The sequence below is a fragment of the Pseudomonas sp. RA_15y_Pfl1_P11 genome, from assembly GCF_963970975.1.
In the GTDB taxonomy this organism is placed as follows: domain Bacteria; phylum Pseudomonadota; class Gammaproteobacteria; order Pseudomonadales; family Pseudomonadaceae; genus Aquipseudomonas; species Aquipseudomonas tritici.
In genome coordinates, this window is sequence record NZ_CAXAOY010000023.1 from 1 (window position 1) to 57671 (window position 57671).

Sequence of the window (57671 nt, forward strand, 5' to 3'; positions counted from 1 at the left end):
CTCAGTAGTGAAACGATGCATCGCCGATGGTAGTGTGGGGTTTCCCCATGTGAGAGTAGGTCATCGTCAAGATTAAATTCCGAAACCCCTGTTTGCTAACGCAAACAGGGGTTTTGTTTTGGGCGGTCGAAAAGACATCTACATCCCAATTCCGCCAATAACTGTCCACAGTGCTAAAGTCGCACCCTCGATTTTGCTTTTCCCAAGGAAGCCGTTATGCCGGATGCGACGTCCCTCAGCGCTGGATTCATGGTGGTTCACGGCAATCGCCTGGATGAACTGCGCAGCCTGGTGGTCAGCTGGATGCGCCGCTACCCCCTGGCGCCCCTGGAAAACGAAATCGCCCTGGTGCAAAGCAACGGCATCGCTCAATGGCTCAAGTTGGCCCTGGCTGAAGATCCGGAAGAGGACGACATGGGCGGCTGCGGTATCGCTGCAGCAATTGACGTGCAACTGCCCGGTAGCTTCATGTGGCAGCTCTACCGCATGGTCCTTGGCCGTGACGAAATCCCACCCCAGTCCCTGCTCGATAAGGCCCCCCTGACGTGGCGCCTGATGCGCCTGCTCCCAGAGCTTATCGATCAGCCACACTTCGAACCGTTGCAGCGCTTCCTCACCCACGACACCGACTTGCGTAAACGCTACCAACTCGCCGAGCGCCTGGCTGACTTGTTCGACCAATACCAGGTCTACCGCGCCGACTGGCTGGAAGACTGGGCTGCCGGCCGCCACCAACTGCGTAACGGCCGAGGCGACGCCAAACCGCTCAATCCTGCTAACTGCTGGCAAGCCGAACTGTGGCGCGCACTGCTGTTGGATGTCGGTGAAGAAGGCATGGCCGAAAGCCGCGCAGGCGTCCACCAACGCTTCATCGAACGCATCAATACGCTCGAAAGCGCCCCATCAGGGCTGCCATCCCGAGTCATTGTTTTCGGAATCTCCTCGTTGCCAGCACAGGCGCTGGAAGCCCTTGCCGGGCTCGCACGATTCAGCCAAGTCCTGCTTTGCGTACACAACCCGTGTCGCCATCATTGGTCCGACATCGTCGCCGACAAAGACCTGCTGCGTAACGAATACAAACGCCAAGCGCGTAAATCCGGCATGCCGGTCAGTATCGATCCACAAACGCTGCACCAGCACGCCCACCCGCTACTGGCTGCCTGGGGCAAACAAGGCCGTGACTACATCAGCTTGCTAGACAGCTACGATGACCCCAACAGCTACCGTGCAGCGTTCCGCGATGGTCGTATCGACCTGTTCAGTGACAGCGATCCCACCACGCTGCTCAATCAGCTCCAGGACGATATCCTCGAACTGCGCCCACTCAATGAAACCCGCGAACTATGGCCTGCCGTCGATCTGGAGCGAGATACCTCAATCCGCTTCCACATCGCTCACAGCGCTCAACGCGAAGTAGAAATCCTCCACGACCAACTGCTCCAACGGTTTAGCGCCGACCCCACGCTGCGTCCCAGGGACATCATCGTCATGGTCCCCTACGTCGACAGTTACGCGCCGCATATCCGCGCCGTGTTCGGCCAGCTTGAGCGCAACGACCCGCGCTTCATCCCATTCACCCTGACTGACCAAGGCCAGCGCGGCCGCGACCCTCTGCTGATCGCCGTCGAACATCTGCTGAAACTCCCCGACAGCCGCTTCCCTGTCAGCGAAATCCTCGATCTGCTTGACGTTCCTGCCCTGCGCGAACGCTTCGCCATCAAGGAACGCGACCTGCCCACACTGCACCGCTGGATTGAAGGCGCCGGCATCCGCTGGGGCCTCAACGCCGAACAGCGCGCAGGCCTGGGCCTGCCCACGGATCTGGAACAAAACAGTTGGCGTTTCGGCCTACGCCGCATGTTGCTCGGTTACGCCGTAGGCACCGGCGCCGCGTGCGACGGCATCGAGCCCTACGACGAAATCGGTGGTCTCGACGCCGCCCTGATCGGCCCGCTGGTCGCCTTACTCGACGCACTCAGTGACGCCCATCAAGCGCTGTCGCACCCCGCGCCTCCGCAGACGTGGGGCGAACGCCTGCAACGCCTGATGCAACTGTTCTTTCTGCCGAGCAGCGAACACGACGACTACCTGTTGGGCCAACTTGAACAACTCCGAGAGGCCTGGCTGGAAACCTGCGAGTCCGTGGGCCTACAAGACGAGTTACCGCTCACCGTAGTCCGTGAAGCCTGGCTGGCTGGCCTGGACCAAGGGCGCCTGTCCCAGCGCTTTCTCGCCGGGGCTGTTAATTTCTGCACCCTGATGCCCATGCGCGCGATCCCGTTCAAGCTCGTTTGCCTGCTCGGCATGAACGACGGCGATTACCCCCGCGCCCAACCACCGCTGGACTTCGACCTGATGGGCAGTGATTACCGCCCCGGCGACCGTTCACGCCGTGAAGACGATCGGTACCTGCTGCTCGAAGCCCTGCTTTCAGCGCGTGACCAGCTCTACATCAGTTGGGTGGGTCGCAGCATCCGCGACAATAGCGATCGTCCTGCCTCGGTATTGATCGGCCAACTGCGCGACCATCTCGCCAGCGGCTGGCATCACGCAAACAGCGATGAAGCGCTTATCGAAGCCATGACCCAAGAGCATCCGCTGCAACCGTTCAGCGCCCGCTACTTCCATGAGGGCGACGCGCTGTTCAGCTTCGCCCGCGAATGGCAATTGCTTCACGTAGCCTGCGACGCGCCCTCAACAGAACACGACCTGCCACCGCACGAACAGGAAGAGCCTTTGAGCCTCGGCCAGTTACAAGACTTCCTGCGCAACCCGGCCAAACACTTCTTTAGCCAACGTCTGAAAGTATTCTTCGAAGCCGCCGAAGTGCCGTTGGCCGACGAAGAGCCCTTTGTCCTCGACGCACTGCAACGCTATAGCCTGAGTGACAGCTTGCTGAACGCTGCACTCACTAACCCCGATCATCTCGACCAGGCCCTGAACGCCCAGGCCTTGCGACTGCAAGGCAGTGGCCTGTTGCCCATGGTCGGTTTCGGCGAATGCCTCCGCAACGAACTGATGGAGCCTTTACCCGACCTTCTGCAACGCTATCGACAATTGTTGGCTCTCTGGCCCACCCAACATACTGGCGCCGAACCTGTCAGTTTTGAACATGAGGGTGTTCAGTTGGAAGGCTGGATCAGCGGTCTGCATCGACGCAGTGATGGCGGGTTGCTAAGCGTCACCACCATTCCCAACAGCATTGGTTCGATCAAGACCCGCAAGTGGCATCGCCTTATCCGCCCTTGGGTCAATCACGTGGTTGCCTGCGCTTGCGGCCTGCCGTTAAGCACCGGCTTGGTGGCTAGCGACGACACGTTGCTCCTGCCGCCTCTGGATAAATCCATCGCACAGGAAATCCTCGGCAACTTGCTGCTCGCCTGGCACGCAGGCATGAGTAAACCGTTACCCGTAGCTGTCAAAACCGCCTTCGCCTGGCTCGGTCAAACCGATCCTGCCAAGGCCCAGGCGGCCGCCAGTAAAGCCTACGAAGGCGACGGCCTGACCTCCGACGGCGAGCGTCGCGAAACCCCAGCGCTCACTCGGCAATTCCCCGACTACGCCGCGCTCATCGCCAGCGAAGAATTCGAAGGTTGGTGCGAAACCCTCTATCGCCCGCTGATCAACGCCCCATGGCGATCACTCACAGGTGAGGAGGCCGGCGCATGACCAGCAAACCTTTAGCCCTTGCCTTCCCGCTCAAGGGCAGCCAGCTGATTGAAGCCAGCGCCGGTACCGGCAAGACGTTCACTATCTCTGCCCTCTACCTGCGCCTTGTCCTCGGCCACGGTGGCGAAGCGTCCGGCTTTGGTCGCGAGCTGTTGCCGCCGCAAATCCTGGTAGTGACATTCACTGACGCCGCCACCAAAGAGCTGCGCGAACGCATCCGCATTCGTCTTGCCGAGGCCGCGCGGTTCTTCCGCGAAGAAATTGAACAGCCTGACGCCCTGATCGCTGATCTGCGCGACGAGTATCCACCCGAACAGTGGCCCGCCTGTGCCAACCGCCTGGACATCGCCGCGCAATGGATGGACGAAGCCGCCGTCTCGACGATCCACAGTTGGTGCCAGCGCATGCTGCGCGAACACGCCTTCGACAGCGGTAGCCTGTTCACCCAGACCCTGGAAACCGACCACAGCGACCTGCTCGGTGAGGTGCTGCGCGACTACTGGCGGTTGTTTTGCTACCCGATGCACGACGACGCGCTCAACTGGGTACGCAACAACTGGGGCGGTCCCGCCGCATTGATGCCGCGAGTCCGCGCGTTGTTCGGCAGCGAACGGCCCACCGATGAAGTCCGCGAGCCCGCCGAGCTGATCAACGCCTGCCTGCAAGAGCGCCGTGAAGCGCTCACACAGCTCAAAGCCCCCTGGCAACAATGGGCCGTCGAGCTACGCGACATCTGCCTGCAAGCCGTGGCCGCCAAAGCCGTCGACGGCCGCAAGATGCAAGCGCGTTACTTCGAGCCGTGGTTCGAAAAGATCGGCGCCTGGGCTGCTGACGACACTCTCGAACAACTCGATATCGGTACTGGCTTCACCCGCCTCACGCCCGACGGCATGGCCGAAGCCTGGAAGGGCGAGCCGCCCCAGCATCCTGGCATTGACGCCATGGCCGGTCTAAAGTCGGCCCTCGATGCGTTGCCGACCCCCGAGGCCGCTGTGTTGCAACACGCCGCCGGCTGGGTGGGCAAACGCTTCGAAGAAGAAAAACGCCGCCGCGCCGAAATGGGCTTCGACGACATGCTCATCCGCCTCAACGCCGCGCTGAAAGCTGACGGCGGCGAACGTCTGGCCAGTGTCATCCGCGAGCAATTCCCGGTGGCTCTGATCGACGAGTTCCAGGACACCGACCCGGTGCAGTACAGCATCTTCGACAGCATCTACCGCATCGAAGAAAACCACCTCGACAGTGGTCTGTTTCTGATCGGCGACCCCAAGCAAGCGATCTACGCCTTCCGTGGCGCTGACATTTACACTTACTTGCGCGCTCGTCAGTCCACCACCGGCCGCCACCACACGCTGGGCACAAACTTCCGCTCCAGCCATGCGATGGTCGAGGCAGTGAACCACGTGTTCCAGCGCGCAGAAAAAGGCCGTGGCGCGTTCCTGTTCCGCGAACCGGATGGCCAGAATCCGGTGCCGTTCCACTCGGTGCTGTCCCAAGGCCGCAAGGAACGATTGCAGGTTAGTGGCCAAACGCTGCCGGCGATGAATCTCTGGCATTTGCCCACCGAGCAGCCGGTTTCCAACCTGGTTTACCGTCAGCAATTGGCTGCCGCCTGTGCCACACAGATTGTTGAATTGCTCAACGGCGGACAGCAAGGCACAGCCGGTTTCCTACAGCCGGACGCGAGCTTCAACGGCGTGCTTCCGTCAGATATCGCCATCCTCGTTCGCGACGGCAAGGAAGCTCAAGCCGTGCGGTCTGAACTGGCAGCGCGTGGCGTGCGCAGTGTGTACCTGTCCGACAAAGACTCGGTCTTCGCCGCCCAGGAAGCCCACGACCTGCTGGCCTGGCTCAAGGCCTGCGCCGAGCCGGATGTTGAGCGCCCGCTGCGCGCAGCCCTGGCTTGCGTCACCCTGAACCTGTCACTGCCGGAACTGGAGCGCCTGAACCAGGACGAACTCGCATGGGAAAGCCGCGTCATGCAGTTCCGTGGCTATCGCGTGATCTGGCGCACCCAAGGTGTGCTGCCGATGCTGCGTCGCCTGCTCCACGATTTTAAACTGCCGCAAACCCTGATCGCGCGCAGTGACGGCGAACGTGTGCTGACCAACCTGCTGCATCTCAGCGAACTGCTGCAACAGGCCGCATCGGAACTGGACGGCGAACAGGCGCTGATCCGCCACTTGGCCGAACACCTGGCGCTGTCGGGCCAGGCGGGTGAGGAACAAATCCTGCGCCTGGAAAGTGATGAACAATTGGTCAAGGTGGTGACTATCCACAAGTCCAAGGGCCTGGAATACGACTTGGTCTTCCTGCCTTTCATCTGCTCAGCCAAACCAGTCGATGGCAGCCGTTTGCCCCTTCACTACCACGATGAACACGGCAAGTCGCAGGTCAGTCTGCGTCCGACCGCTGAGTTGATCGCCCAGGCCGACAACGAGCGTCTGGCCGAAGACCTGCGCCTGTTCTACGTCGCCCTGACCCGCGCCAAGCATGCGTGCTGGCTCGGCATCGCCGACCTCAAGCGTGGCAACAGCAATAGCTCCGTGCTGCACTTGTCGGCGTTGGGCTATTTGCTTGGCGCGGGTGCGTCGCTGGGAGAGTCCGCGGGTCTGGCGCGCTGGTTGTTGGATCTGCAAGAGGGTTGCACCGCAATCCACTATGCCCACGTGCCCGACGCGCAAGACATCATCTTCCACCCGCCGCGCAACGAAGCCCTGCTTAGAGCGCCCTTGCTGCCCAAACGCAAAGCGGCCGAAAACTGGTGGATCGCCTCCTACAGCGCCTTGCGCATTGGCGACAGCATGAGTGCCGCCAGTCTCGAAGCGCCGGAAAGCGCACAAGCCCAGAAGCTGTTCGATGACGAACGCCTCGATCCGGACGCACCCCGCGAGGTGGCGGCGTCCGGCGGCGACATTCACCGGTTCCCACGTGGCCCGAACCCTGGGACCTTTCTCCACGGTCTGCTGGAGTGGGCGGGGGAGGAGGGCTTCAACGTCACCCCCGAGGCTATCGAAAAAGCAGTAGGGGCTCGTTGCAATCGCCGCAACTGGGAAGGTTGGATCGTCACCCTCAGCAGTTGGCTGGGCCACTTGCTGCAAGCGGCGCTGCCTGTGGACAACAACCACGTCAGCCTGAAAAGCCTGCAGCATTACCAGGTCGAAATGGAGTTCTGGTTCGCCAGCCATAAAGTCGACGTACTCGCCCTCGACAAACTGGTGTGTCAGTACACCCACAACGGCGTTTCCCGCGTCGCCGCCGAACCCGTGCTGCTCAACGGTATGTTCAAGGGCTTTATCGATTTGACGTTCGAACATGACGGCCGCTATTACGTGGCCGACTACAAATCCAACTGGCTCGGCCCCGACGATTCGGCCTACACACAGGACGCCATGGAACAGTCGATCCTCGAGCATCGGTACGACCTGCAATACGTACTTTACCTGCTGGCCCTGCACCGCCAACTCAAGGCGCGCCTGCCGGACTACGACTACGACCGCCATGTCGGCGGTGCGCTTTACCTGTTCCTGCGCGGCACCCAGTCCGTGAGCCAGGGCGCGTATTTCACCCGGCCACCACGGGAACTGATCGAAGGCCTGGACCTGCTGTTCCAGGGCAAGCCTATCCCGCCCAAGGTTGAGCCCGCCTGGGAACAAGGAGTGCTGCTATGAGCCTGTCGCCGTTACCGCTTGAGGACCTGATGCCTCTCAGCCGTGCCAATGACCTGGTGCAACTGCTGGAGCGTTGGGTGGATCGCGGTTGGTTGCGCGCCCTGGACAAAGCCTTCGTCGGCTTCCTGCACGAACTTGATCCGGACGCTGACCCGCTGGTGCTGCTGGCCGCTGCGCTGACCAGCCATCAATTGGGCCATGGTCATGTTTGCCTCGACCTGTTCGAAACCCTCAAGGCGCCGGATTTCGCTCTATCCTTGCCGCCTGAAGGCGACCAGCAAACCGGTGCCATGTTGCTGCCGTCGCAATTGCTTGATGGCCTCGACGGCGCCCATTGGTGCCATGCGCTGGCCGCCAGCCATCTGGTCGCGTTGGCAATTGATGGCAGCGAGGCCGCCCAGCGTCGCCCATTGGTCCTGTCCGGCAAGCGCCTGTACCTGCGCCGCTACTGGACCTACGAGCGACGCATCGACACAGCCTTGCGGCTGCGTCTCGCCAGCCAGGAAAGTGTCGCCGCCGATTTGCCGCAGCGCCTGAACAACCTGTTCGACCAACCCCCGCCCGATGGCGTGATCGACTGGCAGAAACTTGCCTGCGCCCTGGCCACTCGCGGTGCATTCAGTATCGTCACTGGCGGCCCCGGCACTGGCAAGACCACCACCGTGGTGCGCCTGCTCGCGCTGTTGCAGGCGCCGGCGGTGGAAACTGGCAGTCCATTGCGCATTCGCCTGGCTGCGCCCACCGGCAAGGCCGCTGCACGCCTCACCGAGTCCATCAGCCAGCAAGTGCTGTCGCTGAAAGTGCCGGACAACGTGAAGGAAAAAATCCCGACTCAGGTCACCACCGTTCACCGCTTGCTCGGCAGTCGCCCGGGCACGCGGCATTTTCGTCATCACATCGGCAACCCGTTGCCCTTGGATGTGCTGGTGGTGGACGAAGCCTCGATGATCGACCTGGAAATGATGGCCAACCTGCTCGACGCCTTGGCGCCCCATGCGCGTCTGGTATTGCTCGGTGACAAAGACCAACTCGCGTCGGTGGAAGCGGGCGCTGTTCTCGGTGATTTGTGCCGAGACGCCGAAGCCGGCTTTTATAACGCCCAGACCCGCCAATGGCTGCAAGCCGTCAGTGGCGAAGACCTCAGCACCAGTGGCCTGCAGGCAGACCTCGACGGCAACCATCCCCTGGCCCAGCAAGTGGTGATGCTGCGTTACTCGCGACGTTTTGGCGAAGGCAGTGGTATCGGCCAACTGGCGCGCTGGGTCAACCAGCAAAACGCTGAGGAAGCCCGCAAGCTGCTGACGGCACGCAGCCACAGTGACCTGTTCTGCCTCAGCCTGAAGGGCGAGCACGATCACGCCCTCGAGCGTCTGGTCCTGGACGGGCAGGGCAGCGACGGCGCCCAAGGTTACCGTTACTACCTCAACCTGCTGCAAAGCGCGCGTCCATCTCCCGACACCCCACGTGAAGCCCCCGCCTGGACCCACTGGGCGCAACAACTGCTGCAAGCCTTCGACGCTTTCCAACTGCTCTGCGCGGTCCGCAAAGGCCCTTGGGGTGTGGAAGGCCTGAATCTGCGCATCACCGCAGCCTTGCGCAAGGTGCGGCTGGTAGAGGGTGACGAGCAATGGTACGAAGGCCGCCCGGTGCTCATGACCCGCAACGATTACGGGCTGGGCTTGATGAACGGCGACATCGGCATCGCCCTCAAATTGCCCGAAAGCGATGGCGGCCCGCAGGTACTGCGCGTGGCCTTCCCACGTAACGATGGTCAGCGCGGCGTACGCTTTGTGCTGCCCAGCCGTCTGAATGATGTGGAAACCGTGTACGCCATGACCGTGCATAAATCCCAGGGCTCTGAGTTCACCCACACGGCATTGATCCTGCCGGATGCGCTCAACCCGGTGCTCACCAAAGAACTGATCTACACCGGCATCACCCGGGCCAAGCGCTGGTTCAGCCTGATCGAACCGCGTGGTGGCGTGTTTGAAGAAGCGGTAAGGCGCAAGGTCAAGCGCCTGAGTGGGTTGATGCTTGAACTGGGGCACGAATCAGAAAAAGCTGACTGACAGGTCATGCAATATTTCTTATTCAGGCGTCTGATTTTTCTGAAAAAAGAGCGGGCCACGTGAAGACCCATTCCGCTGAGGGGTTCCACCACTGTGCTATCGTTGCGGCATGATCTGAAAAAAAACTGAGAGTGTCTCTGCATGAACATGGCTGTCTCGCCCACAGAGCGCAGTTTGAGCTGGAGACGCATGTTGCTGGTGGCGGCCCTGTGCGTGCTCGCACCACGCGCCTTCGCCCAGGCGCCCGAGCCCATTGACCTTGCCGCCCACCGTGCCCAAGCGGTCACCCAGGTGGTGCTCGGTATCCTCAGTTATGCGCGCTGGCCGGCTGAGCCTGCGCAATTGCGCCTGTGTATCGTCGGCCCGACCCAATACACCGACGACCTGGTCAAAGGCACCACCCAGGCCACCGGCCGTCCGGTCGTGGTGCAGCGCCTGCTGGCCAGCCATCCTGATATCGTCGACGCCTGCGATGCGGTGTACATCGGCAAACTCAGTGCCGACGAGCGCAGCCAGCTGTTTACCTCATTGATCGGCCACCCGGTGCTTAGCATCAGCGAAGGCGGTGACGAGTGCACCGTGGGCAGCCTGTTCTGCCTGCGGGTGAGTGATGAGCAAGTGTCATTCGACGTCAATCTCGACTCCGTCGCCCGCAGTGGCGTACGTATTCACCCCAGCGTGCTGCAGTTGTCACGTCGCCGAGCGCCCGCGCCATGAAGGCCGATAAAGTGCGACCGACGCTGCGCTCGGTCATCGGCCGGGGGCACCTGATCCTGGCGCTGGTCGCGGTGATCCTGGCCAGTGTTTCCCTGACGCTGCTCGGCGTGCTGGCGCTGAGGGTCTACGCCGAACACAACCTGCACCTGATCGCGCGCTCTATCAGCTACACCGTTGAGGCGGCGGTGGTGTTCAACGACAGCGCGGCGGCCACCGAGGCCCTTAGCCTGATTGCCTCCACCGAAGAGGTGGCGCGGGCAGACGTCTTCGATATCAACGGCAGGTTGTTGGCGCAGTGGATACGTCCGGAAACGGGCATGCTTTCGCGAGTTGAATTGGCGCTGGCGCATACCTTGCTCGAACAACCCATCAGCCAGCCGATTCTGCATCAAGGTCGCGCCGTCGGCAGCGTTAATCTCACCGGTCACGGCGGCAGTCTGCTGCGGTTCCTGCTCAGCGGGCTGGCTGGAATTCTCATGTGCACCGCGCTCAGCGCGTGGGTCGCCCTGCACCTTGCGCGACGCTTGTTACGTGGCATCACAGGTCCCCTGCAAAGCCTTGCCGCCGTGGCCCATGCCGCTCGCAGCGAACGTGACTTCGACCGCCGCGTACCGCCGGCGCAAATCGCTGAGCTCGACAGCCTGGGCAGTGACTTCAATGCCTTGCTCGGCGAGATGGAAGCCTGGCAAAGCCACCTGCAGAGCGAAAACGAATTCCTCGCCCACCAGGCCAACCACGACAGCCTCACCGGTTTGCCCAACCGGGCGTTCTTCGAAGGCCGTCTGATTCGTGCTCTGCGCAGCGCCGCCAAGGCCAAAGAGCAAGTGGCGGTGCTCTACCTCGACAGCGACCGCTTCAAAGAGGTCAATGACAGCTTTGGTCATGCCGCCGGCGATGCCGTCCTCGTGGCCGTCGCCCAGCGTGTGCGTGCGCAATTGCGTGAAGATGACCTGGTAGCGCGCCTGGGGGGGGATGAGTTCGCCGTCCTGCTGGCGCCGTTGCACGAGGTGGCAGACGCTAAGCGTATCGCCGACAAGATCATTGCCAGCATGGACCTGCCGATCCCCGTGCCCGGCAATACCGAGGTATTGACCTCCCTCAGTATCGGCATCGCCATCTACCCCGATCATGGTGCCACCCCCGGCACCCTGCTCAATGCGGCCGACGCGGCGATGTACCAGGCCAAGCGCCTGTCCTCGGGCGGCCAGCACACGGCGGAGTCGGAGCACGCCGCCGTCAATCTTCAACACAGGAGTTGACCCTTGTTCACCACCGCACGTTTTATGTTTATCTCCCTGCTGATGGCACTGCTCGCCCTCGGCGGCTGTCAGACGCCCCCACCCAAAGGCCTGACCCCGGCGCAGGTCGCGGTCCTCAAGCTGCAAGGCTTTGAAATGACCGACGAAGGCTGGTCATTCGGCCTGTCCGGCAAAGTGCTGTTTGGCAGCGATGTCGAGACCCTCAACCGACCCAGCACCGACATCGTCCAGCGCATCGGCAAGGCCCTGCTTGGCGTAGGTATCGAACGCGTTCGTGTCGATGGCCACACCGATGCGTCTGGCAAGGAAACCTACAACCAACAACTGTCCCTGCGTCGTGCCAAAAGCGTGGCCACGGTGCTGACCGGCGTGGGCATGAAAGAAGAAAACATCCAGCTACGCGGCTTGGGCAGTAGCAAACCGGTAGCCTCCAATGACACCGCTGAAGGGCGCACCGAGAATCGGCGGGTGTCGATTGTTGTGATCGCGGATTGAGCCCGTCCCGCCGACCTCAATGTGAAACCCCATCAACTGTGGGAGCTGGCCGGCGATAGCGGTGTCTCAGTACTGGATGTACTGACGGACATACTGCCATCGCAGGCAAGCCAGCTCCCACAGTGGGTTTTGCGGTGCCTTGCTACAGCGTTCGCTTAGCGGCCCGGTGTCATCGCCTGCGTTGACGCACCATCACCGTATCTCAGCAAAGACCGTCAAGCATGTTTCCTGTAGGAGAAGTCTGCCATGACGAATCTTGATGGCTAGGCTGACGAGGTTTCGCTTTTTCGCAAAGGGTGGGCTTAGTTAAATGGCCGCTCGAACTAACCACCGTAAAGGACTGCGATGAGCATAAACGTCAGTAATTTCCGCCAGGAAGTTTCTAAAACTAGACTTTCAAACATTGCTTTTGACGAGCTGTTGAGCGCAAGAGAGTTGTTCGAGTCTGAGCGTCAGGGAATTCGATTCGATACCAACGCCGCGCACATCAATCCTCTACACTTACCCGTCCTGAATAGGGAGCTAGATAGAATCCGAACCATGATCGATCATGAAAGCCATATCTTGATTCTTGATGGCTTTAAGGTCGACAAGCTTTCGATTTTCAAGTCGCTGATATGGACATTTGGCTCTCTACTCGGTGTGCCAATGGTGCAGAACCATCTCGGTCATAAGGTGATTGAGGTTTATGACAGGGGCGGTAAGAGCATTGAGGACGGTGCGAGATACCATCAAACCCGCCAAGGTGCCTATGTGCACAACGATGGAGTGAGCGACCCGTTGCCTATCGATTACTTGATCCTGGCTTGCGGACAAAAAGCGCTTTTGGGAGGTGAGAGTATTCTGATTGATGCAAGCGCGGTATACGCGGAGCTGATGGCGTTTCCAGAAATATTGGAAGAGCTTAAGTGCGACTTCTTTTTTGAAAACCGCGGTATGTCAGATGAGGAACAGTTGTTCAAAGCACCTATTCTGAGCTTCTCCAATGAAGGTATTCCGCTGATCAGATACTTTCGCGTCTACATTGAGTCCGCTCACCTTAAAGCGGGAGTGCCATTAACAGTGGCCCCATCCCAAGCGCTAGACTTTCTTGACACCGCTCTCGATCAGTCATCGGTTCAGCATCGAGTGTTGCTGGAACCAGGGCAGGTACTCATTTCAGCCGATAACAAGTTTCTCCACACCCGCACGCACTTTATAGATATGAATACTCCACGTTGCGTGATTGATGATGCGAAGTCCTTGAACGATCTAAATCGCTACTTGCTACGGATGTGGTTGCGCAAGCAGTGATGCCCCGATGCTCATAACTTACATCCCCCCCACTATCCGCCATAAGCCGAACCCCATGGACAACTCCGATATCGCGATCACGCTGGTCCTGATCTCTGCCTTTATGCATGCCACTTGGAACGCCGTAGTCCGCGCCGGTAGCAGTCGCTTCATGACCTTGGCCATGGTGGATGGCACCGCGCTGGTGATATGCCTGTTGGCGTTGCCGCTTGTCAGTGTGCCCAGCCTGGAGGTAGGGGGTTATATCCTCGTCTCCGTGGTACTCAATACGGTCTATCGGTTATTTCTGATCAAAGCTTACGAAACGGGTGACTTCGGTCAGGTTTATCCGGTGATGCGTGGGGTACCGCCGGTATTTGTCGCATTGTTTTCCTACTTTCTGTTGCATGAACAGTTGTCACTGCAGGCGCTGGTGGGGGGGGCGCTGATATGTGTGGGAATTATCAGCCTGACCTTTGTGCGCAGGATGACGGCGCAGATGTTCAAGCCGATTCTGATGGCGGTGTGCGCTGGAGCATTTATCGCGTCTTACACGGTAGTGGACGCCAAAGGTGTAAGAGCCAGTGAGACGGTGCTGCAGTACATCATCTACCTGACGGTGTTCCAGAGTATTCCGATCCCACTGCTGGCGTTTTCCAAAGAGCGCTCGGCTTTGGCTCAAGCGATACGTGGGCATTGGCGAGTTGGCCTATTAGGCGGCGTTTTTTACTTGGCGTCCTACGCACTGGTGTTGTTTGCGTTGTCGCTGGACGCGGTGGCCAAGGTCTCAGCGCTGCGGGAAACCAGTGTTATTATCGGCGCCATTATTGCCGCGCTGTTCTTTCATGAACGGTTCGGTTGGCGACGGATGCTGTCGGCATTCGTCATTGTTAGCGGGATCATCTTGATCAAAGTGAGCACCTGATGGCTCAGCGTCCGCCTCCCACACCGATGCTTCAAGCGTTCGTCAGCGCTGCGCAAACCGGTAGTTTTGCGCGTGCGGCGTCTGAGCTTAACCTCACTGCCAGCGCCATTAGTCATCAAATTGCAGGCCTGGAGGAATGGTGGGGCGTGCAGTTGTTTGAGCGGCATTCACGCGGCGTCAAGCTGACCCAGGCGGGGCAAGCCTTGTTGCCGGTTACCGATGGTTTTTTCAAGGCGCTGGATGGGGTACTGCAATCTCTCAACCCCGGTAAATCCCGACCGTTGTACCTCTCATGCACGTCTTCTCTCTGTTCGACGTGGCTAATCCCCAGGATGCATGGGTCGCACACAGAGGCCTCGTTCAACCTTGATCTGGTGTTGACTAGCGCCGATATGAACAGCACCAGCCTGGAAGCTCATCAATACGATGTCGCGGTGGTGATGGGGTACGGCGATTATCCGGATCACCATGTTGAACTGCTGATGTGCGACGCAGTATTTCCCGTTTGCTCGCCGGAATTTCTACGGTTGAAGGGGGATATTTCACTGGAGGATGTCGCCCGGTACCCGCTGATTCATCGGGTGGACGATCAGGTGTGTCCAGGGTGGGAAAGTTGGTTTGCGTTTCAGGGGCTGGCGGCGCCTCCTTATCACCATGGGCCACGATTTCCGGATTCGAGCTTGGCGATCAGCCTGGCGGTGAAGGGCACAGGCATCGCACTGGGCAGGACTGCGTTGGTATACGACCAATTGGAAGACGGCGCGTTGGTTGCGTTGAAAAGCCCCGCGATGATGTCGCCAGCGGCGTACTACATCATTTGTCGAAACGGGCGGCAATTAGAGCCGGATATCGCTCGGCTGATTGAATGGCTCAAGACCAGTGCGAGTAAGTTTCTGCGCGAAGTTCGGGCTCGGTATCCGCAAATTGCCGGGGCTGGTGCGGTTTAAATGTAGGAAGGAGCAAGGCTCCTCCCGCATTCGAACGGTATTTGCTTATCGGCCCGCTGTCATCGCCTGCGTCAGGTCATCCACCACGGCCTTGCCCATTTCACACAGGTAATGCGCAGCCCATGCGTAGTGCTCGCCGCGTACATCCATGGCGGCTTCCATCGCGAGTTTCTTGGAGTAAAAAAGTAGGGTAGAGGCGTGTTCCAGCGCTTCGTTGAGCGGCATGCCGGCATTGACGCGGAATAGCGGTTTTTCGTTTTCGCCATAGTCGCCGAAGGTGACGACGCCGAGGGTGGTGAGGGAGGAAAGCGGTGGATCGGGAATGATTTTGCTCATGATGATTGCTCTCTGCTGAAGTAGAGCCGCCACATCACATCGCTAAACATGAAGAGGGTGGCAGCTGTGTGCGGGTTAGCGATCCGGGCCAGAGCGCATCCCGGGTAGACTCGAAAGTCTCCCGCACACAGCCGCCATAAAACGCTAATAGCTGACGGACGCCAGCTGATGATGTTGGGGCAGTGTCACGCTCAAACCCGGATCGCTAAACCCGATCGCTGATGTGCAGCGACCCAGCGAGGCTAGTGATCCAAACGGTACAGCGCAATAGGCCGGAGATTCTCTAGGAAACGTCCTGCAAATTAAAGCGAATCGTCGTTGATGGCGCTTTAATCCGCAAACCTAATCTCCCGCGTCTCCCCCATCAACAACCCCTGATTCTGCTCCGTCACTTCCCTGATGTAATCCCACAACAACGTAATCCGCTTCAGCTTCCTCAAGTCCTCCCGGCAATACATCCAGAACTGCCGCGTAATCGCAATCTGATCCCCCAACACCGGCAGCAACCGCGGATCCTGCGCCGCCAGAAAGCACGGCAATATCGCCATCGACCGCCCCTGTTGCGCCGCCACGTACTGCGCGATCACGCTGGTACTGCGCAAACTGGCGCTGGCGCCGGGCACCACATTCGCCAGGTAAAGCAGTTCCGAACTGAACGCCAGGTCATCCACGTAGCTGATGAACGGATGCTCAGCCAAATCCGCCGGGCGTTGTATCGGCGGGTGTTGATCGAGGTATTCCTGGGTCGCGTACAGCTGCAGTTTGTAATCACACAGTTTGCAGCACACATAGGGCCCGTGTTCCGGGCGCTCCAGGGCGATGACGATATCGGCTTCGCGCTTGGACAGGCTAATGAAGTGGGGCAGGGGCAGGATATCCACTGAGATCGCCGGGTAGGTGTCGACGAAGTGGCTCAATTGCGGGGTGACGAAAAAGCTGCCGAAGCCTTCGGTGCAGCCCATGCGCACATGGCCGGACAGTGCCACGCCGGAGCCGGACACCTGTTCGCAGGCCATATGCAGGGTGCTTTCGATGGACTCCGCATAGCCCAGTAAACGCTGGCCCTCGGGGGTGAGGACGAAACCGTTGGTCCGGGATTTTTCGAAGAGCAGGGTACCGAGTGACATTTCCAGCGAACTGATGCGCCGTGACACGGTGGTGTAGTCCACCGCCAGGCGCTTGGCGGCGACGCTGGCCTTGCGGGTGCGGGCCACCTCAAGGAAAAACTTCAGGTCATCCCAGTTCAGGGAGCCCAGTGACGTGATGTTTTTTTGCATATTGGTCCGGCTTTTATGTGCGTTCTTATTAGAGATTTGCACATCTATACTCCAAAAACAGTCCGAACGCCTCATTCTTCAAGGCGATTCAACGCCTTGGTTCTCTGCATAAATATAAGATTGGAGACCACATGAACGCATCTGCCGATATTTCCGTGCAACAGGTCAAGTTGCTGATCAACGGCGAGTGGGTCGAGTCCAAGACCACCGAATGGCAAGACATCGTCAACCCGGCCACCCAGCAGGTGCTGGCCAAAGTTCCGTTCGCCACGGCCGATGAAGTGAACGCCGCCATCGACGCCGCGCATCGCGCCTTCCAGACCTGGAAGCTGACGCCGATCGGCGCACGCATGCGCATCATGCTCAAGCTGCAAGCCTTGATCCGCGAACATTCCAAGCGCATTGCGGTGGTCCTCAGCAACGAGCAGGGCAAGACCATTGCCGATGCCGAAGGCGATATTTTTCGTGGCCTGGAAGTGGTGGAACACGCCTGTTCCATCGGCACCCTGCAAATGGGCGAGTTCGCTGAAAACGTCGCCGGTGGCGTCGACACCTACACCCTGCGCCAGCCTATCGGCGTGTGCGCCGGTATTACGCCGTTCAACTTCCCGGCGATGATTCCACTGTGGATGTTCCCGATGGCGATTGCCTGCGGTAACACCTTCGTCCTCAAGCCTTCCGAGCAGGACCCGCTGTCGACCATGCTGCTGGTGGAGTTGGCGCTGGAAGCCGGGGTGCCTGCCGGCGTGCTCAACGTGGTGCACGGCGGTAAGGATGTGGTGGATGCGCTGTGCACCCATAAAGACATCAAGGCTGTGTCCTTCGTTGGTTCGACCGCCGTGGGCACTCACGTCTACGACCTGGCCGGCAAACACGGCAAGCGCGTGCAATCGATGATGGGCGCCAAGAACCACGCGGTGGTGCTGCCGGATGCCAACCGTGAACACACCCTCAACGCCCTGGTCGGCGCCGGTTTCGGCGCGGCAGGCCAGCGTTGCATGGCCACCTCGGTGGTGGTGCTGGTGGGCGCGTCGAAGCAGTGGCTGCCGGATCTCAAGGCGCTGGCGCAAAAGCTCAAGGTCAATGCCGGCAGCGAAGCCGGTACCGATGTCGGCCCGGTGATTTCCAAGCGCGCCAAGGCGCGAATCCTGGAACTGATCGAAAGCGGCGTGAAAGAAGGCGCCAAGCTGGAACTGGACGGCCGTGACATCAAGGTGCCGGGCTATGAGCAAGGCAACTTTGTCGGCCCGACCCTGTTCTCGGGCGTGACCACCGCTATGCAAATCTACACCCAGGAAATTTTCGGGCCGGTGCTTGTGGTGCTGGAAGTCGACACCCTGGATGAGGCCATCGCACTGGTCAACGCCAACCCGTTCGGCAACGGCACCGGCCTGTTCACCCAGAGCGGCGCGGCGGCGCGTAAGTTCCAGAGCGAAATCGATGTAGGCCAAGTCGGCATCAACATCCCGATTCCTGTGCCGGTGCCGTTCTTCAGTTTCACCGGTTCCCGTGGTTCCAAACTCGGCGACCTTGGCCCGTACGGCAAGCAAGTGGTGCAGTTCTACACCCAGACCAAAACCGTCACCAGCCGCTGGTTTGATGACGACACAGTCAACGATGGCGTCAACACCACCATCAACCTGCGCTGATTCGGGAGACGACCATGAAGATTGCATTTATCGGCTTGGGCAACATGGGCGCGCCCATGGCCCGCAACCTGATCAAGGCCGGCCACGCGTTGAACCTGTTCGACTTGAACCAGACGGTGCTCAAGGAACTGGCCGAGCTGGGCGGCGCTATCAGCGACTCACCGCGTGATGCGGCCAACGGCGCGGAGCTAGTGATCACGATGCTGCCCGCTGCTGCGCATGTGCGCAGCGTCTGGCTGAATGAAGACGGCGTGCTCGCCGGCATCGGCAAAGGCGTGCCGGCGGTGGACTGCAGCACCATCGACCCGCAAACCATCCGCGATGTGGCGGCTGCAGCGGCGAAGCAAGGCGTGGCCGTGGCTGACGCGCCAGTCTCTGGCGGCACGGGCGGCGCCCAGGCCGGTACGCTGACCTTCATGGTCGGCGCCAACCCTGAACTGTTCGCCACCCTGCAACCGGTGCTGGCGCAGATGGGCCGCAACATCGTGCATTGCGGCGACGTGGGCACCGGGCAAATCGCCAAAATCTGCAACAACCTGTTGCTGGGGATCAGCATGGTTGGCGTCAGCGAAGCCATGGCCCTAGGCGATGCCTTGGGTATCGACACGCAAGTGCTGGCGGGAATTATCAACAGCTCCACCGGGCGTTGCTGGAGTTCCGACACCTACAACCCATGGCCGGGCGTGATTGAAACCGCGCCGGCGTCCCGTGGCTACACCGGCGGGTTTGGTGCCGACTTGATGCTCAAGGATTTGGGCCTGGCCACTGAAGCGGCGCGCCAGGCCAAGCAGCCGGTGATCCTCGGCGCTGTGGCCCAGCAGTTGTATCAATCAATGAGCCAGCGTGGGGAAGGGGGCAAGGACTTCTCGGCGATTATCAACAGCTATCGCAAGCCCAAATAAGGTGCCGCTACGTGTAGTGAGCGGGCTTGCCCGGCGCCCCAGCGCGGGGCAAGCCCGCTCACTACAACAACTTCAAGCAAACACAAAATACTTACGCACCGTCTCGACCACTTCCCACGTACCCTTCATCCCCGGTTCCACCACAAAGATATCCCCAGCCCGCAAATGAATCGGTTCCAGACCTTCTGGTGTGATGATGCAGTAGCCTTCCTGGAAGTGGCAGTATTCCCACTTCACGTAGTCCACGTACCACTTGCCCGGTGTACAGATCCAGGTACCCATGATTTTGCTGCCGTCTTCGCTGGTGTAAGCGTTGAGGTTCACGGTGTGCGGGTCGCCTTCGAGCTTTTCCCATTTGCACGCGTCCAGGACCGGCAGGGGGTGGGTGTCGCGCAGTACGGTGATGGGCGTGGACATGATGACTCCAGGGCAGGGAATGGACAGATGAACCCTAAGGCCTCTGGCGTTGCGCCAGTGGTCTGAACTCGACATTGGGATGCTCAGAAGCGCAGGCGAATGCGATCCCTCTGGCACCCTGCGCTCCCACATTGGATCTTCAGTGGCTGATCCACCGTGCCGGAATGATATATCTAAGCGCCAATCCACCCATTCCTCGCAGTAAGTGCGAAAGATTTCCCGCTTCGCGCCAGAATTCGCAAGAAAATTCGCAGCAGGCCCTCGTATCATTCACCCCAGTAACCGCCGAGAGCCTTCAAATGAACCCAATAAAAACGTGGTGGGACATCAGCCCACCCTTGAGCACGGCGACCCCGACCTGGCCGGGCGATACGCCGTTCCAGGAAGAACGCGTGTGGCAGTTCGGCCCGGAGTGCCCGGTGAATGTCGGGCGCATTACCCTATCGCCGCACACCGGTGCCCATGTGGATGCACCGCTGCATTACAGCGCAGACGGCGCGCCGATTGGCGAGGTGTCGTTGGAGGTGTACATGGGGCCGTGCCGTGTGCTGCATTGCCTGGACAGCGTTGCGCTGGTGCAGCCGCATCAGCTGGAAGGCCGTGTGGATAACGTGCCGGAGCGTGTGTTGCTGCGCACTTATCCAAAAGCGCCACTCACCGAATGGGACTCGAACTTCACCGCCATTGCCCCGCAAACCATCGAGCTGCTGGCCAGCCTGGGTGTGCGTTTGATCGGTATCGACACCCCGTCCCTGGACCCGCAGCAGTCCAAGACCATGGATTCCCACAACGCCGTGTTCCGCCATGGCATGGCGATTCTGGAAGGCATCGTGCTCGATGACGTGCCGGAGGGCGACTATGAGCTGATCGCGCTGCCGCTGCGTTTCGCCAACCTCGACGCCAGCCCGGTCCGCGCCATTCTCCGTCCGCTCAAGGAACCCACGCGATGAGCCAATGTCCTTTCTCGCCTGATTACCAACCCCCGGAAGAATGGCATAACGCCGAACTGAATTTTTCCGAGTCCATGAGCTACGGCGATTACCTGGACCTGGGCAAAGTCCTCAGCGCCCAGCATCCGCTGTCGCCGGACCACAATGAAATGCTCTTCATCATCCAGCACCAGACCTCTGAGCTGTGGATGAAACTGATGCTCCACGAACTCAAGGCCGCCCGCGAGCACGTGCGCCTGGGCGAGTTGCCGCCGGCGTTCAAGATGCTGGCGCGGGTCTCGCGGATCTTTGATCAATTGGTGCACGCCTGGGCGGTGCTGGCGACGATGACGCCATCGGAGTACAAAGCCATTCGGCCGTTCCTCGGGCAGTCGTCTGGGTTCCAGTCGTTCCAGTACCGTGAGATCGAATTTATCCTCGGCAATAAAAGCGCGGCGCTGTTGCGGCCCCACGCCCATCGGCCGGAGCTGTTGAATCAGTTGAAAGTGGCGATTGCTACGCCGTCGCTGTATGACGAAGCGATCAACCTGATGGTCAAGGCAGGTTTGGCGATTGACCCGAAACGTGCCGAGCGCGACCCGACGGCGGCGACGGTTCACGATGAATCCGTGGAGGCCGCGTGGCGCGAGGTGTATCGCGATCCAAGCCGGTACTGGGATTTGTATCAGTTGGCCGAGAAATTTATCGACCTGGAGGATTCGTTCCGTCAGTGGCGCTTCCGCCATGTGACCACGGTGGAGCGGATTATCGGCTTCCAGCCGGGTACTGGCGGCACCGAAGGCGTGGGCTATTTGCGCAAGATGCTCGATACCGTGCTGTTCCCCGAACTCTGGCGAGTTCGCTCCACGCTGTAAACAAAAAGCCCCGGATCACCGGGGCTTTTCAGTTGGAACACATTCAAAACGGTGGGAGCTGGCTTGCCCGCTCCCACAGGGGTTATTGCATCACGGCTACTTTGGCGTTTTTCATCCGCAACCGGTAGGCAATGTAGATAATCCCCACCCACACCGGCATCGCATACACCGACTCGCGAATACCCGGGATCGCCAGCATCACGCTGATGATCATCAGCATGAACGCCAGGCACAGGTAGTTGCTGAACGGGAACCAGAAGGTCTTGAACGACGGCGTCACGCCTTGCTCGCCCATGGCCTTACGGAACTTGATATGGGTGATGCTGATTAGCGCCCAGTTGATCATCAGCGAGGCGACCACCAGCGCAAACAGCAACTCCAGCGCACTCTGCGGCGCGACGTAGTTGACCACCACGCACAGCATCGTCACCAGTGCCGAAATCGCCAGCGCCCGCAGCGGCACGCCTTGCTTGTTGAGTTTCATCAACGCTTTTGGCGCATCGCCTTGCTCGGCCAGGCCGAACAGCATGCGACTGTTGCAGTACACGCCGCTGTTGTACACCGACAGCGCCGCGGTCAGCACCACGAAGTTGAGGATGTGCGCAGCGGTGTCGTTGCCGATCAGCGAGAAGATCTGCACAAACGGGCTGCCGCTGTAGGGATCGCCCGACGCGCCGAGGGTTTGCAACAGTTGGTCCCACGGGTACAGCGACAGCAACACGGTGAGCGCGCCGACGTAGAAGATCAGGATCCGGTAGACGACTTGGTTGATCGCTTTCGGGATCACTTTGCGCGGCTCGCTGGCCTCGGCGGCGGTGATACCCACCAGCTCCAGGCCACCAAACGAGAACATGATGAATGCCATGGACATCAACAGCCCCATGCCGCCATTCGGGAAGAACCCGCCGTGGCTCCACAGGTTGCTGACGGACGCTTGCGGGCCGCCGGTACCGCTGAACAGCAGGTAGCAGCCAAGCACGATCATGCCGACAATCGCCACCACCTTGATGATCGCGAACCAGAACTCGGTCTCACCGAAGAACTTCACGTTCAGGGTGTTGATCAAGTTCACCGCGACAAAGAACACCAGCGCACTGACCCAGGTCGGGATCTCTGGCCACCAGAACTGGATGTACTTGCCCACGGCCGTCAGTTCGGCCATGCCCACCAGCACGTAGAGTACCCAGTAGTTCCAGCCCGCCAGGAAGCCTGCGTAACCGCCCCAGTATTTGTGGGCGAAGTGGCTGAAGGACCCGGCCACCGGCTCTTCGACGATCATTTCACCGAGCTGGCGCATGATCAGGAACGCGATAAAACCGGCAATCGCGTAACCGAGGATCATCGACGGCCCCGCCGACTTGAGCACCCCGGCCGAGCCGAGGAACAACCCCGTGCCGATCGCCCCTCCCAAGGCGATCAGCTGAATGTGCCGGTTCTTCAGGCCACGCTTGAGGCCTACCGGGTTAACCATGTCATCCGCCATTAACATTCCCTTCTACTTGTTTTTCTCAGGGTTGATTGCACGCAGCACCAACCCCTCAGAAGTGCTGAGGGGTCAGATATTACTCTGCGTAAACTTTTCGTAATACAGCTGAACGCCATCAAGTGCCTGATCCGCCAGCCATTGTTGGATGGACTCGACCATTGGAGGGGGGCCGCACAGCTACATATCCGCCGATCTGTCCCGCAATTCAGCCAAGTCGAAATGCTCGGTGAGGTAGCCCCGTTTGCCGGGCCATTCATCTGACGGGGCACTCAATACTTCGGTGTAGCGAAAATCAGCGATTTTTGTGGCATAGCCTTGGATGCGTGCCACCTCACATAAGTCTTCGGCGCCGCGCACGCCGTAGTACAGGTGCACGGGCTGGTTGCAGCCATTGGCAGCCAGTTCATCGAGCATCCCCAGCAACGCCGAAAGCCCGGTTCCACCCGCCACCAGCACCAGCGGTTGGGTGACGTGGCGCAGGTAGAAGGCACCGAGTGGCGCTTCCATCAACAGCTCATCGCCCACCTGGCAGCGCTCGCGGATGTAGTTGCTCATCACCCCATCGGGCAACAGGCGGATCAGAAACTGCAGTTGATTGCCCGCAAGGTTGGCGAAGGAGTAAGACCGCCAACTGTCCGTGCCAGGCACCGACAGGCGTGCGTATTGACCCGGCAGAAAATCCAGCGCCTGATCCAACTGCACCTGCAGGATCGCCGTACTCGCCGACACCTGCTGCACCGCGCTCACCGTGCCTCGCACCTGCACCGGACCGGGCGCATTGCACAGGCTTGAATCAAAGTCGAAATAGAACGTTGCGTCGGACTTCACCCGCGTCTGGCAACTGAGCATCTTGCGCTGTTGCAGATCGAGGCTCGACAGCGCTTCTTCGTCCACATAATCCTGGCTGTAATCGCCTGACTCGCAACGACCCTGGCAGGTGCCGCACACGCCTTCGCGACAGTCCAGAGGGATCTTGATGCCGTTGCGCAGTGCTGCGTCCAGCAGGATTTCATGGGTGCCTACCGGGAAAAACAGCGTCTTGCCATCGGCAAAACTGAAGGCCACTTTGTGATTCATCTGATTGCTCTCCAAACACCCCGTAGCAGCTGTGGAGGTGTTCACAGGTGATAGAAGTCCAGCACCGAGTTGATGGTGTCGTTGAGCAGCAACGCGTGCTTGCGCGTAATCAACCAACTGTCGCCATGGGGCTTGAGGCTGTAGGTGGCATGCCCGTAAAACTGCTCCGAAGTGGCCAACCGACAAAACAACGTGTGCCAGTTCAGCCGCACTTCCAGCATGCCATCCGCCTGCTCGGCGATGCGTACGTTGTTGATCAGGTGAACGGTACGCGGCATGGGTGTCGCCGACGCGGCTTTGCCCGTGCGCAACCGGAACACGCGGTCTTCCAGGCCCGAACGGTTGGCGTAATAGATCAACGACATCTCGCGCTTGGGGTCGCGGGTGTAGACGTGTTCCGAGTCCCATTGCGGCAGGTGGAATTCACTCTGCGGATCGAACAGTTGCACATAGGCATCCCAGTCCTGGGCGTCGCACAGCTCGGATTTGCGGTAGAAAAACTGCTCTATCTGGTATTGCAGGTGCGCGTTCATCATTCCACCTCCCGCAGTTTCAGCGCTTGCCGGTCCAGGCCATCCAACATAAATCGCTGCCAGTTGCGGTGTTGGTTCACGTAGAGGCCTTCGTGGGTGAACTCGGTGCCGGTCATGGCCGGCTGGATGCCGATGGCTTCGCTGTTGGGCGTGGGGCCGCTTTCCCAGCGATGGCTGCCGCGCGAGATATCGCTCCAGCGCTCCAGCCGGCCCTGGAAACCGCGCTGGGCTTCGCGAAACTCCACCAGGTCGTCCGGCGTGCCCATGCCCGAAACGTTGAAAAAATCTTCAAACTGACGAATACGGTTTTCGCGGTCGGCGTCGGATTCGTTTTTCACCCCCAGGCACTGGCTGATAATTTCGGTCTTGTTCCAGGCCTCCGGCCGGATAATGCGCAGTTGCGAGCTGATCTGGTCGAGGAAGAACAGGCTCGGGTAGATGTTCAGGTTGCGCAGGCGGTGCATCATCCACTCGGCCTTTTGCTGGCCGTGCTCTTCGATCAGGCGCGGCATGATGGTGGCGTAGCCGGAACGTACGCTGGGGTTGGGCATGTCACTGAACAGCAGGCTGTGGCCGTTGTTGAAGGCGAACCAACCGTCGTCGGTATTCGCGTCGCCGGCGCCGAGTTTGCTGTAGTCCAGCGTGGTGCCGGACGCGCTGCCGTTCTCGGTATTCACCTGTTGGCGGTGCTGCACCGTGGCCACGTAGTTGTAGTGCACGGTGCTGACGTGATAACCGTCCAGGCCGTTTTCGTTCTGCAATTTCCAGTTGCCATCGTAGGTGTAGGCGGACTTGCCCGGCAGCACTTCCAGCTCACCGGTGGCGGACTGGGCGACCATCATGTCGAAAAACACGTTCGCATCGCCGAGGAAGTCTTCCAGGCTGTCCGTGCCATTCACGTCCAGGCTGATAAACACGAACCCTTTGTAGCTTTCGATGCGGGCCTTTTTCAGGCCGCGTGTGGCTTTGTCGAAACCTTCCGGGTATTCCCCTGGCGCCTTGACCTTCACCAGCCGGCCATCGCTCTTGTAGCACCAGGCGTGGAATGGGCACGTGAAGGTCGACTGATTACCTTTGCCGACTCGCGTCAACGTGGTGCCGCGATGCTGGCAGGCGTTGATCAGCGCGTTGAGCTGGCCGTCGCCATCGCGGGTGATGATCATTGGCTGGCGCCCGGCACGCATCGTCACGAAGTCGTGGTTGTTCGCCAGTTCGCTTTCGTGGCAGGCGTAGATCCAGTTTTTCTCGAAGATCAGTTCCATCTCCAGGTCGAACAGTTCCGGTTCAGTGAACATGTCGCGGGCGATGCGGAACACTTCATCTGCCGGGCGAAAATCCAGGCAACTGTCGATAAAGCTTTTCCATTGCTCGACGCTTCTTGCACCACTCATGGGAGGCACCTTTTTGATTGGGGCTAAACGGTGGTTCATTAGAGGCAGCGGGGCAGGGCGCGGGCTATCCACTTAATGGGGGAACCTGAGCCGGATAGTTGGGCAGCAAATACCCAACCCGGTGCAGGCCGGTGACGGGATGCGCTACTGTCTGGCAGGGCAAGAGGCGAAAAAAGCCGGCTACTTATCCACATAGTCGACCGTTGCTATCCATCGGGTTGCGATACGGCAGGTGTGGCTTGGAACTTGCCTTGATCGACAGGACGCGCCGTCAGAGCGCGCAAATGCCTAACCGCCGTGGGTGCACCCTGATGAGCAGCCAAACGATTCAACGCTTCGACCTGGAAGGCGCCCGCAGCTGGATGTCCGGCATCTGCGGGCCCCATCGCCTGGCCACCGCCACGCCCGAACGCCTGCGTTTTCATCACAGCGCCAACGTGTTCAAGTCGCGCGCCACTACCTTGGGCATGATCGAATACGGCACCGACGTGACCATCGACATCGAAGACGCCGAGCACTTCAGCAGCTATAGCCTGAGCCTGCCGCTGGTGGGCGAGCAGGAATTGAGCAAGAACGGCGAGCGCCTGAGTTCCAACCGTGACCAAGGGGTGATCATCTCGCCTAACGAGCACCAGGTGCTGGCGATTTCCGGTGACTGTCGCAAGTTGCAGGTGGTGATCACGCGCGCAGCGATGAGCGAGTCCCTGGAAGGGTTGCTGCATCGGCCGATTGAGGCGCCGTTGCGCTTTGAGTCAGTGATGGACGCGGTGGACGGCGCTTCAGCGTCGTGGTGGCGCATGGCGCGTTACTTCATTGCGGAGCTGGAACACGGCAGCGAGTTGTATGAGCAGGCTGCGTTCACCCGCGACCTGGAAAGTTCGTTGATTAAGGGCCTGATCCTGGCCCAGCCGAACAATTACTCCGAAGAACTGCGCGACGTATTGGGCGTGAAACTGCCGCACTACCTGATCCGTGCGCGCCAGTACATCCACGACAACGCTCGCGAAGCCGTGCATCTGGAAGACCTCGAAGCGGCCGCAGGGGTGTCGCGGTTCAAGCTGTTCGATGCGTTTCGTAAGTATTTCGCACTGTCGCCGATGGCTTATTTGAAGAAGTACCGACTGAGTTCGGTTCGCCAGGAAATCCTTGAGCATGGCTCCACTCGCACCATTTCCGAAATCGCTCTAGGTTGGGGGTTCACTCATCTGGGCCGGTTTTCAGCCGAATACCGAAAACTGTTCGACGAGTCCCCCAGCCAGACCCAGCAGCGCAAGCGCATGCGCAGTATCTGAAGGCAATGAACATCAAACTGTGGCTTGCCTGCTCCCACATTGGATTCTCAGTGTTTGGGAGGCTCAGATCAGTTCTTCCACCAGGTGCAGGCAATGATTCAGCCCCGGCGACTGATCATTCACTCGTCGGCTGAGGATGATCGGCGACGTCGCCGTGGCTTCCACAATCGGCGTGTAGCCAATATCCGCCCGGTGCAGCACCTGCACCGAAGCCGGCACCAACGTCACCCCCATCCCGGCCCCGACCAGCCCGATAGCGGTCTGCAGTTCGTTGGTCCACTGCGCCACTTTGAGGCTCAGGCCATGGGCGTCGAACAGCGCAATCACATGGTCGGCATAGCTGGGGCGCGGGTTGCCGGGGTAAAGCACAAACGGCTCGGCGGCGAGTTGAGTGAGGGTGGCGGGCGCGCCCAGCAAGGGGTGACCGGCGGGCAACACGGCGACCAGCCGATCCTGCACCAGCACACGCTGGACGATGGCCGGATCGTCGATACGAATCCGCCCGAACCCCACATCAATCCGCCCGGCCTTGAGCGCCTCGACCTGCTGCAAGGTGGTCATCTCCGAGAGCCCCAATTCCAGCTCCAGCGCCTCATGACTGCGCAATCGCCGAATCAATTCAGGCAGCACGCCGTACAAGGTCGAGGGTGCAAAACCGATACCCAGCCAGGTCTTTTCACCCTGGCCGATGCGGCGCGTGTTGTCGCAGACTTTGTTCAGTTGCTCCAGCAGCACATTGGCGTGCTCATAGAAGAACCGCCCGGCCTCGGTCAGCCGCAGCGGCCGGCCACGCTCCAGCAAAATCACGCCCAGCTCATCCTCCAATTGCTGGATCTGCCGACTCAACGGCGGCTGAGCGATGTGCAGACGTTCGGCGGCGCGGGTGAAGTTCAGGGTTTCTCCCAGCACCTGGAAATAGCGCAAGTGACGCAGTTCCATGACGGCTCCTTTCATACCTTTGGGGTATTGGTCGAGACTAATTCTATATTGGAAGCCTCGAAAGATGCGGAACAGAATCGGCTCAACTCTAAAAATAACCCAACGGGTATAGCCATGCCGATTTGCGCCATCGAGTCGATCGACACTGTCATCGTCGACCTCCCCACTATTCGCCCGCACAAGTTGGCGATGCACACGATGCAAAACCAGACGCTGGTGATCATCCGCCTGCGCTGCGCCGACGGCATCGAAGGCATCGGCGAAGCCACTACCATTGGCGGCCTGAGCTACGGCAATGAAAGCCCCGACAGCATTAAGGTCAACATCGACCGCCATTTCGCACCGCTGTTGATTGGCCAGGACGCGAGCAATATCAACGCGGCCATGTTGCGCCTGGAGCGCAGCATTCGCGGCAACACCTTTGCCAAGTCCGGTATCGAAAGCGCCTTGCTCGACGCGCTGGGCAAACGCCTGAACCTGCCGGTCAGCGAGTTGCTCGGCGGCCGTGTGCGTGACGCGTTGCCGGTGGCCTGGACCCTGGCCAGCGGCAACACCGAAAAGGACATTGCCGAGGCAGAAAAGATGCTCGACCTGCGCCGCCACCGCATCTTCAAATTGAAGATTGGTGCGGGCGAAGTCAGCCATGACCTGGCCCATGTGATCGCGATCAAAAAGGCCCTTGGCGAGCGTGCCAGTGTGCGTGTCGACGTCAACCAGGCGTGGGATGAAGCCGTGGCACTGCGGGCATGCAAGGTGCTCGGCGACAACGGGATCGACCTGATCGAACAACCGATCTCACGCAATAACCGTGGCGGCATGGCGCGGCTCAACCTGTCGAGCCCGGCGCCGATCATGGCCGATGAGTCCATTGAGTGTGTCGAGGATGCCTTCAACCTGGCCCGCGAAGGCGCGGCGTCGGTGTTCGCCCTCAAAATCGCCAAGAACGGCGGCCCCCGTGCGGTGTTGCGCACTGCTGCGATTGCCGAGGCGGCGGGTATTGGCCTGTACGGCGGTACCATGCTCGAGGGCGGTATCGGCACCCTGGCTTCTGCACATGCCTTTCTCACGCTGAACAAACTGGCGTGGGACACCGAACTGTTTGGTCCGTTGTTGCTGACCGAAGACATCCTCACCGCGCCACCGGTTTATCGCGACTTTCAGCTGCATGTCTCCAACGCACCGGGCCTGGGCCTGGCCATTGATGAGGAGCGCCTGGCGTTCTTCCGTCGTGACAAACACTAAGAGGCGTCTGCCATGTTGTTCCACGTAAAAATGACCGTGAACCTGCCCGTCGACATGAACCCCGAACGTGCAGCCAGCCTCAAGGCCGATGAGAAAGCCTTGGCGCAACGCCTGCAACAAGACGGCAAATGGCGCCACCTGTGGCGCATCGCCGGGCACTACGCCAACTACAGCGTGTTTGACGTCGACAGTGTGCAGGAACTGCACGACCTGCTGATGCAACTGCCGCTTTACCCCTACATGGCTATCGAAGTGAATGCCTTGTGCCGGCACCCGTCGTCGATCCATGAGGATGACCGCTAGGTCGATTTTCAAACTAATAACTACAAGATGAGGAATGCACCATGTCCATCCGACTGTCCCAGACTGCCCATGCCCAACAGTTTCTCGAAGAAGCCAGCGGCAACCTTAACGACCGCGGCAATCCGCGCACTAAATCGCTGATCTACCGGATCCTGCGTGACGCCGTGAACATTATCGAAGACCTGGAGGTGACCCCGGAAGAGTTCTGGAAGGCCGTCAACTACCTCAACGAACTGGGCAAAAACCAGGAAGCCGGTTTACTTGCCGCCGGGTTGGGCCTGGAACATTACCTGGACCTGTTGATGGACGCCGCCGATGAAGAGGCCGGTAAGTCCGGCGGTACCCCGCGCACCATCGAAGGCCCGTTGTACGTGGCCGGGGCGCCGTTGTCGAAGTACGAGGCACGGCTGGATGATGGCAAGGATGATGCGGTGCCGCTGTTCATGCGCGGGCAGGTGCGTGACATCGATGGCAAGCCGGTGGCGGGGGCGATTGTGGATGTGTGGCAGGCCAACACCGCGGGTACGTATTCGTGGTTCGACCCGACGCAATCCGAATTCAACCTGCGCCGTCGCATCGAGACCGATGCCCAGGGCAACTACCGTTTTCGCAGCATCGTGCCGTCGGGTTACGGTTGCCCGCCGAGCGGGCCGACCCAGCAACTGCTCGATCAACTCGGGCGTCACGGACAGCGGCCGGCGCATATCCACTTCTTTATCTCGGCGCCGGGGCATCGGCACCTGACCACGCAGATCAACCTGTCGGACGACCCGTACCTGCATGATGATTTTGCCTATGCCACGCGGGATGAATTGATTGCGCAGATTCGCTTCAGTGACGACCCGCAACTGGCGCGCGGGTTTGGCGTGGAGGGTCGGTTTGCGCAGATTGATTTTGACTTTGAATTGCACGTGGCTGACGCGCCGGTAGAGCAAAAACGCATGCAACGCGTACGCGCTTTGGAAGATTAAACGCGGTTAAAAATGTGGGAGCGGGCTTGCTCGCGAATGCGGTATCTCAGTCAATATATTCGGCGACTGATACATCGCATTCGCGAGCAAGCCCGCTTGGGTTCTGGAGTGTTACGGTTATTTGCGGATGACCAGATCCAGCACCTCATCCCGATCCTTGATCTTCTGCAACACAATCTCCGAACGGATATCCATCACCCCCGCCGTGCGGTTCAAGTGGTTCACGATAAAGTCGGAAAAGTGCTTCAGATTCCTCGCCTGCACGCGCAGCACATAGTTGCTGGCACCCGTGATCACATAGGCACTGGCGACTTCCGGCCAGCCCTGCACCTTTTTGATAAACGTCTCATGCCAATCCTCCACGTCCTGGCGTAACGACAGGTGGACGATGGCTTCCAGCTCGATTCCCAATTGCTCGGCATTCAGCACTGCGCGATAGCCGCTGACGATTCCCTCACTCTCCAACAGGCGCAAACGGCGCAGGCAGGCGGAAGGCGACAATGCAACTTTTTCCGCCAGCTCCTGGTTGCTGATACGACCATCCTGTTGCAGGAAATGCAGGAGGCGCAGGTCGGTGGCGTCAAGAATCATGGTTAGAATAAATCCGCGTGTTTGGGGGTTAAATTCGAATTTCCTACAGCTTAATTAGCCTGTTACCCACCACTTTGCACGAAAATTCTCTAAAACTTCGTTCATTATTTGGTCCATTCTCACTTATAAAAGCCAGGACAACCCATGACCACTCGAAGCCATTGCCAAGCCCTCGATGCCCAGGATTCGCTGGCAGCGTTGCGTCGTCAGTTCGCCTTGCCTGAGGGCGTGATCTACCTCGACGGCAACTCCCTCGGCGCGCGTCCGGTGGCGGCGCTGGCGCGGGCGCAGGCGGTGATTGCCGAAGAATGGGGCAATGGCCTGATTCGCAGCTGGAACAGCGCCGGTTGGGCGGACTTGTCCCAGCGCCTGGGCAACCGCCTGGCGCCGCTGATGGGTGCGCATGACGGCGAAGTGGTGATCACCGATACCACCTCGATCAACCTGTTCAAGGTGCTCAGCGCGGCGTTGACTGTGCAACGTCAACGCCAGCCTCATCGCAAAGTGATCGTCAGCGAAGCGAGCAACTTTCCTACCGATTTGTACATTGCCGAGGGCCTGGCCGAGCTGCTGCAGCAAGGTTATTCCCTGCGCCTGGTAAACAGCCCGGACGAATTGCCCCAGGCCATCGATGAGGACGTGGCGGTGGTGATGCTTACCCACGTCAACTACAAGACCGGCTACATGTACGACATGCAGTCGCTGACCGCCCTGAGCCATGAAGGTGGCGCGTTGAGTATTTGGGACCTGGCGCATTCGGCAGGCGCCGTGCCCATCGACCTGCATCAGGCGGGTGCCGACTATGCGATTGGCTGCACCTACAAATACCTTAACGGTGGCCCGGGCTCCCAGGCGTTTGTGTGGGTCAACCCGGCGTTGGTGGATGTGGTGCGTCAGCCGTTGTCCGGCTGGTTCGGGCACAACCGCCAGTTCGCCATGGAGTCGACTTACGCACCGAGCGCAGGCATCGCGCGTTACTTGTGCGGCACCCAGCCGATTACCTCGCTGGCCATGGTGGAATGCGGCCTGGAGATTTTTGCCCAGACCGACATGGCGAGTCTGCGCAGCAAATCCCTGGCGTTGACCGACCTGTTCATCGCGCTGGTCGAGGCCCGTTGCGGCGCCCACGGCCTGGAACTGATCACCCCGCGTGAACACGCCAGGCGCGGCAGTCATGTGAGCTTTGAACACCCCGAAGGCTACGCGGTGATCCAGGCCTTGATCGCCCGTGGAGTGATCGGCGATTACCGTGAACCTCGCATCATGCGCTTTGGTTTTACCCCGCTGTACACCAGCTTTACCGAGGTATTCGATGCGGTGGAAATCCTCGGCGACATCCTCGACAACCACACCTGGGACCAGCCGCAATACAAAGTCCGAAACAGCGTCACTTAAGCACAACCCAAATCCAATGTGGGAGCTGGCTTGCCTGCGAAGACGGTAGTGAATTCACCATCGCCATCGCAGGCAAGCCAGCTCTCACAGGGTTCAGCGCCAGCAACAACCCTCACAATAATAAAGGGGCACACCACGTGACCACGCCAGACAACGGCTTTGCAGAGATCACCCACCGCGAACTCGGCCTGCGGCGCCAGCTCACTTGCGGCCAGATGAGCATGATCGCCATCGGTGGCGCCATCGGCACCGGGCTGTTCATGGGCAGCGCCTACGCCATCGGTTATGCCGGGCCCAGTGTGCTGGTGAGCTACGCCATTGGTGCGTTGATCACCTTGCTGTTGATGGGCTGTCTGGCGGAAATGACCGTGGCGCATTCCACCTCGGGCTCCTTTGGCGCCTACGCCGAGTTCTATATCAGCCCGCTGGCGGGCTTTCTGGTGCGGTATGCCTACTGGGCAGCGATAGTACTGGCGGTGGGGGCCGAGGTCACGGCGGTGGCGATGTACATGAAGTACTGGTTCGCCAACGTACCGGAATGGGTGTGGATCGTGTCGTTTTCCAGCGTGTTGATTGTGCTCAATGCGATCAGCGTGAAGACCTTCGGCAACTTCGAATACTGGTTCTCGACGATCAAAATCAGCGCGATCGTCGGCTTCATTATTCTCGCGGTGTACGTAGTATTCGGCTCCGGTAACCCGGACTACGGGGTGCAGAACTACACCGCCCATGACGGCTTTTTTCCCCATGGCTTGAGCGGCATGTGGGTCGCGGTGATCGTGTCGATCTTCAGCTACTTGAGCGTGGAGATGATCGCGGTGGCCGCCGGTGAAGCGGCGGACCCGCAACAAGCAGTGAAGAAAGCGTTCCGCGCCACCATCGTGCGCCTCGTGGTGTTTTACCTGCTGACCCTGGCGCTGATGCTCGCCATCGTGCCGTGGAACCAGGCCGGGCAAACCCAGAGCCCATTCGTCACAGTGATGCAGACCATCGGCATTCCCGGCGCCACCGGGGTGATGAATTTTGTGATCCTGATTGCGGCGCTGTCGGCCATGAACAGCCAGCTCTACATCACCACGCGCATGATGTTCAGTTTGTCCCGCGCCGGCTTTGCGCCCAAGTCCATGGGCGCCTTGAGTAAGAGCGGCATTCCGTTGAACGCGTTGTTGCTGTCCAGCTCGGGCATCGCCCTGGCGACGTTGCTCAATGTGGTGTACCCGGAAAGCTCGTTCACCCTGATGATGGCGATTTCGATGTTTGGCGCGATCTTCACCTGGTTCATGATCTTCCTCACGCACCTGTTTTTCCGGCGCTATCGCACGCGTCACGGCGGGCCGACGTTATCCTTCCAGATGCGGCTGTTCCCGTACAGCACCCTGCTGGGGCTGGTGCTGATGGGCGCGGTGATGATCACCACCTATTTCACCGAGGCGTTCAAGATGACGTTGGTGTTTGGTGTGCCGTTTCTATTGATTCTGTCGGCGGTTTACTACGGGTTTTTCCGCAAAGGCAGGGCCAAGGCGTCGAACAAGGCCTTGGCGTAGCCCGGCAGCTGTTCGAACGAGCGCGCACATAGCAGCAGCTTTCGGCAGGCCCAATCCTCTTGCAACGGTTGGGCCTTGAAGCGACGTTCCGGCTGCCCACGCTCCAGTGCGGCCTGGGGCACGATACCCAGGCCGGCGCCACCGGCGACCATGCGAATGACGCCATCAAAACCCTCGGCACGGATGCGCGTCTGCAAGCGAAAGCCTGCGTGCAGCGCCTGTTCTTCCAGGTACACCGACAGCGCGCTGTTGGCGGCGAGGCCTACGTAGTCGTGTTGCAGGCTGTCGATGAAGCTCACGTGTTGCGTCGTCAGTGGATGATCCAGCGGCATGATCAGCGCCAGCGGATCGTCACGAAACGCCAGGGTCTGCAGGCCGTGGGTGTCTACGGCGTCGGAAATGATCCCAAGGTCCGCCGTGCCCTGACGCAAGGCCTGGGTAATGCGCAGGCTCGGAAGCTCTTGCAGGTCGATATCGAGGTTGGGGTGCTCGCGCAAAAAGTCCGCCAGCAACTCGGGTAAGTATTCGCTGAGGGCGGTGGTGTTGCACAGCAGGCGCACCTGGCCTTTGATGCCGTTGGCGTATTCCGCCAGGTCCTATTGCAGGTGCTCGGCCTGTTGCAAGAGCAGGCGGGCGTGGCGGGCCAGCGCTTTGCCGGCGGGCGTAGGGGTGACACCCCGGCGCCCGCGTTCGAGGAACTCGATGCCCAGCGAGGCCTCCATTGCGCGAATGCGGGCGCTGGCGGCGGCCAGTGAAAGATGGCTGCGGGCCGCACCGGCGGTGATATTGCCGGTGTCAAGGATGTGCAGGTAGAGGCGCAGGTCGATCAGGTCAAAGTGCATGGCTGTTTCTCGGGTGACTGGACCGGCGTGATCGCAGGCATCAGCCTCACACAAAACAAGAGGCTGCCTCAGTATATGGCGAATTTCAGCCCTCATCGAAAAGCCCCACAATCCCTCCATGAATACCTTTCTCGCCTTCTACCAAACGATCGGCCCAGCCCTGACTCTGCTGGTCATCGGCACCTTCCTACTGGCCGGCACCGTCAAAGGTGTGATCGGCCTCGGACTTCCCACTGTAGCCATGGGCCTGCTCGGCCTGGCTATGCTGCCGGCGCAGGCTGCGGCATTGCTGATCATTCCGTCGACGGTCACCAACCTCTGGCAATTGGCGGTCGGCGGCCACTTGAGCGCGTTGACCGAACGCCTGTGGCCGATGCTGCTGCTGATATTTCTCGGCACCGGGTTTGGTACTTTGTGGCTGGGCATGGACGGTGGTGGCTGGGTGGTCCATGCATTGGGCGGGGCGTTGCTCCTTTACGCACTCAGCGGATTGTTCCTGCCCACGGTCAAGGTCAAGCCCCAGACCGAACGCTGGCTTGGTCCTCTGTGCGGAGTAATCACAGGCGTCATTACCTCGGCGACTGGCGTATTCGTGATTCCTGCGGTGCCGTATCTGCAAACCCTGGGCTTGAGCCGCGACCAGTTGGTGCAGGCGCTGGGGCTGTCGTTCACCGTATCGACCCTGGCGCTGGCGGCCGGGTTAGCCTGGCGCGGCACCCTGGGCGGTGGCGAAATCAACGCGTCGCTGCTGGCGCTGGTGCCGGCGCTGCTGGGCATGTGGCTCGGCGAGGCGCTGCGCCAGCGCATCAGTGCGGTGCTGTTCAAACGCGTATTTTTCATCGGCATGGCGCTATTGGGCGGTCACTTGCTGATCAGTGGTTAAAGGCGCAACAGTTCAATCTCTCGGTGTAAGCTGCTGCGAACGGATAAGAGAGAACGCCGTGTGAAAGCCCGATCCGATGAGCTACAGATCTTCGTCAGCGTGATTGAGTGCGGTTCGATTTCCGCCGCCGCCGAACAGGTCGGGTATACGCCCTCGGCGGTCAGCCGCACCTTGTCGCGCCTGGAAGCCAAGCTCGACACCACGCTGATCAACCGCACCACGCGGCGCATGGACCTGACCGAGGAGGGCAAGTACTTCTTCGAGCAGGCCAAGGTGATCCTGGCGCAGATGGATGAGGAGAGGGTGTGATGTTCGCTTGAGACCGAGCTGCTGCCTTCGCGAGCAAGCCCACACATTTGACTGCATTCCAACGTTGAAACTCGGTCAAGTGTGCGCGGGCTTGCTCGCGAAAGGGGCCACTCGGTCTGTCTGGTTCACCCGACACTGGCCCCGCCGCGCTCAATTCCGTACCATTCCCCGCCTTATCCCCCGCATTACCCTGGTACCTCATGAACCTCACCCGTCTGCGCGCCGATGCCCTGGCTGGCCTCACCACCTCTTTTGCGTTGCTGCCCGAATGCATCGCCTTTGCCCTGGTGGCCCATCTCAACCCGCTGATGGGGCTCTACGGCGCTTTTATCATCTGCACCCTCACGGCATTGTTTGGTGGTCGACCCGGCATGGTGTCCGGTGCGGCAGGCTCGATGGCTGTCGTGATTGTTGCGTTGGTGGTGCAACACGGCGTGGAGTATCTGCTGGCCACGGTATTGCTGGGCGGGTTAATCATGGTTGCCTTCGGCCTGCTGCGCCTGGGCAAGCTGGTGCGCATGGTGCCGCACCCGGTGATGCTCGGCTTCGTCAACGGCCTGGCGATTATCATCGCCCTGGCACAGTTGGAGCATTTCAAAAGCGGTGAAACCTGGCTCAGCGGTACGCCGCTGTACGTGATGGCCGGCCTGGTGCTGGTGACCATGGCCATCGTCTACCTGCTGCCGCGCATCACCCGCGCCGTGCCGCCCGCGTTGGTGGCGATCCTCGGCGTCGGCCTGGCGGTCTACCTGCTTGGCCTGCCAACCCGCACCCTTGGCGACATGGCCCACATCGCCGGTGGCCTGCCAACGTTCGCGCTGCCGCAAATCCCCTGGACCCTGGAAACCCTCGGCATCATCGCGCCCTACGCGTTCCTGATGGCGATGGTTGGGCTGTTGGAAACCCTGCTCACCCTCAACCTCACCGACGAAATCACTGAGACCCGTGGCTACCCCGACCGCGAAAGCGTGGCCCTGGGCGCAGCGAATATGGTTTCGGGCCTGTTCGGCGGCATGGGCGGTTGCGCGATGATCGGGCAAACCGTGATCAATCTCAGCTCCGGCGGGCGCGGGCGTTTCTCCGGGGTGTTTGCCGGGGTGATGATCTTGCTGTTCATTCTGTTTCTGTCACCGTTTATCGAGCGGATTCCGCTGGCGGCGCTGGTGGGGGTGATGTTTGTGGTGTCGCAACAGACTTTCGCCTGGGCGTCGCTGCGCGTGATCAACAAGGTGCCGCTCAATGACGTGCTGGTGATTATCGCGGTGACGGTGATCACCGTGTTCACCGACCTGGCCACGGCGGTGCTGTGCGGCATTGTGATCGCAGCGTTGAATTTCGCCTGGCAACAAGCGCGCGAGTTGTATGCCGATGAACATCTTGAGGCCGATGGCAGCAAGCTCTATCGCCTGCACGGCACGCTGTTCTTTGCCTCGACCACACCGTTCCTGAATCAATTCGATACGCCCAATGATCCGGACCGGGTGACACTGGATTGCCGCCACCTGAGCTTTGTCGATTACTCGGCGATTGCTGCACTGATGACCCTGCGCGAGCGCTACACCAAGGCTGGCAAGCATCTGCGGGTGCTGCATTTGTCCGAGCGCTGCAAGAAGTTGCTCAAGCGCGCCCGGGTACATCATGAGTAAGTGATCAAGGCCCGACCAGGGTTTCCAGTTCCTGGGCGCGGGTCTGGGTCATGTCCAGCATGCAGCCGGTACCGTTGACCTGGTCGATGGTGCCGCCGGTGGCGGACCCTGCGAAGCCGCAATTGGCGTCACGGTACTTTATCCACAGGCGCTGCACGTCTTGCAGTTGTTGCTTGCGCGCGCCTTTCTGGGCGGCGAGGGCGGTTTTGTAGGCCTTGTTCAGGCGCGTGTCCTGGACCTTGGCTTCCTTGACGTTGCAACTGACCATTTCTACGGTCGTGTTGGCGCCGTCCATGCATTTTTTCCAGGCCGCGTTGTCGGCGGCTGAAGCAGTGCCACACAGGGCTAGAAGCACGGCACCGGCAGCAAGGGATGTGCGAATCATGGTCGATATTCCTGAGCTTAAAGGGATGTGCATTCTATGACTCAAGCGCTCGCGCTGAGTTTCCAGCCTTTTCTGAACCTCATGTAAGAACACCCCCCGAGTTTTCATGTACGGCTGTCGCGCATACCCCAACGCGACAGCGCTTACCCGTGGGCGAAAATCACTTTCATAGCATTTGAAAATGCCCTTCGGTAATGATTTATGAGTTTCACAACCCACTCGACGTGACCCTTTCCGAGGAGTACCGCATGGCCGCATCACCGGGCTTCGGGCTATTGGCATACGCTGCCATCGCTATCATTGCTTTGATCGTGCTGATTGCACGTTACCGGCTCAACCCGTTTATCGTCATCACCCTGGTGTCCATCGGCCTGGCGCTGATGGCCGGGATGCCGGCGGATACCATCATGGGCTCCTACGAGGCGGGCGTCGGCAAGACCCTGGGACATATAGCTTTGGTGGTGGCACTGGGCACCATGCTGGGCAAGATGATGGCCGAGTCTGGCGGTGCCGAGCAGGTGGCGCGCACGCTGATCAACCGGTTTGGCGAACGCAACGCGCACTGGGCGATGGTGTGCATCGCGTTCCTGGTGGGGCTGCCGCTGTTTTTCGAAGTCGGTTTTGTGTTGCTGGTGCCGATCGCCTTTACCGTAGCGCGGCGCGTGGGCGTGTCGATCCTGATGGTCGGCTTGCCGATGGTCGCCGGTTTGTCGGTGGTGCATGCGCTGGTGCCGCCGCACCCGGCGGCGATGATGGCGGTACTGGCGTACAACGCCTCGGTAGGGCAGACCGTGCTGTATGCGATTTTGATCGGCATTCCCACGGCAATCATTGCCGGCCCGGTCTATGCCAAATTCATCGTGCCGCGTATTCATCTGCCGGCGGAAAACCCGCTGGAACGCCAGTTCATCGAGCGCGAACCGCGCACGCGCCTGCCGAGCTTCGCGCTGACCATGGGCACTATCCTGTTGCCGGTAGTGTTGATGATGATTGGCGGCTGGGCCAACGTGATTTCCACCCCGGGCACGGGCTTTAATCAATTCCTGCTGTTTATCGGTAACTCGGTGATCGCGTTGTTGGTGGCGACGTTGGTCAGTTTCTGGACCTTGGGCCTGGCCCAGGGCTTCAACCGCGAGTCGATCCTCAGGTTTACCAATGAGTGCCTGGCGCCGACCGCCAGTATCACCTTGCTGGTGGGGGCGGGCGGCGGGTTGAATCGAATCCTTGTGGACGCTGGCGTCACCCACGAAATCCTCGGGTTGGCCCATGCCTTCCATCTGTCGCCGCTGGTGATGGGGTGGCTGTTCGCTGCACTGATGCGTATTGCTACAGGCTCTGCCACTGTCGCTATGACCACCGCCTCCGGCGTGGTGGCGCCGGTCGCCATGGGCCTGGGTTATCCACACCCCGAATTGCTGGTGCTGGCCACCGGCGCGGGTTCGGTGATCTTTTCCCACGTGAACGACGGCGGCTTCTGGCTGATCAAGGAATACTTCAATATGACGGTGATCCAGACATTCAAGACCTGGACCGTGCTGGAGACATTGATCTCTCTTGTCGCCTTTGGTCTGACGTACGGTCTGTCCTGCATTTTGTAACCCGGAGACCCCATGGACATCCTCTACCAGATCCGCGCCCGCCAGGATTCCTTCAGCGCCGGTGAAGGGCGTATCGCCAGGCTGATGCTGGAGGACGTGGGCTTTGCCGCTTCGGCCAGCCTGGAAGCGTTGTCCCAGCGGGCCGAGGTCAGCACGGCGACCTTGTCGCGGTTTGCGCGCAGTGTGGGGTGCCGCGATTTGCGCGACTTGCGCCTGCAATTGGCCCAAGCCAGTGGCGTCGGCAGCCGCTTCCTGGACCCGGCGGGGTTGCCGGAGCAATCGGCGTTTCATCGGCAGATTCTGGGTGATATCGAGGCGACTTTGCGTCAGCACTTGTCGGGGTTCAACCAGGCGAGTTTCGTTGACGCGGTCAGCCTGCTGGGCAAGGCACGGATGATCCACGCGTTCGGCATGGGCGGCCCGTCGAGCCTGTGCAGTGATGAATTACAGGTGCGCTTGGTGCGCCTGGGCTATCCGATTGCGGCTTGTCATGACCCGCTGATGATGCGCGTCACGGCAGCGACCTTGGGCCCGGACCATGCATTGATTGTGTGTTCCCTGACCGGCCTCACCCCCGAGTTACTGGACGTGGTGGAACTGGCGCGCAACTACGACGCGCGTGTCGTCGCCATCACCCTGGCCGATTCGCCCTTGGCCCAGTTGGCGGATGTGCTGCTGCCGTTGCAACCGGCCGAAACCAGTTTTATCTACAAGCCCACCGCCGCGCGCTACGGCATGCTGCTGGCCATCGACCTGCTCGCCACCGAGCTGGCGCTGGCTATGCCCGACGACAACCAGGAACGCCTGCGCCGGATCAAGCTGGCCCTGGACGATTACCGCGGCGGCCCCGATAGCCTGCCGCTTGGAGACTGATATGAAGTACGACACGTTGATACGCCAGGCGCTGATCATCGATGGCCGCAATACGCCCGGCTACGTTGCTGATGTAGGGTTACGCGACGGGCGCATCGAGACGATCGGTGACTTGTCGGCGGCCGTGGCCGAGCATGAAATCGACGCCATGGGGCGCGTGCTGGCGCCGGGTTTTATCGACGTGCACACCCACGATGACACCGTGGTGATTCGCCATCCGCAAATGCTGCCCAAGCTCAGCCAAGGTGTGACCACGGTGATCGTCGGCAATTGTGGCATCAGCGCCTCGCCGGTGGTTTTGCGCAGCGATCCGCCGGACCCGATGAACTTGTTGGGCACGCGCGAGGCGTTCACTTATCCACGTTTTGCCGACTACCGCGCGGCGGTGGACGCGGCGCATCCGGCGGTGAACGTTGCCGCACTGGTCGGTCATACGGCGCTACGCAACAACCATATGGACGACCTGCACCGCAGCGCCTCGCTGGATGAAATCACCGCCATGCGCGTGCAGTTGCAGGAAAGCCTTGAAGCCGGCGCCCTTGGTTTATCCACAGGCCTGGCCTATGCCAGTGCGTTCAATGCCGAGACTGATGAAGTGCTGCAACTGAGTGAAGAACTCACCGCGTTTGGCGCGGTGTACACCACCCATTTGCGCAGTGAATTCGAGCCGGTGCTGGAGGCGATGGACGAGGCGTTTTTGATTGGCCGGCATGCCAAGGCGCCGGTGATTATTTCCCACCTCAAATGCGCCGGCGCGGGGAATTGGGGGCGTAGCCCGCAGCTGCTGGCATCGCTGGAAGCGGCTGCTAAAACCCATCCAGTGGGGTGTGATTGTTATCCCTATGCGGCGAGTTCTTCGACCCTGGACCTCAAGCAGGTGACTGACGCGTTTCGGATCACCATCACCTGGTCGACACCGCACCCGGAGTTGGGCGGGCGCGACTTGCAGGACATCGCCGCCGAGTGGGACGTTTCGTTGATGGATGCAGCGCGTCGCCTGCAACCGGCAGGGGCTGTGTATTACGGGATGGATGAAGACGATGTGCGCAAGATCCTGGCGCATCCATTGTCGATGGTCGGGTCGGATGGGCTGCCGGAAGACCCGTTTCCACATCCGCGTTTGTGGGGGGCGTTTCCACGGGTATTGGGGCATTTCAGCCGGGATGTCGGGTTGTTTGCGCTGCACACGGCGGTGCACAAAATGACCGGCTTGTCGGCGGCGCGTTTTGGTTTGGCCGAGCGCGGTGAAATCCGTGAAGGGCACTGGGCCGACCTGGTGTTGTTCGATCCGCTGCGCGTGCGCGATGTGGCGGATTTCAAAGCACCGCAGCGGGCGGCGGAAGGCATCGATGGTGTGTGGGTCAACGGCGCGTTGAGCTACAGCAATGGGCGCGCGAATGGCCGGCGCGCAGGGCGCTTCCTGGCGCGCAGTGGGGATTTGCGCCGTGGATTCGTGGCGGGTGGATAGACCGGGTTATCGTTCATCGCAGGCTTGCCTGCGATTGCGATCTGTCATTCAACACGGGAAACCCTCTATAGTTTTGGTTTTCAGACACGGAGGCGGATACATGCACTTAGGAAAAGTTACCCCCATAGTGCGAATTTTCGACGAGGCCAAGGCGTTGGAATTCTACGTCGACTTCCTGGGGTTCAAGGTAGATTGGCAACACCGTTTCGAGGCGAATTATCCGTTGTACCTACAGGTGTCGCTGGGTGAGTGCGTGCTGCATTTGACTGAGCATCATGGCGACGCCTCGCCGGGCTCGGCAGTGCGTATTCAGGCGCAGGGAGTGGATGCGTATCAGCAGCAATTGGCGGGCAAGGATTACCGGTATGCCAAGCCTGAAGTTGAGGACACGCCTTGGGGCTCGCGCGAGATGAGCATCAAGGATCCGTTTGGGAATCGGGTGGTGTTTGTCGAGGAGAGCGAGGGCTGAGGGGGAAATCGCAGGCAATAAAAAACCGCCTTAGTAGGGCGGTTTTTTATTGCAATCCCAGTTAGTGGCTGGGGTTGCGACTTCATTGGAAGCTATGACCCGCATCCTAAGGCTCACGTGTTCCGGTAAGTGCGCTGGAGGTAAGGCCCAACTTACGGAGGGCCGAGTATGTTTAAGTTTGCACGACGTACATGGAACCTCGTAGTGAACTGCCTGCGTGCTTATCACGTATGGAAGTTCCTGCGGGACAGTTTTGATGACCGTTAAGGTCTGAGAAGGGGAGCCGCTTCGGTGTAGGCCGAGGCGGCTTTTTGGTTTCTTAAACCCGGAAGTGGCTGACCATCTGCTGCAACTGGCTACCCAACCGCGCCAGTTCCACACTCGACTTGGCCGTCTCATCACTCGCCGTCGCCGTCTGCTCCGAGACATCACGCACATTCACGATGCTGCGGCTGATCTCTTCGGCCACGGCGCTTTGCTGTTCGGCGGCGGCAGCGATCTGCTGGTTCATCGACTGGATGTTCGACACCGTCCGGGTGATGTTTTCCAGGGACACGCCAGCCTTGCGTGTCAGCTCGACGCTGCTGTCGGTGAGGCTGCGGCTGTTGTTCATCACTGAGGCGACTTGCTGAGTACCGTTCTGCAAACCGGCAACCAGGCCTTCGATTTCTTCAGTGGATTTCTGGGTGCGCTGGGCCAGGCCGCGCACTTCATCGGCTACCACGGCAAACCCACGACCGGCTTCACCGGCACGCGCCGCTTCAATCGCCGCGTTGAGGGCCAGCAGGTTGGTCTGTTCGGCCACGGCCTTGATCACGTCCATCACGCTGCCAATCTTGTTGCTCTCTTGTTGCAGGTGCGCCATGGCGTCGGTGGAACGCGCCACTTCGGCGGCGAGGCGCTCGATCTGGGCAATGGCCTCGGCGACCACTTTGTCGCCGGCGCGGGCTTGGCCGTCGGCCTCGGCCGCGGCCAGGGAAGCTTGCTCGGCGTTGCGCGCAACTTCCTGCACGGTGGCGGTCATTTCGTGCATCGCCGTAGCGACCTGATCGGTTTCGATCTTCTGGCTGTTCACACCGGCGCTGGTCTGCTCGGTCACGGCCGACAGTTCCTCGGCGGCGCTGGCGATCTGGGTTACGCCGTCGCGAATACCACTGATCAACTCGCGCAGGGTGGTGCCCATGCGCTGGATGCCTTGTTGCAGCACACCCAGTTCATCGCGGCGGGTCACTTGGATGGTGTGGCTCAGGTCGCCGGAGGCAATGCGTTCCACCACGGCCAGGGTGTCCTGGATGGGGCGAGTGATCTGGCGAGTGATGACCCATGCGGCGATAACGCCCACCAGCAGCGCCAGCAGTGTGCTGATCAACTGCAGGCTGCGCGCCTGGGTGCTTTCGGCGTCGCGACGGGTCAGCTGGATCTCGTACAGCTTGTCGCTGATCGTGACGATGTCGGCGCCCTGGGTGGTCATCTCGGCACGGGCGGATACGATGTTGGCGTTGGCGGCCTTGTAGTTCTGCACGGCGCTGCGATAGGCACCCAAGGCTGTTTCCAATGCGGTCAACGCGCTTTGCTGGCGGGTGCCAAAGGCAGTGTTCAGGCCTTTCAAGCCTGCAATGGCATTCTCGATTTGCGCTGCGGCGCGGGCTTCGGTCTCCGGACTGACGTTGGCGGTGTAGCCACGCACTTCGTAGCGGGCCAATTGGAATTGCATCTTCGCGTCGGTCACTGCCTGGAATTGTGCAAGGTACTCCGAACTGTCGGGCATCTGTTTAACGCTGGCTTCCAGCGCGTCGATCTGAGCATTGGCGATATCAGCCTTGTCGCCCATTACCTGGCGCGAGGCGTTGCCGTTACGGTAAGCCTCGCGCATTTTGTTCAGCGATTGCTGGTAAGCGGTGATGATGGATTTCTGCTCGTTGAGCAGCTTGAGGTTTGCCGGGCTCTTGAAGCTGTCCAGCAGTTTCTGCTGCTGGGCAGCGAAGGTATCCAGGCTCGTCTGTACGTTCTGCGCCACGGCTTCGTCGCCGTTGGCGAGCATGTACTGCAGGCGCACGATTCGCAGTTTGGTCAGGGAGGCGTTGAGCTGGGTGATGTCGCTCATCCAGTTGCTGCGGTCGATCAAGCCGCCCAGGCTGGTCCAGCCGGTGAGCGCCAGGATTGAGGTGAGAACCAGCACCAGGCCAAAGCCCAGGCCGAGTTTGAGGTTGACGCTGATGTTGCCGAACCAGCTGTTCATCGATACTCCGCAAGAATGATTTCGGTGTGCTGGACGGTGTTGTTGTTGGGGCCAGCTGAGTTATGTAGGCCTGTATCGGCGGCAATGCGTGAACCTGAAATACTTTTGTTGCCCGAATGACCAAACGGTCCCACCCTGGCAATGGGCGGGGCCTTCAGGTGTGAGTCAGGTCACCGGTCGCAGGCCCGGCCCAATGCCCAGGGGCGGATGGCTCTTGAGCGCCTCGATCAATTGCGACAGGTGCAGGAAGCGCTGTTCGTTGAGTCGGTCCCATCGATTGATGAAGTAGCGTCCGCGCTCGTCGATTTGAATGGCGGTGGTCACGATTTCATCGTTTCTGGAACGATGCACCAGGTTGATTTCAGTCGACGAACGCCGCTCAATCAGGAACTCACCGGCCTGCTTGAGTTTGCTCCGATCAGGTAGTGCTACGGGCGCCGGGAGCGCTCGGCCCGGCACGCCGACGGTCAGTTTGAAGTCGCTGCGCAAGGCTATTCCGCCGGCATCGTCAGCCGTTTCCCAGGCGCCGACGTGCAACGGCTTTGCGAGGCTTGGGGCTACATCGTGAATATGCAGGCTGACGGCGTTCTGCAATTGCGCAATCCCCGGTACCAGGTAATGGGTGTCGGTGTGGGCCGTGCCCATCAGCGCCACCCATTTATGCGCACCTTGCGCCGCCTGGTCGGCCTTGATCACTTCGTTGGCGAAATAGCTGAACAGCGTAGGCCGAACGTTGGCGCCGCCGATGCCCTTGGTGTGGTAGCTGGCGGTGCAATCAAGCGCTCGCACGCGGATCCCGTATTTATTGGCCGCGCTCAGCACACCGATGTAGGTATGGGGCCCGCTGTAGTTCCACATATGGCCGAGGTCTTGCCGCTTTACATAACGTTGCAAGCGCTCGGGCATTTTCAAACCGCTGTGGAAAGCGTCCAACTGTGCCTGATGCAAGTCCGTCAGCAGGTGTTCCACATAGAGGGTCCGGACCCCCTGTTTTTTCAGCCATTTCATGTGTTTGATTAGAAACTGCTTAGGTGATACGGCCGAATGCACTTCGCCAATCACCAGCCCGAGCCTTGACTGATAAAGGCGCTCCAGAAACGCCACTTCTGTGGTTGCCGTGGCCAGAAGCGTCAATGACGGGCGTTTCGTGAAGGTGTAATCGGCAACGAAACGGCTGGCTTGCCGATGAAGCTGTTCTCGCTGATCGATAAAGCTCTGGATAGCGGCCTGTTGCGTCTTCGACCGGTGCTGCGAGGCGTAGCGCGTGTCGAGGCCGCGGTGCTCGCTGGCCAGTTGCGTGATGTCCTCGTGAAGTGTCGCAGGGAGGTCGAACGTGTCGAAATGCGATGACACCGCCGCCGCCTGCACAACCCGTGACGAGCCGGGTGATGGCAGCACACGGGGGGCTGTCGTCATGGCGAGCCTGTAATCCCCTCGGGATTGGGCGGCACCGCTGACGTCGGGCCAGATACCGTTCACCCCGCCTGGCGGTACCTCCTCGACCCGTAAGGCCAGCGCATTTTGCAGGTCGGCCAGGCCCGGTATCTGATCATAGGTGCCTAGGCGATTTTGTTCGACCAAAGCGATCCAACCGTCTGCGGCATCGCGTTCCAGGATTTTGTGGGAATAGAAGTTTCTCAAGGTGCTGGCGCGAGGGATAAAACGCTCGCCGTCCCCCAACGCGAGTACGTGTTCCAGATGGTAGGAGGCAGAGCCATCCAACGCCTCCACCGCGATAGTGTGCCGGTGGGCGGCAAGCATCAGTTTGCGGTAAGTGAAGGGGGCGTCGCGGTGCAGTCCGAGCGCGCTGTCGACCTCGGCCAGGTGGTCTTCCACCTGCTTCAGTGCGCGTGCGATATCGCCCTTGGCCTGCTTGTTCAGCACCTGCAGTTTGCTGCGCAAAATATCCGCCGGCAGGTTTTCGAGATACAGGCGCTTCAAGCCTTGCTTGGCCAGCGCCGGCATGTGCTCGATGAGCAATTGCTTGCTGGCGATGGCGTTGTGTTGGGCCCCGATGATCAAGCGTTTGGTGGGCGCGAACAGGGTTTGCAAAATGCCCGCGTGGGAGGCGTCGGGGGCCAGTGCCGGCGCGGCGGTCCGGGCAGGACGCGGTCCTGGGGTCTGGAAGAACTGGTTGGCATCTTCAGTCAGGCGTAATACCTGCGCGGGGTACGTTTCTCTGAGCGGGGCCAGCGCTGCGCTGGCCTGTGTGCGGGACGCATCGGCCAGGCCGGCGCCCCAATCGCTCTGCTCCTTAAGGAAGTCGGGCGCCAGTACAGCCCTGAAATTCTTGCTCTGATCGGGAGCAATCTCATACGGGGCCAAGGGGTTATCGACGCCCTCCGCCAGCTTTTCGTATTTCGTCTTACCACCTCCCGTCAGGCCGGAACGCGTCCAGTTGCCGCTGGCGTCCTGATTGACCAGGCGTGCCGTTGAACGATAGTCGCCCGTTCGCGCGTCAAGGCGATAGAGCAGATGCCGGCCCAGCGCATCGGATTGTTGCGCGGCCCACAGTGACTGGCCATCAAACAGCACGGGTTGCAGGCCGGGTGGCACGGTGCTTTTGAGTGGCTTGAGTGCAGCGATTTTCAGGGCCTGCTTGCTGGCGGGAATCAACGGACGCAGGGGCGACAGCAAATTGAACGTCCCCTTCAGAACCTGGCGGTAATCAAACAGCAAGGCACCGCCGCTGTTAAGCAAGTAACCGAGAAAGTGCTGCAGCGCCAGGGCTTTATCGCGCTGCTGATAGGCGTTGAGCGCCAGCATGGCGTCCTTGAATGCCAGTAGGCCGCCCAGGCTCAGGCTCAGGGGCGGGAATGGGATCGTGGCGACGGCGGTGAGCCATTCCACGCAGGTCCAGAGAATGCCGGTGATTTTCTGCATGCGGTTGACGGTGGTGGCGTTGACCTCATCGATCTTGCGTTGCAGCGCCATGTTGTAGAACTCATGGCGCAGATCGGCCAGGGGGGCCGCGTGGGCGATCGCGTCATAGCGGGCCGGGCTTGGCGTAGTGCGGTTGATATCACTGGGCAGGCCTTTGCGCACGCTCTCCAGAAATCCGCTGACCCGCGATCGGGACTGTGTCGGCACGCGTCCACAGAAGTAGGCCGGCATGCCGTCGACCTGCTTGAGCAGATAGTTGAACAGCCTGGCCTCGCGAAAACTGATGCCATCCGGAGCATTCGGGGTATAGAGCAGCGTGGGGTTGTCGGCGTGACTGAGCAGGTAGTTGCCGATCGCCCATTCACCGTCGATGAACAAACGGTACACGCGGTAGCTGTTGCGTTGGCTGACGGCCTTGTCGCCCAGGCCATCGATGCCTCGCTCCAGCCAGGCCAGGTCGGCACTGGCGATGTGGCCTTGGAGGCGGGACTCGAGGGCGGCGCTTTTCATCTGCAATTGGTTGATCTTCAGGATGGCGTTGCGCCGGTCGTCATACCCTGGGCTTTCGGTTTGCAGTTGCAGGCGGACCCGCTCGGTGTAGCGCTGGCCGATCCACACCCCGGTCACTGAGCGAGCCACGTTCTGCGCGGTCAGCCGGCTCAGGTCCACGCCAGCGGGGCCGCGGAAAGTGGCGCTGGCGGAGAACTTTTCGTCGAGGAACCCCACGCCGTCTTCGTAACCGTCGCGGTACAACTGGGTGTAGGGCATTTCGGTTTTCGGCCCCAGCAACGGCTTGGGCGAGTAGACGAAAACCGTGTCTGGATCGACATCATTCTGCTGACGCCCCAACAGCCGATTGAGGCTGGCTTTGGCGTGCTCATGCACATACGCCTCAAAGGTCGGCAGACGCGCCTCCGAATCCGGCCGGGCATCGTAGGTGCGCTGTGCGCCCTGGGTATCCTCGGCCAGGCTGGTGAGTTTGATTCGGTTGGCTGCCGACGCTGCTCGATACCAGGGTGGGCTGCTGTGTTGGTAATCGTCCAGCGCCTGGGATTCGAGCCAATGGGCGACCATCGCGTCCAGGCAGTCGGCATGGTTACACGCCGGGCCGAAGGTGACTTCCTGATACTCGTCGTCCCCTGGCTTAAAGCTCAGGTTGTTCATAAAGGTCGTCATCTTGGGACGAAAGCGCACGGGGACTTGCTGGATCACATAGTCACGCATCGCCCCGGACGCTTCATCCGCCCAGCCGATGATGTGGGTCTGGCATTCCCGCAGGCTGTCGAAGGCCATGAACTGCCGAGCGCGCGGGGCTTCGGGAGTGCATAGCAGCAGGCGCTTGACCTGGCCGCTGGCAGCTTCGTCGCGCAGTAGCCACAGGTCCTTGAGTTGCGCGCCATGTACCAGCACCGGTTGCGCCCGCAGGTGCGGATGAAGATTGGCGCGCAGTTGTTCGAAGCGCCGGTAGTCGGCCGTGTCCAGATGGCCCTGGAGCCTGGCGAGGGTCGCCAGCGTGAGCAGGCGTTGATCGAGCAGCGCCCTAGTCGCCTGTTTGATTTCAGGCGTACCGAGCATGCTTTTTTGCTCGGCGGCGAAGTCCAGGCGCGGATGCAGGTGTTGTAACAGGAGGGACAAAGCTTGCGGAGTCAGTTGGGCATGATCACCCTGCAACGGCGCGTCGGCGTAGGTGAGTTGGCTGCGATGCAGGAAGTCGGAGCCAGGCAACCCGTCGTCGGTGTGCAGGCCTGCCAATGCCAACGCCACCAGGTCATGGCGTTGTGCATAGTCGCCGACGAGGGAGACCTTGCGCTGGGTGGTGATGTGCAGTTGGTGCGGATCGAGGTCGTGGATATCCATGTCGTCTGCCAGCCGCTCTACCAGTTGGTAGTGCGCCAGGGCCTGTGGTGTGGCGGCAGGGCCGAACAGGTCGAGGAATGACTGGCGAGCCTGATTGTAGTTCGCCAGTTTCGCGATTAACGCGTGTTGGTCAGTCGCTGCGGCATTGCGGTACCAGGCGGGCAAACGGTTGTAGAGGGCTTGTTCCAACAGGCGTTGGGCGCGAAATTCAAGGCGTTCGCTGAGGTCGGGCAGCGCCGCCTGAATGGCGGCGTCCAGCAATGGACCCCGCGTGGCAGGCGTTTGGTTCGCCAGGGCGGCTTCGATGTCGAGGCTGCGTTTGTTCAGCAGCGCCTGGTAGCTGAATTCGAACAGCGGCTGGCCGGTGATCGGTTGCAGTTCCAGGGGCCAGATACCGGCGCTGTGCACGTGTTGATAAGCCACAGGCAGGTGGCGAGTGAGCGCGTCCCGGTCGGTGGCGGTTGCCATGATTGTCAGCAGGCCCTGGTCGAGGTCGTGCAACGAGTCGAAGGGTTCCAGGCCACGGGATGGCGTGAATAGCAGTACCGGACCGACCGGCTCGCCGCAGGTCAAGTCGTTCACCACGGGGCTGGCCTGGCGCGTGAGCACGAAGGCGCCGGCAAAGGCCACGGTCTGTTCCTGATAGGTGAACGTCAGGGCATACATGCCTGGACGAAACGCCGGGCCGCGGGAGCAGTCTTCCACCATGCGCTGGTCGGACGGTGTGAGCAGGTAATCCTTGGCGTTGAGGCTCGCTTCCTGTTCCAGCGCGGTGCTGCCGGCGGTATAGATCATGTAGGCCTTGCGGCCCTGGCCTTCCACGCGGCTGGTTTCATCCAGGGTTTGCAGTTGCTGGTCTAGATTGGTTTTCAAGCGCGCGAGCGAGGTGTCGTCTTCGGCAAGGCCTTTGTAGAGCGCGCGGGCCTGGGTGAAGAAAGCCGCGTTGGCTTGCTTGAGCGTGGCGTTCACTTTTTCCAGCGCTTGGAGCGTGTGCGGCAATTGGACGGGGCGCAGCGTCTGGCCGCGCAGTGTCGGGTCGATCTCGAGCAGTTGGGTCTCGAGCTGCTCGAGGGTGGGTTCGGTCTGGGTGCTCATCGGCACAGTCCCCATGATGATGGAATGAATCCTCAGCATGAGGTAACGCCCGGGCGGCGCAGCGGTAGATAGCTAGGGGCAGGGGTGGGGCTCATCAGGGGCAGGTTTTCTGTGCTAGTCTGCTGGCCCTTTTAGTTCTGGATGGCACGGGAAGCGCAGCGCTCATGCAGCTTTTTCGGTGTCTTCCTACAGCGGAGCCTCTTCATGTCCGAAGTTAATCTGTCCACCGACGAAACCCGCGTCAGCTACGGTATTGGCCGTCAGTTGGGTGACCAACTGCGCGACAACCCGCCGCCGGGCGTGAGCCTTGACGCGATCCTGGCCGGCCTGACCGACGCCTTCGCCGGCAAGCCAAGCCGTGTGGACCAAGAGCAGATGGCCGCCAGCTTCAAAGTGATCCGCGAAATCATGCAAGCCGAAGCGGCTGCCAAGGCTGAAGCCGCAGCGGGCGCCGGCCTGGCGTTCCTGGCTGAAAACGCCAAGCGTGATGGCATCACCACCCTGGCTTCCGGCCTGCAATTCGAAGTGCTGACCGCAGGTGATGGCGCCAAGCCAACCCGTGAAGACCAAGTGCGTACTCACTACCACGGCACCCTGATCGACGGCACTGTGTTCGACAGCTCCTATGAGCGCGGCCAGCCTGCAGAATTCCCGGTTGGCGGCGTGATCGCCGGTTGGACCGAAGCCCTGCAATTGATGAATGCCGGCAGTAAATGGCGTCTGTATGTGCCGAGCGAACTGGCTTACGGCGCTCAAGGCGTTGGCAGCATCCCGCCGCACAGCGTTCTGGTGTTCGACGTCGAACTGCTCGACGTTCTGTAAGACTGGGTAGCATTGACGCCAGCTTGATGTGGGAGCTGGCTTGCCTGCGATAGCATCACCTCGGTAGCAAGGTTGACCGAGTCGTCTGCATCGTGGGCAAGTCGAACCGCCGACTCCCACATCAGGCCGGTGCATTCATGGCTTGTAGTGTCGCTCATGGATGAAACTTGCCATTGAGCTCCGTGGCCGGGCGCAACGCTCGGGCATAGCAGAACAGAAACAGATTGCGCACCACTTCCTTCAACACGCCAGGTTCACTTGAACTCAGCCCGTTGACGTCCAGGTCACCCTGATCCTGCAGTTCATTCAGGGCTTCTTCTTCCAGTACCGCACAGACTTCGCCGGTTTCCCGATGCAGGATCCGCAGGTAAGGGTGTGGGCGGTCCAGCCAGGCATCTATCAAATAAGTCATGGGTCGCATCTCCTTGATGGGTTTCAATGAGAATAATTCTTATTCGTAGAATAGCAAGTGACTATTGGCGGTTTCTGGTTTTTTCTGTGTGGATATTGCGTAGGCTCAACGTAGAGGGCGAAACGCCATCCCGCGGCGGGCGCGGGATGGAGGTAGCATATTCAGACTTTGCGCACGAACTCGGACTTGAGCTTCATCGGGCCGATACCGTCGATCTTGCAATCGATATCGTGGTCGCCGTCGCACAGGCGGATGTTCTTGACCTTGGTGCCGACCTTGACCACTAGGGAGGTGCCCTTGACCTTGAGGTCCTTGATCACGGTGATGGTGTCGCCGTCCTGCAGCACATTGCCGACGGAGTCTTTCTTCACGGTTTCGTCGCTGGCCGCTTCGGCCTCGCCATTGGCGGACCACTCATGGGCGCATTCCGGGCAGATCAGCTGGGTGCCGTCTTCGTAGGTGTATTCGGAGTTGCATTTCGGGCAGGGTGGCAACGTGCTCACTAAAGCTCCTTAAAAGTCAGGATGGCTAAAAGTCGCACATTATATAGGGTTTATCGCAAGGTTGGGGCGCCGCAGAACTCTGTGGGAGCTGGCTTGCCTGCGATAGCGGCAGTGAACTCACTAAAGTCATCGCTGGCAAGCCAGCTCCCACATGAAACCGGGCAGTATCAGTGCGTACGTGCGACCGCAAACTCACTCAGCTCAACCAGGGCGTCCCGGTATTCACTGGCCGGCAGGGCGTCCAGGCACTTGATCGCACGGGCGACATAATCACGCGCCAACTGCGCGGTGTACGCCAGCGAGCCTGACGCCTCGACGGCGGCACGGATGGCCTCCAGGTCTTCGATCCCGCCTTTCTGGATCGCCTTGCGCACCAAGGCGGCCTGTTCCGGCGTGCCTTCGCGCATGGTGTAGATCAGCGGCAAGGTCGGCTTGCCTTCGGCCAGGTCGTCGCCGACGTTCTTGCCCAAGGTCTCTGCGTCGCCAAGGTAGTCGAGCAGGTCGTCCACCAGTTGGAAGGCTACGCCCAGGTGGTCGCCAAACGTGCGCAGGGCTTCGGACTGTTCGGCCGTCGCGCCACACAGTGCAGCGGCGCTGTGTGTGGAGGCTTCGAAGAGCATCGCGGTTTTGCCGCGAATCACTTCCATGTAGGTTTCTTCGGTGGTGCTGGCGTCCCGGACCTTCGACAGTTGCAGCACTTCGCCCTCGGCGATGATGCGCGTGGCCTGTGAAAGAATTTTCATCACCGGCATCGAGCCAAGTTCAACCATCATTTCAAACGAGCGCGAGTACAGGAAGTCGCCCACCAGTACGCTAGGCGCATTGCCCCACATGGCATTGGCGGTCTCGCGGCCACGGCGCATGCCGGACATGTCGACCACGTCGTCATGCAGCAGGGTGGCGGTGTGCAGGAACTCGATAGTGGCCGCCAGCAGGCGCAGGTCATCGCCTTCGCGACCCAGGGCCTTGCCGCACAGCAACACTAATAAAGGACGCAGGCGTTTACCGCCCGCCGACGTAATATAGTCGCCAATTTTGGAGACCAGCGGCACTTTAGAAGTCAGCTGCTTCTTGATGATGCCGTCGACGGCGCTAAAATCGTCCGCGACCGCGCGGTAGAAAGCTTGGGGTTGCATCAGCGACAGTCGCTCCAGAAGGGTTGCGCGGCATGCTAGGACCCAGGCCCCCGGGTGTCAAGGCGCGATAGACGGCCACTTGCAACGCGTCAAAGCCTTGCGTACAATCGCGCACCCTGAACTTCCTGGGCAGCACCTGCCTTACGCAATTGCATTCGGGACGTCCATCCCATGCAGCCATGCCAGCCAATACCTCTTCTTATAAAGCGCTGGGTGAGCAGGATTATCGGAGAAATACCATGTCGTACGCAGTAATTGTTACTGGTGGCAAGCAATACAAAGTCGCCCCAGGTGAATACCTGAAGATCGAAAAACTGGAAATCGCTACCGGCGAATCCGTTACTTTTGATCGCGTTCTGTTGGTCGCCAATGGCGATGACGTGAACATCGGCGCTCCAGTTGTTGCTGGCGCTACCGTTGTGGCTGAAGTGATCTCCCAAGGTCGTCACGATAAAGTCCGCATCATCAAGTTCCGTCGTCGTAAGCACCACATGAAACGTATGGGCCACCGCCAGTGGTACACCGAGATCAAAATCACCGGTATTCAGGCTTAATTTCAGCCTAATTCCTCACTAGGAGAATTGACTCATGGCACACAAAAAAGCTGGTGGTAGTACCCGTAACGGTCGCGACTCAGAAGCCAAACGCCTTGGCGTTAAGATGTATGGCGGCCAGAAAATCATTCCGGGCAACATCATCGTGCGTCAGCGCGGCACCCAATTCCACGCCGGTTACGGTGTTGGCATGGGTAAAGATCACACCCTCTTCGCTAAAATCGAAGGCGTGATCAAGTTTGAAGTAAAAGGCGCGTTCAACCGCCGTTACGTGAGCGTTGTCGCAGCTTAACTGCGAGATCGCTGGAAAAGCCCTGTCTCGCGACGGGGCTTTTTCGTTTGTGGGGTGAGTCTCTTGCAAAGCTGTTTGTAATGGGCTCAGGCGCGGGATGTGCGGTCGTTGATTGAGGTCGCTGCGCTCATTTTTGCAAGAGTCTTATGTCTTGGTTTCTTAAGCTCGTCCGTGCGGCGAGAGGCGTTTTGTTATGAAGTTCGTTGATGAAGTTTCTATCCGAGTAAAAGCAGGCGACGGCGGTAACGGTTGCATGAGTTTCCGTCGCGAAAAATTCATCGAAAACGGTGGCCCTAACGGCGGTGATGGCGGTGACGGCGGTTCCATCTACATGATGGCCGACGAAAACCTCAACACCCTGGTCGACTACCGTTACACCCGGCACTTTGATGCCGAGCGTGGCTCCAACGGCGGCAGCACCGACTGCACCGGTAAAAAAGGCGAAGACCTGGTACTGCGCGTACCGGTTGGCACCACGATCATCGACTCGGCCACCCAGGAAGTGATTGGCGACCTGACCAAGGCCGGCCAGAAGCTGATGGTTGTGCAGGGCGGCTGGCACGGTCTGGGTAACACCCGATTCAAGTCCAGTACCAACCGCGCGCCACGCCAGACCACGCCAGGCAAGCCGGGCGAGCAGCGTGACCTAAAACTGGAAATGAAAGTCCTCGCCGACGTAGGTCTGTTGGGCCTGCCAAATGCCGGTAAAAGTACCTTCATTCGCTCAGTATCGGCCGCCAAGCCGAAGGTCGCCGACTACCCGTTCACCACCCTGGTACCTAACCTGGGCGTGGTCAGTGTCGACCGTTGGAAAAGCTTCGTGGTCGCCGACATTCCTGGCCTGATCGAAGGTGCTTCCGACGGTGCTGGCCTGGGGATTCGCTTCCTCAAGCACTTGTCGCGTACCCGTTTGCTGCTGCACCTCGTCGACATGGCGCCGCTGGATGACACCAGTGCACCGGACGCCGCCGAAGTGATCGTCAGCGAACTGACCAAGTTCAGCCCGGCCCTGGCCGAGCGTGATCGCTGGTTGGTGCTGAACAAGTGCGACCAGATCCTCGAAGAAGAGCACGAAGAGCGCGTCAAGGAAATCGTTGACCGCCTGGAATGGACTGGCCCGGTCTACGTGATCTCGGCTATCGCCAAAGAAGGCACCGAGCGCCTGACCCGCGACATCATGCGCTACCTCGAAGACCGTGCCGACCGCCTTGCGGCCGACCCGGTGTTCAAGGCCGAACTGGCTGAACTCGATCAGCAGATCGAAGACGAAGCCCGTGCCCAGTTGCAAGCCCTGGACGACCAGCGTGCCCTGCGCCGCAGCGGCGTGAAGTCGGTCCATGACATCGGCGACGATGATTGGGACGAAGAAGACGTGGATGATGACGACGGTCCGGAAATCATTTACGTGCGCGACTGATCTGTTGCGATAAACTTGAACGCCGCTCCTTTTAGAGCGGCGTTTTAGTATCTGGGTATAACGTTATGGGCGGCGCTGGGTCGCGCAGCCATCACTCTAGGGTTGAAGATGATGCGGAGCAAAGTGACAGGTGCGCAGCGCTGGGTCGTAAAGATCGGAAGTGCGCTGCTGACGGCGGATGGCAAAGGTCTGGATCGCGCAGCCATGAGCGTCTGGGTCGAGCAGATGGTGGCCTTGCATGAAGCAGGCGTCGAGTTGGTGCTGGTGTCGTCCGGGGCCGTTGCTGCCGGGATGAGCCGCCTCGGCTGGACCGCGCGACCCAGCGCGATGCACGAGCTGCAAGCCGCCGCCGCCATCGGCCAGATGGGTCTGGTGCAAGCCTGGGAGTCCAGCTTTGCCGAGTACGGTCGCCACACGGCGCAGATCCTGCTGACCCACGACGACCTGTCCGACCGCAAGCGCTACCTCAACGCCCGCAGCACCCTGCGTGCGCTGGTGGAGCTCAAGGTCATCCCGGTCATCAACGAAAACGACACGGTGGTCACCGACGAAATCCGCTTCGGCGACAACGACACCCTGGCCGCCCTGGTAGCCAACCTGGTGGAAGCCGACCTGCTGGTCATTCTTACCGACCGCGACGGCATGTTCGACGCCGACCCGCGCAATAACCCTGACGCCCAGCTTATCTACGAAGCGCGCGCCGATGACCCGGCGCTGGACGCCGTGGCCGGCAGTGTCGGCGGCGCCCTGGGCCGTGGCGGCATGCAGACCAAACTGCGTGCCGCACGCCTGGCCGCACGTTCCGGCGCGCACACCATCATCGTCGGCGGGCGCCTGGAGCGCGTGCTGGACCGCCTCAAGGCCGGTGAGCGCATCGGCACCCTGTTGTCGCCGGAACGCGGCATGCTGGCGGCGCGCAAACAGTGGCTGGCCGGTCACCTGCAAACCCGAGGCACGCTGGTGCTGGACGAGGGGGCCGTATCAGCGTTGTCCCAAGGCAACAAGAGCCTGCTGCCGGTGGGCGTCAAATTGGTGCAGGGCAGCTTCCGCCGTGGCGAGATGGTGGTCTGCGTTGCGCCGGACGGTCGTGAAATTGCCCGTGGCCTGGCCAACTACAGCGCCCTTGAAGCGCAGAAAATCATTGGACAATCCTCTGATGCGATTGTCGGACTATTGGGTTACATGGCGGAACCTGAACTGGTGCACCGCGACAACCTGATCCTGGTCTAACCAAAGGAATACACGATGCGTTTAATGAAGGGAATGCTCGGCCTGCTGTTGGCCATGCCGCTGCTGGCGTCCGCCGAGGAAGTCGGCCAGGTGTCGACGGTGTTCAAGTTTGTCGGTCCCAACGACCGGATCGTGGTCGAAGCGTTTGATGACCCCAAGGTCGACGGCGTGACGTGCTACCTGTCGCGCGCCAAGACCGGCGGCGTCAAAGGCGGCCTGGGCCTGGCTGAAGACCGCGCCGAAGCCTCGATCGCCTGCCGTCAGGTAGGGCCGATCCGTTTCAAGGGCGAGCTCAAGGATGGCGACGAAGTGTTCAAGGAGCGCACCTCGCTGGTGTTCAAGACCATGCAGGTGGTGCGTTTCCTCGACAAGAAGCGCAATACCCTGGTGTACCTGGTGTACAGCGACCGACTGATCGAAGGCAGCCCGCAGAACGCCGTGACGGCGATTCCGATTTTGCCCTGGCCGACCGCTCAGTAACCCGTAGGCGAGTTTTGCAATCGGCGTCTATGATTGCAGGCTTGCGGGCTGTAATCTCGAAGCGCCGCAATGCGAAGAATATGGGATATCTGGAGTTCGTCATGA

The 57671-nt window shown here is 60.3% G+C and carries 46 protein-coding genes and 4 pseudogenes (1 of these 50 running past the window's edge); 33 read left to right on the forward strand and 17 right to left on the reverse strand.

The window, feature by feature from the left end; genetic code table 11:
• The first annotated feature begins 216 nt into the window (after positions 1–216).
• From recC to AACY44_RS23995, 9 genes are all read left to right on the forward strand, one after another.
• Positions 217–3669, forward strand: coding sequence for an exodeoxyribonuclease V subunit gamma (gene recC, locus AACY44_RS23955; RefSeq protein WP_339427503.1), 3453 nt, complete (start codon positions 217–219; stop codon positions 3667–3669).
• Positions 3666–7340: an exodeoxyribonuclease V subunit beta gene (gene recB / locus AACY44_RS23960; protein WP_339420509.1), complete on the forward strand. Its 3675-nt coding sequence runs from the start codon at positions 3666–3668 to the stop codon at positions 7338–7340. Before recC ends, recB begins: the two co-directional genes overlap by 4 nt.
• A complete protein-coding gene (gene recD / locus AACY44_RS23965) occupies positions 7337–9409 on the forward strand; it encodes an exodeoxyribonuclease V subunit alpha (RefSeq protein WP_339420510.1) in 2073 nt (690 codons plus the stop codon). Before recB ends, recD begins: the two co-directional genes overlap by 4 nt.
• A 141-nt stretch (positions 9410–9550) precedes the next feature.
• A complete protein-coding gene (locus tag AACY44_RS23970) occupies positions 9551–10126 on the forward strand; it encodes a YfiR family protein (RefSeq protein ID WP_339420511.1) in 576 nt (191 codons plus the stop codon).
• The gene (locus tag AACY44_RS23975; RefSeq protein ID WP_339420512.1) at positions 10123–11385 is read left to right on the forward strand and encodes a diguanylate cyclase domain-containing protein; all 1263 of its coding nucleotides are present in this window, start codon (positions 10123–10125) and stop codon (positions 11383–11385) included. The genes AACY44_RS23970 and AACY44_RS23975 overlap by 4 nt, the downstream gene beginning before the upstream one ends.
• A 3-nt stretch (positions 11386–11388) precedes the next feature.
• Complete coding sequence (locus AACY44_RS23980; protein WP_339420513.1) at positions 11389–11880, forward strand: OmpA family protein; 492 nt, start codon at positions 11389–11391, stop codon at positions 11878–11880.
• Positions 11881–12225: 345 nt separating this feature from the next.
• Entirely contained in the window at positions 12226–13173 is a 948-nt protein-coding gene (locus tag AACY44_RS23985) for a TauD/TfdA family dioxygenase (protein ID WP_339420514.1), read from the forward strand.
• A gap of 55 nt (positions 13174–13228) precedes the next feature.
• Entirely contained in the window at positions 13229–14077 is an 849-nt protein-coding gene (locus AACY44_RS23990) for an EamA family transporter (RefSeq protein WP_339420515.1), read from the forward strand.
• A complete protein-coding gene (locus AACY44_RS23995; protein ID WP_339427501.1) occupies positions 14077–15024 on the forward strand; it encodes a LysR substrate-binding domain-containing protein in 948 nt (315 codons plus the stop codon). Before AACY44_RS23990 ends, AACY44_RS23995 begins: the two co-directional genes overlap by 1 nt.
• A 45-nt stretch (positions 15025–15069) precedes the next feature.
• Here AACY44_RS23995 and AACY44_RS24000 read toward each other — a convergent pair whose 3' ends face one another.
• Both AACY44_RS24000 and AACY44_RS24005 read right to left on the reverse strand, forming a co-directional pair.
• Entirely contained in the window at positions 15070–15360 is a 291-nt protein-coding gene (locus AACY44_RS24000) for a DUF3077 domain-containing protein (RefSeq protein WP_339531202.1), read from the reverse strand.
• Between the two features lie 329 nt (positions 15361–15689).
• The gene (locus tag AACY44_RS24005) at positions 15690–16637 is read right to left on the reverse strand and encodes a LysR family transcriptional regulator (protein ID WP_339437475.1); all 948 of its coding nucleotides are present in this window, start codon (positions 16635–16637) and stop codon (positions 15690–15692) included.
• A 131-nt stretch (positions 16638–16768) separates the two neighbouring features.
• Between AACY44_RS24005 and AACY44_RS24010 the strand changes: the two genes are divergently transcribed.
• Positions 16769–18286 (forward strand): CoA-acylating methylmalonate-semialdehyde dehydrogenase, encoded by a 1518-nt coding sequence (locus tag AACY44_RS24010; protein ID WP_339427500.1) that lies wholly within the window; start codon positions 16769–16771, stop codon positions 18284–18286.
• Positions 18287–18300: 14 nt separating this feature from the next.
• A complete protein-coding gene (gene mmsB, locus AACY44_RS24015) occupies positions 18301–19188 on the forward strand; it encodes a 3-hydroxyisobutyrate dehydrogenase (protein ID WP_339531204.1) in 888 nt (295 codons plus the stop codon).
• 72 nt (positions 19189–19260) lie between these two features.
• Here the strand turns inward: mmsB and AACY44_RS24020 are convergent, their stop codons facing one another.
• Positions 19261–19605 (reverse strand): cupin domain-containing protein, encoded by a 345-nt coding sequence (locus tag AACY44_RS24020; RefSeq protein ID WP_049711538.1) that lies wholly within the window; start codon positions 19603–19605, stop codon positions 19261–19263.
• A 299-nt stretch (positions 19606–19904) separates the two neighbouring features.
• Here AACY44_RS24020 and kynB point away from each other — a divergent pair, with 299 nt between their 5' ends.
• Together kynB and kynA are read left to right on the forward strand one after the other, a co-directional pair.
• The gene (gene kynB, locus AACY44_RS24025) at positions 19905–20555 is read left to right on the forward strand and encodes an arylformamidase (protein WP_339420521.1); all 651 of its coding nucleotides are present in this window, start codon (positions 19905–19907) and stop codon (positions 20553–20555) included.
• The gene (gene kynA / locus AACY44_RS24030; RefSeq protein ID WP_219269019.1) at positions 20552–21409 is read left to right on the forward strand and encodes a tryptophan 2,3-dioxygenase; all 858 of its coding nucleotides are present in this window, start codon (positions 20552–20554) and stop codon (positions 21407–21409) included. Before kynB ends, kynA begins: the two co-directional genes overlap by 4 nt.
• Before the next feature lie 82 nt (positions 21410–21491).
• Here the strand turns inward: kynA and AACY44_RS24035 are convergent, their stop codons facing one another.
• From AACY44_RS24035 to antA, 4 genes and pseudogenes are all read right to left on the reverse strand, one after another.
• Entirely contained in the window at positions 21492–22892 is a 1401-nt protein-coding gene (locus AACY44_RS24035; protein WP_339427499.1) for an amino acid permease, read from the reverse strand.
• 72 nt (positions 22893–22964) lie between these two features.
• Positions 22965–23972 (reverse strand): annotated as a pseudogene (antC, locus tag AACY44_RS24040) (anthranilate 1,2-dioxygenase electron transfer component AntC).
• 41 nt (positions 23973–24013) lie between these two features.
• The gene (gene antB / locus AACY44_RS24045; RefSeq protein ID WP_339420524.1) at positions 24014–24505 is read right to left on the reverse strand and encodes an anthranilate 1,2-dioxygenase small subunit; all 492 of its coding nucleotides are present in this window, start codon (positions 24503–24505) and stop codon (positions 24014–24016) included.
• The gene (gene antA / locus AACY44_RS24050; RefSeq protein WP_339531206.1) at positions 24505–25896 is read right to left on the reverse strand and encodes an anthranilate 1,2-dioxygenase large subunit; all 1392 of its coding nucleotides are present in this window, start codon (positions 25894–25896) and stop codon (positions 24505–24507) included. Before antA ends, antB begins: the two co-directional genes overlap by 1 nt.
• A gap of 311 nt (positions 25897–26207) precedes the next feature.
• On the opposite strand from antA, the gene AACY44_RS24055 reads away from it, so the two are divergent.
• Positions 26208–27188, forward strand: a complete 981-nt coding sequence (locus AACY44_RS24055) for an AraC family transcriptional regulator (protein ID WP_339420526.1) — start codon at positions 26208–26210, stop codon at positions 27186–27188.
• A gap of 63 nt (positions 27189–27251) precedes the next feature.
• On the opposite strand, the gene AACY44_RS24060 is transcribed toward AACY44_RS24055, so the two are convergent.
• Positions 27252–28127, reverse strand: coding sequence for a LysR family transcriptional regulator (locus AACY44_RS24060; protein ID WP_339420527.1), 876 nt, complete (start codon positions 28125–28127; stop codon positions 27252–27254).
• A gap of 114 nt (positions 28128–28241) precedes the next feature.
• Here AACY44_RS24060 and AACY44_RS24065 point away from each other — a divergent pair, with 114 nt between their 5' ends.
• The 3 genes from AACY44_RS24065 to catA are packed head-to-tail and all read left to right on the forward strand — an operon-like array spanning position 28242 to position 30643.
• On the forward strand, positions 28242–29369 hold the full coding sequence (locus AACY44_RS24065) for a muconate cycloisomerase family protein (protein WP_339420528.1): 1128 nt from the start codon (positions 28242–28244) through the stop codon (positions 29367–29369).
• A 12-nt stretch (positions 29370–29381) separates the two neighbouring features.
• Complete coding sequence (gene catC, locus AACY44_RS24070) at positions 29382–29672, forward strand: muconolactone Delta-isomerase (RefSeq protein ID WP_065874670.1); 291 nt, start codon at positions 29382–29384, stop codon at positions 29670–29672.
• Positions 29673–29713: 41 nt separating this feature from the next.
• A complete protein-coding gene (gene catA / locus AACY44_RS24075) occupies positions 29714–30643 on the forward strand; it encodes a catechol 1,2-dioxygenase (protein ID WP_339420529.1) in 930 nt (309 codons plus the stop codon).
• A 117-nt stretch (positions 30644–30760) separates the two neighbouring features.
• On the opposite strand, the gene AACY44_RS24080 is transcribed toward catA, so the two are convergent.
• Positions 30761–31234, reverse strand: a complete 474-nt coding sequence (locus AACY44_RS24080) for an Lrp/AsnC family transcriptional regulator (RefSeq protein ID WP_339437464.1) — start codon at positions 31232–31234, stop codon at positions 30761–30763.
• A gap of 144 nt (positions 31235–31378) precedes the next feature.
• Between AACY44_RS24080 and kynU the strand changes: the two genes are divergently transcribed.
• The gene (gene kynU / locus AACY44_RS24085) at positions 31379–32629 is read left to right on the forward strand and encodes a kynureninase (RefSeq protein ID WP_339437463.1); all 1251 of its coding nucleotides are present in this window, start codon (positions 31379–31381) and stop codon (positions 32627–32629) included.
• Between the two features lie 137 nt (positions 32630–32766).
• Positions 32767–34173, forward strand: a complete 1407-nt coding sequence (locus AACY44_RS24090; RefSeq protein WP_339420532.1) for an amino acid permease — start codon at positions 32767–32769, stop codon at positions 34171–34173.
• Here AACY44_RS24090 and AACY44_RS24095 read toward each other — a convergent pair.
• Positions 34119–35015 (reverse strand): annotated as a pseudogene (locus AACY44_RS24095) (LysR family transcriptional regulator). The gene AACY44_RS24090 and the pseudogene AACY44_RS24095 overlap by 55 nt on opposite strands.
• Before the next feature lie 118 nt (positions 35016–35133).
• On the opposite strand from AACY44_RS24095, the gene AACY44_RS24100 reads away from it, so the two are divergent.
• The 3 genes and pseudogenes from AACY44_RS24100 (at position 35134) to AACY44_RS24110 (ending at position 37853) form a co-directional block, all read left to right on the forward strand.
• Positions 35134–35898, forward strand: coding sequence for a sulfite exporter TauE/SafE family protein (locus tag AACY44_RS24100; RefSeq protein WP_339531208.1), 765 nt, complete (start codon positions 35134–35136; stop codon positions 35896–35898).
• A gap of 60 nt (positions 35899–35958) precedes the next feature.
• Positions 35959–36204: pseudogene (locus AACY44_RS24105) on the forward strand (LysR family transcriptional regulator); the annotation flags it as partial.
• 203 nt (positions 36205–36407) lie between these two features.
• Entirely contained in the window at positions 36408–37853 is a 1446-nt protein-coding gene (locus AACY44_RS24110; protein WP_339420535.1) for a SulP family inorganic anion transporter, read from the forward strand.
• A 4-nt stretch (positions 37854–37857) separates the two neighbouring features.
• On the opposite strand, the gene AACY44_RS24115 is transcribed toward AACY44_RS24110, so the two are convergent.
• Positions 37858–38238, reverse strand: a complete 381-nt coding sequence (locus AACY44_RS24115; protein WP_339420536.1) for a lysozyme inhibitor LprI family protein — start codon at positions 38236–38238, stop codon at positions 37858–37860.
• 248 nt (positions 38239–38486) lie between these two features.
• Between AACY44_RS24115 and AACY44_RS24120 the strand changes: the two genes are divergently transcribed.
• From AACY44_RS24120 to AACY44_RS24135, 4 genes are all read left to right on the forward strand, one after another.
• Positions 38487–39836: a GntT/GntP/DsdX family permease gene (locus AACY44_RS24120; protein ID WP_339420538.1), complete on the forward strand. Its 1350-nt coding sequence runs from the start codon at positions 38487–38489 to the stop codon at positions 39834–39836.
• Positions 39837–39848: 12 nt separating this feature from the next.
• Entirely contained in the window at positions 39849–40709 is an 861-nt protein-coding gene (locus AACY44_RS24125) for a MurR/RpiR family transcriptional regulator (protein WP_339420539.1), read from the forward strand.
• Position 40710: 1 nt separating this feature from the next.
• Positions 40711–42177 (forward strand): N-acyl-D-amino-acid deacylase family protein, encoded by a 1467-nt coding sequence (locus AACY44_RS24130; RefSeq protein WP_339420540.1) that lies wholly within the window; start codon positions 40711–40713, stop codon positions 42175–42177.
• Positions 42178–42277: 100 nt separating this feature from the next.
• Positions 42278–42646, forward strand: coding sequence for a glyoxalase superfamily protein (locus AACY44_RS24135; protein ID WP_339420541.1), 369 nt, complete (start codon positions 42278–42280; stop codon positions 42644–42646).
• Between the two features lie 319 nt (positions 42647–42965).
• Here AACY44_RS24135 and AACY44_RS27855 read toward each other — a convergent pair whose 3' ends face one another.
• The 3 genes and pseudogenes from AACY44_RS27855 to AACY44_RS24145 form a co-directional block, all read right to left on the reverse strand.
• A complete protein-coding gene (locus AACY44_RS27855) occupies positions 42966–43829 on the reverse strand; it encodes a methyl-accepting chemotaxis protein (protein WP_370467837.1) in 864 nt (287 codons plus the stop codon).
• Positions 43821–44885, reverse strand: a pseudogene (locus tag AACY44_RS27860) (methyl-accepting chemotaxis protein); the annotation flags it as partial. The gene AACY44_RS27855 and the pseudogene AACY44_RS27860, both read right to left, overlap by 9 nt.
• 165 nt (positions 44886–45050) lie before the next feature.
• Entirely contained in the window at positions 45051–50720 is a 5670-nt protein-coding gene (locus AACY44_RS24145) for a membrane-targeted effector domain-containing toxin (protein ID WP_339531211.1), read from the reverse strand.
• Positions 50721–50924: 204 nt separating this feature from the next.
• Between AACY44_RS24145 and AACY44_RS24150 the strand changes: the two genes are divergently transcribed.
• The gene (locus AACY44_RS24150; RefSeq protein ID WP_003176055.1) at positions 50925–51542 is read left to right on the forward strand and encodes an FKBP-type peptidyl-prolyl cis-trans isomerase; all 618 of its coding nucleotides are present in this window, start codon (positions 50925–50927) and stop codon (positions 51540–51542) included.
• A 154-nt stretch (positions 51543–51696) separates the two neighbouring features.
• Here the strand turns inward: AACY44_RS24150 and AACY44_RS24155 are convergent, their stop codons facing one another.
• The 3 genes from AACY44_RS24155 to AACY44_RS24165 form a co-directional block, all read right to left on the reverse strand.
• Entirely contained in the window at positions 51697–51954 is a 258-nt protein-coding gene (locus tag AACY44_RS24155; RefSeq protein ID WP_003194088.1) for a PA4570 family protein, read from the reverse strand.
• A gap of 161 nt (positions 51955–52115) precedes the next feature.
• Positions 52116–52457, reverse strand: coding sequence for a zinc ribbon domain-containing protein YjdM (locus tag AACY44_RS24160; protein WP_339420544.1), 342 nt, complete (start codon positions 52455–52457; stop codon positions 52116–52118).
• A gap of 167 nt (positions 52458–52624) precedes the next feature.
• Positions 52625–53593, reverse strand: a complete 969-nt coding sequence (locus AACY44_RS24165; RefSeq protein ID WP_339420545.1) for a polyprenyl synthetase family protein — start codon at positions 53591–53593, stop codon at positions 52625–52627.
• Between the two features lie 239 nt (positions 53594–53832).
• Here AACY44_RS24165 and rplU point away from each other — a divergent pair, with 239 nt between their 5' ends.
• From rplU to AACY44_RS24195, 6 genes are all read left to right on the forward strand, one after another.
• On the forward strand, positions 53833–54147 hold the full coding sequence (gene rplU / locus AACY44_RS24170; RefSeq protein ID WP_003176051.1) for a 50S ribosomal protein L21: 315 nt from the start codon (positions 53833–53835) through the stop codon (positions 54145–54147).
• A gap of 34 nt (positions 54148–54181) precedes the next feature.
• Positions 54182–54439, forward strand: a complete 258-nt coding sequence (rpmA, locus tag AACY44_RS24175; RefSeq protein ID WP_003176049.1) for a 50S ribosomal protein L27 — start codon at positions 54182–54184, stop codon at positions 54437–54439.
• A 193-nt stretch (positions 54440–54632) separates the two neighbouring features.
• A complete protein-coding gene (cgtA, locus tag AACY44_RS24180) occupies positions 54633–55856 on the forward strand; it encodes an Obg family GTPase CgtA (RefSeq protein ID WP_339435948.1) in 1224 nt (407 codons plus the stop codon).
• Positions 55857–55967: 111 nt separating this feature from the next.
• Entirely contained in the window at positions 55968–57086 is a 1119-nt protein-coding gene (gene proB, locus AACY44_RS24185; protein ID WP_339456633.1) for a glutamate 5-kinase, read from the forward strand.
• 15 nt (positions 57087–57101) lie between these two features.
• Positions 57102–57566, forward strand: a complete 465-nt coding sequence (locus AACY44_RS24190; protein WP_065874460.1) for a CreA family protein — start codon at positions 57102–57104, stop codon at positions 57564–57566.
• A 101-nt stretch (positions 57567–57667) separates the two neighbouring features.
• Positions 57668–57671, forward strand: the start of a protein-coding gene (locus AACY44_RS24195; protein ID WP_339531213.1) for a glutathione peroxidase. 479 nt of this gene lie beyond the right edge of the window; only the first 4 of its 483 coding nucleotides appear in the window; it begins with the start codon at positions 57668–57670; its stop codon lies off the right edge, out of view.

Bases quoted from the DNA above. Each gene is read 5' to 3' on its own strand.
- recC (WP_339427503.1), top strand. From the start codon at position 217: ATGCCGGATGCGACGTCCCTCAGCGCTGGATTCATGGTGGTTCACGGC.
- recB (WP_339420509.1), top strand. From the start codon at position 3,666: ATGACCAGCAAACCTTTAGCCCTTGCCTTCCCGCTCAAGGGCAGCCAG.
- recD (WP_339420510.1), top strand. From the start codon at position 7,337: ATGAGCCTGTCGCCGTTACCGCTTGAGGACCTGATGCCTCTCAGCCGT.
- AACY44_RS23970 (WP_339420511.1), top strand. From the start codon at position 9,551: ATGAACATGGCTGTCTCGCCCACAGAGCGCAGTTTGAGCTGGAGACGC.
- AACY44_RS23975 (WP_339420512.1), top strand. From the start codon at position 10,123: ATGAAGGCCGATAAAGTGCGACCGACGCTGCGCTCGGTCATCGGCCGG.
- AACY44_RS23985 (WP_339420514.1), top strand. From the start codon at position 12,226: ATGAGCATAAACGTCAGTAATTTCCGCCAGGAAGTTTCTAAAACTAGA.
- AACY44_RS23990 (WP_339420515.1), top strand. From the start codon at position 13,229: ATGGACAACTCCGATATCGCGATCACGCTGGTCCTGATCTCTGCCTTT.
- AACY44_RS23995 (WP_339427501.1), top strand. From the start codon at position 14,077: ATGGCTCAGCGTCCGCCTCCCACACCGATGCTTCAAGCGTTCGTCAGC.
- AACY44_RS24000 (WP_339531202.1), bottom strand. From the start codon at position 15,360: ATGAGCAAAATCATTCCCGATCCACCGCTTTCCTCCCTCACCACCCTC.
- AACY44_RS24005 (WP_339437475.1), bottom strand. From the start codon at position 16,637: ATGCAAAAAAACATCACGTCACTGGGCTCCCTGAACTGGGATGACCTG.
- AACY44_RS24010 (WP_339427500.1), top strand. From the start codon at position 16,769: ATGAACGCATCTGCCGATATTTCCGTGCAACAGGTCAAGTTGCTGATC.
- mmsB (WP_339531204.1), top strand. From the start codon at position 18,301: ATGAAGATTGCATTTATCGGCTTGGGCAACATGGGCGCGCCCATGGCC.
- AACY44_RS24020 (WP_049711538.1), bottom strand. From the start codon at position 19,605: ATGTCCACGCCCATCACCGTACTGCGCGACACCCACCCCCTGCCGGTC.
- kynB (WP_339420521.1), top strand. From the start codon at position 19,905: ATGAACCCAATAAAAACGTGGTGGGACATCAGCCCACCCTTGAGCACG.
- kynA (WP_219269019.1), top strand. From the start codon at position 20,552: ATGAGCCAATGTCCTTTCTCGCCTGATTACCAACCCCCGGAAGAATGG.
- AACY44_RS24035 (WP_339427499.1), bottom strand. From the start codon at position 22,892: ATGGCGGATGACATGGTTAACCCGGTAGGCCTCAAGCGTGGCCTGAAG.
- antB (WP_339420524.1), bottom strand. From the start codon at position 24,505: ATGAACGCGCACCTGCAATACCAGATAGAGCAGTTTTTCTACCGCAAA.
- antA (WP_339531206.1), bottom strand. From the start codon at position 25,896: ATGAGTGGTGCAAGAAGCGTCGAGCAATGGAAAAGCTTTATCGACAGT.
- AACY44_RS24055 (WP_339420526.1), top strand. From the start codon at position 26,208: ATGAGCAGCCAAACGATTCAACGCTTCGACCTGGAAGGCGCCCGCAGC.
- AACY44_RS24060 (WP_339420527.1), bottom strand. From the start codon at position 28,127: ATGGAACTGCGTCACTTGCGCTATTTCCAGGTGCTGGGAGAAACCCTG.
- AACY44_RS24065 (WP_339420528.1), top strand. From the start codon at position 28,242: ATGCCGATTTGCGCCATCGAGTCGATCGACACTGTCATCGTCGACCTC.
- catC (WP_065874670.1), top strand. From the start codon at position 29,382: ATGTTGTTCCACGTAAAAATGACCGTGAACCTGCCCGTCGACATGAAC.
- catA (WP_339420529.1), top strand. From the start codon at position 29,714: ATGTCCATCCGACTGTCCCAGACTGCCCATGCCCAACAGTTTCTCGAA.
- AACY44_RS24080 (WP_339437464.1), bottom strand. From the start codon at position 31,234: ATGATTCTTGACGCCACCGACCTGCGCCTCCTGCATTTCCTGCAACAG.
- kynU (WP_339437463.1), top strand. From the start codon at position 31,379: ATGACCACTCGAAGCCATTGCCAAGCCCTCGATGCCCAGGATTCGCTG.
- AACY44_RS24100 (WP_339531208.1), top strand. From the start codon at position 35,134: ATGAATACCTTTCTCGCCTTCTACCAAACGATCGGCCCAGCCCTGACT.
- AACY44_RS24110 (WP_339420535.1), top strand. From the start codon at position 36,408: ATGAACCTCACCCGTCTGCGCGCCGATGCCCTGGCTGGCCTCACCACC.
- AACY44_RS24115 (WP_339420536.1), bottom strand. From the start codon at position 38,238: ATGATTCGCACATCCCTTGCTGCCGGTGCCGTGCTTCTAGCCCTGTGT.
- AACY44_RS24120 (WP_339420538.1), top strand. From the start codon at position 38,487: ATGGCCGCATCACCGGGCTTCGGGCTATTGGCATACGCTGCCATCGCT.
- AACY44_RS24125 (WP_339420539.1), top strand. From the start codon at position 39,849: ATGGACATCCTCTACCAGATCCGCGCCCGCCAGGATTCCTTCAGCGCC.
- AACY44_RS24130 (WP_339420540.1), top strand. From the start codon at position 40,711: ATGAAGTACGACACGTTGATACGCCAGGCGCTGATCATCGATGGCCGC.
- AACY44_RS24135 (WP_339420541.1), top strand. From the start codon at position 42,278: ATGCACTTAGGAAAAGTTACCCCCATAGTGCGAATTTTCGACGAGGCC.
- AACY44_RS27855 (WP_370467837.1), bottom strand. From the start codon at position 43,829: ATGGGCACCACCCTGCGCGAGTTGATCAGTGGTATTCGCGACGGCGTA.
- AACY44_RS24145 (WP_339531211.1), bottom strand. From the start codon at position 50,720: ATGAGCACCCAGACCGAACCCACCCTCGAGCAGCTCGAGACCCAACTG.
- AACY44_RS24150 (WP_003176055.1), top strand. From the start codon at position 50,925: ATGTCCGAAGTTAATCTGTCCACCGACGAAACCCGCGTCAGCTACGGT.
- AACY44_RS24155 (WP_003194088.1), bottom strand. From the start codon at position 51,954: ATGACTTATTTGATAGATGCCTGGCTGGACCGCCCACACCCTTACCTG.
- AACY44_RS24165 (WP_339420545.1), bottom strand. From the start codon at position 53,593: ATGCAACCCCAAGCTTTCTACCGCGCGGTCGCGGACGATTTTAGCGCC.
- rplU (WP_003176051.1), top strand. From the start codon at position 53,833: ATGTCGTACGCAGTAATTGTTACTGGTGGCAAGCAATACAAAGTCGCC.
- rpmA (WP_003176049.1), top strand. From the start codon at position 54,182: ATGGCACACAAAAAAGCTGGTGGTAGTACCCGTAACGGTCGCGACTCA.
- cgtA (WP_339435948.1), top strand. From the start codon at position 54,633: ATGAAGTTCGTTGATGAAGTTTCTATCCGAGTAAAAGCAGGCGACGGC.
- proB (WP_339456633.1), top strand. From the start codon at position 55,968: ATGCGGAGCAAAGTGACAGGTGCGCAGCGCTGGGTCGTAAAGATCGGA.
- AACY44_RS24190 (WP_065874460.1), top strand. From the start codon at position 57,102: ATGCGTTTAATGAAGGGAATGCTCGGCCTGCTGTTGGCCATGCCGCTG.